Annotated in this window: 39 protein-coding genes (1 of these 39 running past the window's edge); 16 read left to right on the forward strand and 23 right to left on the reverse strand. The window is 70.6% G+C overall.

Annotation, left to right across the window (positions count from 1 at the left end; all coding sequences use genetic code 11):
- Positions 1-640 (forward strand): LysM peptidoglycan-binding domain-containing protein (locus tag ACFO6Q_RS16730; protein WP_380022257.1); only part of this gene is annotated, 640 nt, incomplete at its 5' end.
- Between the two features lie 126 nt (positions 641-766).
- Here ACFO6Q_RS16730 and ACFO6Q_RS16735 read toward each other — a convergent pair.
- Positions 767-1,156 carry a hypothetical protein gene (locus ACFO6Q_RS16735; RefSeq protein WP_380022258.1) on the reverse strand — a complete coding sequence of 130 codons (390 nt, stop codon included), beginning with the start codon at positions 1,154-1,156 and terminating at the stop codon, positions 767-769.
- Positions 1,157-1,477: 321 nt separating this feature from the next.
- Here ACFO6Q_RS16735 and ACFO6Q_RS16740 point away from each other — a divergent pair, with 321 nt between their 5' ends.
- A complete protein-coding gene (locus ACFO6Q_RS16740; protein ID WP_380022259.1) occupies positions 1,478-6,391 on the forward strand; it encodes a proprotein convertase P-domain-containing protein in 4,914 nt (1,637 codons plus the stop codon).
- 45 nt (positions 6,392-6,436) lie between these two features.
- Here the strand turns inward: ACFO6Q_RS16740 and ACFO6Q_RS16745 are convergent, their stop codons facing one another.
- On the reverse strand, positions 6,437-6,670 hold the full coding sequence (locus ACFO6Q_RS16745) for a glutaredoxin family protein (protein ID WP_380022260.1): 234 nt from the start codon (positions 6,668-6,670) through the stop codon (positions 6,437-6,439).
- 90 nt (positions 6,671-6,760) lie between these two features.
- Between ACFO6Q_RS16745 and ACFO6Q_RS16750 the strand changes: the two genes are divergently transcribed.
- The gene (locus ACFO6Q_RS16750; protein ID WP_380022261.1) at positions 6,761-8,143 is read left to right on the forward strand and encodes an L-serine ammonia-lyase; all 1,383 of its coding nucleotides are present in this window, start codon (positions 6,761-6,763) and stop codon (positions 8,141-8,143) included.
- Positions 8,144-8,238: 95 nt separating this feature from the next.
- On the opposite strand, the gene ACFO6Q_RS16755 is transcribed toward ACFO6Q_RS16750, so the two are convergent.
- From ACFO6Q_RS16755 to mrcB, 5 genes are all read right to left on the reverse strand, one after another.
- Entirely contained in the window at positions 8,239-11,040 is a 2,802-nt protein-coding gene (locus tag ACFO6Q_RS16755) for a S8 family serine peptidase (protein WP_380022262.1), read from the reverse strand.
- A gap of 294 nt (positions 11,041-11,334) precedes the next feature.
- Positions 11,335-14,340 (reverse strand): S8 family serine peptidase, encoded by a 3,006-nt coding sequence (locus ACFO6Q_RS16760; protein WP_380022263.1) that lies wholly within the window; start codon positions 14,338-14,340, stop codon positions 11,335-11,337.
- A 262-nt stretch (positions 14,341-14,602) separates the two neighbouring features.
- Positions 14,603-16,522, reverse strand: a complete 1,920-nt coding sequence (locus ACFO6Q_RS16765) for an ATP-dependent DNA helicase (protein ID WP_380022264.1) — start codon at positions 16,520-16,522, stop codon at positions 14,603-14,605.
- A gap of 121 nt (positions 16,523-16,643) precedes the next feature.
- Positions 16,644-17,168, reverse strand: a complete 525-nt coding sequence (locus tag ACFO6Q_RS16770) for a tetratricopeptide repeat protein (RefSeq protein ID WP_380022265.1) — start codon at positions 17,166-17,168, stop codon at positions 16,644-16,646.
- A 38-nt stretch (positions 17,169-17,206) separates the two neighbouring features.
- Entirely contained in the window at positions 17,207-19,462 is a 2,256-nt protein-coding gene (mrcB, locus tag ACFO6Q_RS16775) for a penicillin-binding protein 1B (protein WP_380022266.1), read from the reverse strand.
- Positions 19,463-19,672: 210 nt separating this feature from the next.
- Between mrcB and ACFO6Q_RS16780 the strand changes: the two genes are divergently transcribed.
- A complete protein-coding gene (locus ACFO6Q_RS16780; RefSeq protein ID WP_380022267.1) occupies positions 19,673-24,106 on the forward strand; it encodes a glycosyltransferase in 4,434 nt (1,477 codons plus the stop codon).
- On the opposite strand, the gene ACFO6Q_RS16785 is transcribed toward ACFO6Q_RS16780, so the two are convergent.
- From ACFO6Q_RS16785 to ACFO6Q_RS16805, 5 genes are all read right to left on the reverse strand, one after another.
- Complete coding sequence (locus tag ACFO6Q_RS16785; protein ID WP_380022268.1) at positions 24,103-25,098, reverse strand: class I SAM-dependent methyltransferase; 996 nt, start codon at positions 25,096-25,098, stop codon at positions 24,103-24,105. The two genes, ACFO6Q_RS16780 and ACFO6Q_RS16785, sit on opposite strands and share 4 nt — an antisense overlap.
- 46 nt (positions 25,099-25,144) lie before the next feature.
- Positions 25,145-25,936: an NRDE family protein gene (locus ACFO6Q_RS16790; protein WP_380022269.1), complete on the reverse strand. Its 792-nt coding sequence runs from the start codon at positions 25,934-25,936 to the stop codon at positions 25,145-25,147.
- Between the two features lie 131 nt (positions 25,937-26,067).
- Positions 26,068-28,599, reverse strand: a complete 2,532-nt coding sequence (locus ACFO6Q_RS16795) for a serine/threonine-protein kinase (RefSeq protein ID WP_380022270.1) — start codon at positions 28,597-28,599, stop codon at positions 26,068-26,070.
- Positions 28,600-28,766: 167 nt separating this feature from the next.
- Positions 28,767-30,947, reverse strand: coding sequence for a RelA/SpoT family protein (locus ACFO6Q_RS16800; protein WP_380022271.1), 2,181 nt, complete (start codon positions 30,945-30,947; stop codon positions 28,767-28,769).
- Between the two features lie 76 nt (positions 30,948-31,023).
- Positions 31,024-32,001, reverse strand: a complete 978-nt coding sequence (locus tag ACFO6Q_RS16805; protein WP_380022272.1) for a hypothetical protein — start codon at positions 31,999-32,001, stop codon at positions 31,024-31,026.
- 465 nt (positions 32,002-32,466) lie between these two features.
- Here ACFO6Q_RS16805 and ACFO6Q_RS16810 point away from each other — a divergent pair, with 465 nt between their 5' ends.
- Entirely contained in the window at positions 32,467-32,937 is a 471-nt protein-coding gene (locus tag ACFO6Q_RS16810) for a hypothetical protein (protein WP_380022273.1), read from the forward strand.
- 53 nt (positions 32,938-32,990) lie between these two features.
- On the opposite strand, the gene ACFO6Q_RS16815 is transcribed toward ACFO6Q_RS16810, so the two are convergent.
- Positions 32,991-37,160: a DUF3418 domain-containing protein gene (locus ACFO6Q_RS16815; RefSeq protein WP_380022274.1), complete on the reverse strand. Its 4,170-nt coding sequence runs from the start codon at positions 37,158-37,160 to the stop codon at positions 32,991-32,993.
- 96 nt (positions 37,161-37,256) lie between these two features.
- On the opposite strand from ACFO6Q_RS16815, the gene ACFO6Q_RS16820 reads away from it, so the two are divergent.
- Positions 37,257-37,724 (forward strand): Dps family protein, encoded by a 468-nt coding sequence (locus ACFO6Q_RS16820; RefSeq protein WP_291191182.1) that lies wholly within the window; start codon positions 37,257-37,259, stop codon positions 37,722-37,724.
- Positions 37,725-37,734: 10 nt separating this feature from the next.
- Here the strand turns inward: ACFO6Q_RS16820 and ACFO6Q_RS16825 are convergent, their stop codons facing one another.
- Positions 37,735-38,997, reverse strand: a complete 1,263-nt coding sequence (locus tag ACFO6Q_RS16825) for a threonine/serine exporter family protein (RefSeq protein ID WP_380022275.1) — start codon at positions 38,995-38,997, stop codon at positions 37,735-37,737.
- A 107-nt stretch (positions 38,998-39,104) separates the two neighbouring features.
- Between ACFO6Q_RS16825 and ACFO6Q_RS16830 the strand changes: the two genes are divergently transcribed.
- The 5 genes from ACFO6Q_RS16830 (at position 39,105) to mgtE (ending at position 44,397) form a co-directional block, all read left to right on the forward strand.
- Entirely contained in the window at positions 39,105-40,214 is a 1,110-nt protein-coding gene (locus tag ACFO6Q_RS16830; protein ID WP_380022276.1) for an ABC transporter permease, read from the forward strand.
- Between the two features lie 142 nt (positions 40,215-40,356).
- Positions 40,357-41,184, forward strand: coding sequence for an ABC transporter ATP-binding protein (locus ACFO6Q_RS16835; RefSeq protein ID WP_380022277.1), 828 nt, complete (start codon positions 40,357-40,359; stop codon positions 41,182-41,184).
- Between the two features lie 3 nt (positions 41,185-41,187).
- Entirely contained in the window at positions 41,188-42,132 is a 945-nt protein-coding gene (locus tag ACFO6Q_RS16840) for an MlaD family protein (protein WP_380022278.1), read from the forward strand.
- Positions 42,129-42,764 carry an ABC-type transport auxiliary lipoprotein family protein gene (locus ACFO6Q_RS16845; protein WP_380022279.1) on the forward strand — a complete coding sequence of 212 codons (636 nt, stop codon included), beginning with the start codon at positions 42,129-42,131 and terminating at the stop codon, positions 42,762-42,764. Before ACFO6Q_RS16840 ends, ACFO6Q_RS16845 begins: the two co-directional genes overlap by 4 nt.
- A gap of 190 nt (positions 42,765-42,954) precedes the next feature.
- The gene (mgtE, locus tag ACFO6Q_RS16850) at positions 42,955-44,397 is read left to right on the forward strand and encodes a magnesium transporter (RefSeq protein ID WP_380022280.1); all 1,443 of its coding nucleotides are present in this window, start codon (positions 42,955-42,957) and stop codon (positions 44,395-44,397) included.
- Between the two features lie 18 nt (positions 44,398-44,415).
- Here the strand turns inward: mgtE and ACFO6Q_RS16855 are convergent, their stop codons facing one another.
- The 9 genes from ACFO6Q_RS16855 to ACFO6Q_RS16895 all read right to left on the reverse strand — a co-directional run bounded on the left by ACFO6Q_RS16855 (position 44,416) and on the right by ACFO6Q_RS16895 (position 50,365).
- Positions 44,416-44,850: an NUDIX hydrolase gene (locus ACFO6Q_RS16855; RefSeq protein WP_380022281.1), complete on the reverse strand. Its 435-nt coding sequence runs from the start codon at positions 44,848-44,850 to the stop codon at positions 44,416-44,418.
- Positions 44,851-44,855: 5 nt separating this feature from the next.
- Positions 44,856-45,755, reverse strand: a complete 900-nt coding sequence (locus ACFO6Q_RS16860) for a DUF808 domain-containing protein (protein WP_380022282.1) — start codon at positions 45,753-45,755, stop codon at positions 44,856-44,858.
- A 117-nt stretch (positions 45,756-45,872) separates the two neighbouring features.
- Positions 45,873-46,535, reverse strand: a complete 663-nt coding sequence (locus tag ACFO6Q_RS16865) for a hypothetical protein (RefSeq protein WP_380022283.1) — start codon at positions 46,533-46,535, stop codon at positions 45,873-45,875.
- A gap of 108 nt (positions 46,536-46,643) precedes the next feature.
- Positions 46,644-46,964 carry a hypothetical protein gene (locus ACFO6Q_RS16870; RefSeq protein WP_380022284.1) on the reverse strand — a complete coding sequence of 107 codons (321 nt, stop codon included), beginning with the start codon at positions 46,962-46,964 and terminating at the stop codon, positions 46,644-46,646.
- Positions 46,965-47,057: 93 nt separating this feature from the next.
- Positions 47,058-47,276 carry a hypothetical protein gene (locus ACFO6Q_RS16875; RefSeq protein ID WP_380022285.1) on the reverse strand — a complete coding sequence of 73 codons (219 nt, stop codon included), beginning with the start codon at positions 47,274-47,276 and terminating at the stop codon, positions 47,058-47,060.
- Between the two features lie 99 nt (positions 47,277-47,375).
- Positions 47,376-47,819, reverse strand: a complete 444-nt coding sequence (locus ACFO6Q_RS16880; protein ID WP_380022286.1) for a GNAT family N-acetyltransferase — start codon at positions 47,817-47,819, stop codon at positions 47,376-47,378.
- Positions 47,820-47,877: 58 nt separating this feature from the next.
- A complete protein-coding gene (locus ACFO6Q_RS16885) occupies positions 47,878-48,285 on the reverse strand; it encodes a hypothetical protein (RefSeq protein ID WP_380022287.1) in 408 nt (135 codons plus the stop codon).
- Positions 48,286-48,323: 38 nt separating this feature from the next.
- Positions 48,324-48,908, reverse strand: a complete 585-nt coding sequence (locus ACFO6Q_RS16890) for an alpha-ketoglutarate-dependent dioxygenase AlkB family protein (RefSeq protein ID WP_380022288.1) — start codon at positions 48,906-48,908, stop codon at positions 48,324-48,326.
- Positions 48,909-48,952: 44 nt separating this feature from the next.
- Positions 48,953-50,365 carry an amidase gene (locus ACFO6Q_RS16895; protein ID WP_380022289.1) on the reverse strand — a complete coding sequence of 471 codons (1,413 nt, stop codon included), beginning with the start codon at positions 50,363-50,365 and terminating at the stop codon, positions 48,953-48,955.
- Positions 50,366-50,533: 168 nt separating this feature from the next.
- Here ACFO6Q_RS16895 and ACFO6Q_RS16900 point away from each other — a divergent pair, with 168 nt between their 5' ends.
- The 5 genes from ACFO6Q_RS16900 to ACFO6Q_RS16920 form a co-directional block, all read left to right on the forward strand.
- Entirely contained in the window at positions 50,534-52,180 is a 1,647-nt protein-coding gene (locus ACFO6Q_RS16900) for an electron transfer flavoprotein-ubiquinone oxidoreductase (protein ID WP_380022290.1), read from the forward strand.
- Between the two features lie 290 nt (positions 52,181-52,470).
- Complete coding sequence (locus ACFO6Q_RS16905) at positions 52,471-56,124, forward strand: response regulator (protein ID WP_380022291.1); 3,654 nt, start codon at positions 52,471-52,473, stop codon at positions 56,122-56,124.
- A 109-nt stretch (positions 56,125-56,233) separates the two neighbouring features.
- A complete protein-coding gene (locus ACFO6Q_RS16910; RefSeq protein ID WP_380022292.1) occupies positions 56,234-57,067 on the forward strand; it encodes a CheR family methyltransferase in 834 nt (277 codons plus the stop codon).
- Positions 57,064-57,633 (forward strand): chemotaxis protein CheB, encoded by a 570-nt coding sequence (locus ACFO6Q_RS16915; RefSeq protein ID WP_380022293.1) that lies wholly within the window; start codon positions 57,064-57,066, stop codon positions 57,631-57,633. The genes ACFO6Q_RS16910 and ACFO6Q_RS16915 overlap by 4 nt, the downstream gene beginning before the upstream one ends.
- On the forward strand, positions 57,630-57,671 hold the 5' portion of the coding sequence (locus tag ACFO6Q_RS16920; RefSeq protein WP_380022294.1) for a diguanylate cyclase domain-containing protein. Its footprint extends 972 nt past the window's final position; 42 of the gene's 1,014 nt are visible here — the first part of the coding sequence; it begins with the start codon at positions 57,630-57,632; its stop codon lies beyond the right edge, outside the window. Before ACFO6Q_RS16915 ends, ACFO6Q_RS16920 begins: the two co-directional genes overlap by 4 nt.

Genomic DNA, 57,671 nt, shown 5'->3' on the forward strand with positions numbered 1-57,671 from the left:
GCGCAGCGGCGACACGCTCAGCGGCATCGCCGCGCAGAACGGCGTCTCGCTGTCCTCGCTGATCGCAGCCAATCCGCAGATCAAGAACCCGAACCTGATCTACCCGGGACAGACCGTGCACATCCCGGGCGGCGGCGCTTCGCCGTCCAAGCCGCAGGGCAGCGGCGGCGTGGACGGCCCGCAGGGCACCTCCGGCGCCAGCGGCAACAAGGCCGCCGACATCGCCAAGCAGTTCCTCGGCCGCAACGCGTCCGAACTCAAGCGCAGCGGCGACCTGCCGATGAATCCGAACGTGCCCAGCAACATCTGCTGCGCGAATTTCGTCTCGGCGGTGCTGCAGAAGGCCGGCGTGCTCGACAAGCACACCGACCTGGTTTCCGGCTCGAGCAAGACCGGTCGCGGCGTCGAGGGTTCGATCGGCCAGATCCTCAAGGATCGCGGCTGGAAGGTCGTCGATGCGGCGCACGCGAAGCCGGGTGACGTCGCCATCGTCAACAACGGCGGTCACGTCGAGCTGGTCGCCAGCAACAAGAACGGCGACATCACGCTGATCGGCTCCAACAACATCAACAAGGACGGCACGCAGCAGGTCAGCTACGGCAAGCCCTACGGCGGTGCGTGGTATCTGACCCCGCCGTAAGCGGTCTTGCGTCCGCAATGCAAGAAGGGCGGCCTCTGGCCGCCCTTTTTGTTGCCGCTGCTTCTTTGTTACCGCTGCTTCGTCCGCGCCGCGCACCGGCGGCGCGCGGCGCGATGCAGGCCGGGACTACGGAACCTCGAAGATCGCCTCGGGAGCGCCGTATTGCGCCGCCCACGGCGCCCAGGCCATGTCGGTCGGTCCGACCACGCTCGTGACGAGCTTCCACTGCGTCGACTGGCCGCGCAGGAGCGCGGCGTAGACGTTCGATTTCATGCCCGCTTCCGCCGCCTCGGCGAACGGCGTGTCCGCGTATTCGATCGGCTGGCCGCCCGGCGTCTGGATCGACGCGTAGACGAACGCCCATTCGCCGGAAACGCGCAGGCTCGACACGTCGAGCTGGGCCGGCTTGCCGAGCGCGCCGACCACGTCGGCCACGGCCGGTTTCAGGATCGCCTGGCGTTCCGGCGAGTTCGTGGCCGGGGTGCGGGGAGCTTCTTGCGCGTGGGTAGCGGTCATGAGGCTGGCACTCAGGATCAGGGGAAGGATTCCGATACGCATGGCGCTCTCGCTGCGAGTCGCGATGAGGCGGAAAGAACTATGTAGCGCGCTGCGCCGCCGACTGCAAGCCGCAGCGGACGGGCCGTCCCCGCGGTGCGCGAAGGCCGGCGGCGCGAAATTTCCGCCGCGCGGAGCCGCCGCCCCGACCGGTGCGTGCGCGCAGGCGGAATTCAATAAAATGTGACATAGTGTACGAAGCGGCCGCTGGGCGGAACGGCCGCGCCGAGCACGGCGCATTCCTGTCGAATCGCCTCGCAACGGGGAACAGGGGGAAAAATCATGCGACTCGCGAACGGTATGCGCGGTGGCCTGCTGGCGGCCGCGTTCCTGACGACCCTGCTCGCCGGCGCCGCCGGCGCGGCGGCTCCCGATCCCGCGCGCTACGAAGCGGCGACGGAAGCGCGGATCGATCCGAAAGGAGCCTCGCACCTGCCCGCCAAGAGCGGCAGCGGCGCCTGGTCGTTGTCGCGCGCGGCGACGCCGCAGGCCGCGACGTCGAACCAGTATCCGCCCGAAGTGGAACCAAACGACACGCCGGCGACCGCGACGCCGCTCGGCGGCGCGTCGGCCGCGCGCGAAGGCAACATCTTCGGCGCCGGCGACGTCGACTACTGGTCGTTCACCGGCGCCGCCGGCGATCGCGTCTATGCCGCGACGATGACCAGCCTCAGCTCGAACGCGAACGTGGATTCGGTGCTCCAGCTGATCGCCTCCGACGGCACCACCGTCATCGAAACCGACGTCGACGACGGCACCTTCGGCGCGACCTCGTCGAGCATCGCCGGCGCGACCCTGCCGGCGGACGGCACCTACTACCTGCTCGTCCGGCACAACACCGCCGCCACGCAACTGCGCCCCTACCGCCTGTTCTTCCAGCTGCGCAGCGGGGCGCCCACACCGGAAGCCGAACCGAACGACACCTTCCCGGGCCAGCCGATGCCGGGCGGCAACTGGGTTTCCGGTTCGACGTCGGCGACGACCGACGCCGATTTCTACACGCTGAACCTCAACGCCGGCGACACCGTCTTCGTCAGCGTCGATCTCGATCCCGAACGCGACACCATCGAGTGGAACGCGCAGGCCGGACTCGGCACGTTCGGCACGCCGCCGCAGATACTCGTCGCCAACGATGCCGGCGCCGCGACGCCCGATTCGGAAGCGTTCTTCCTGTCGGTCAAGAACCCCGGCACCTACGGCGTGCTGGTCGGCGTGCCGGCCGGCGGCACGACGTTCGGCACCTATCACCTGAGCGTCACCGTGTTCCCGCAGGTGAACGAAGGCGTGAACTGCACGACCTACACGTCGACCAACGTACCGGTCACGATTCCGGACGGCCCGGGCATCGTCAGCTCGACGATGGTGATACCGGGCAATCCGCGCATCGAGGATCTCGACGTCGCGATCAACATGACGCACAACTTCATGGCCGACATGGACGTGCAGCTGACCTCGCCGAGCGGCAACACGGTCGGCCTGTTCAGCGACATCGGCTCGGTCACGGTCGGCGCGCAGACCACGATGGACGCGATCTTCGACGACGAAGGCGCCATCCCGAGCCTGTTCACCGTCACGCAGGGCCTGCGCCTGGCGCCGGAACTCAACTATCGCCTGTCGTGGTTCGACGGCCAGCCGGCCGGCGGCACCTGGACATTGACGCTACGCGACGACGCCGCCGGCGACGGCGGCACGCTCAACAGCTGGAGCCTGCGCGTGTGCGAACCGCCGCCGCCTCCGACCTGCGCGCCGGGCTTCCTCGAGACGACCGTCGTCTCGACCGACTTCGAGTCGGGCGCCGCGGGCTTCACGCACTCCGGCACGCAGGACGAGTGGGAACTGGGCCTGCCGACGTTTCCGCCGATCGCCGACTGCGCCAGCGGCTCGAACTGCTGGAAGACCGACCTGGACAACACCTACGAGGCGAGCGCCGACGAGGAGCTGTTGTCGCCGGGCATCGATCTCACCGGCTTTTCGCCGCCGGTCGTCGTGCGCTGGGCGCAGAAATTCCAGGTCGAGAGCGCGCAGTTCGACACCTTCTCGGTCGACCTGCGCCAGGCCGGCGCGCCGGCGAACGCCGTGCGCCTGTTCCAGCACCTCGGCGCGGACATGGTCGACAACGTCGGCAATCCCGTCACCACGATCCAGGAAGCCGCCGGCTGGGGCCAGGTCGTCGCGCGCGCCGATGCGCTGGCGGGCCAGAACGCCGAGTTCGCGGTGCGCCTGGTCACCGATACCACCGTGCAGCGCGCCGGCGTCGCGATCGACGACTTCAGCGTCACCGCCTGCCGCGCGGTCAGCGCCGACCTCTCGATCACCAAGACCGACGGCGTGACGGAAGCGACGCCCGGCGGCAGCGCCACCTACACGATCACCGCCTCGAACGCCGGCCCCGACGTCGCCAGCGGCGCGACCGTCGCCGACACGTTCCCGGCCGCCCTCACCTGCACCTGGACCTGCGTCGGCGCCGGCGGCGGCACCTGCACCGCGGCGGGTTCGGGCAACATCGCCGACGCGGTGAACCTGCCCGCCGGCGGCAGCGTCACCTACACCGCCTCGTGCGCGATCAGCGCGGCGGCGAGCGGTTCGCTGTCGAACACGGCCACGGTGACCTCGCCGGTCGTCGATCCGGTTCCGGCCAACAATTCGGCCACCGACACCGACACGCTGAACGCGCAGGCTGACCTGTCGATCACCAAGACGGACGGCGTGACCAGCGTGGTCGCCGGCTCGGCCACGACCTACACGATCACCACCTCGAACGCCGGCCCGAGCAACGCGCCCGGCGCGACGGTCGCCGACACGTTCCCGGCCGCCCTCACCTGCACCTGGACCTGCGTCGGCGCCGGCGGCGGCACCTGCACCGCAGCGGGTTCGGGCAACATCGCCGACACGGTGAACCTGCCTGCCGGCGGCAGCGTCACGCACACGGCGAGCTGCGCGGTGTCCGCCGCGGCGAGCGGCACGCTCGCCAACACCGCCACCGTCGCCGCTCCGGCCGGAGTGACCGATCCCGCGCCGGCCAACAACAGCGCCATCGACACCGACACCGTGCTGGTTCCGGCCCAGGTCGGCGGCACCAAGACCGTGGCCGGCGCGTTCACGATCGGCAGCACCGTCACCTACACGGTCACCCTCAACAACAGCGGCGGCGCGCAGGGCGACAATCCCGGCGACGAATTCACCGACGTGCTGCCGCCGCAGCTGAGCCTGGTTTCGGCGGCCGCCACCAGCGGCACCGCGAACGCGAACATCGGCGCCAACACGGTGACCTGGAACGGCACGATTCCGGCCAGCGGCAGCGTCACCCTGACCGTCACGGCGACGATCGGCGCCGGGGCGAGCGGAAACATCGCCAACCAGGGATCGATCCGCTACGACGGCGACGGCAACGGCAGCAACGAGAGCGACGCGCTGACCGACGATCCCGCCACCGGGGCGGCGAACGATCCGACCGTCTTCGCGGTGATTGCGACCGCGGACCTGTCCATCACCAACAGCGACGGCGTGGCCAGCGTGCTCGCCGGCGGCACCACCACGTACGCGATCGTGGCCTCCAACGCCGGACCGTTCGCGGTCGCCGGCGCCACCGTGACGGACGCGTTCCCGCCCGGACTGACCTGCACCTGGACCTGCGCCGGTTCCGGCGGCGGCACCTGCACGGCGTCGGGCTCGGGCAGCATCGGCGATGCGGTCGACCTGCCGGTCGGCGCCGGCGTCGCCTATGCCGCGACCTGCACGGTCGGCGCCGGTGCCATCGGCTCGATCAGCAACGTCGCGTCGATCACCGCCCCGCCCGGCACCGTCGAGACCCAGCCCGCCGACAACAGCGCTACCGACACCGACACGGTGATCGTGCCCTCGCTGGTGACCGCCACCAAGGCCGTCGGCGGCTCGTTCCTGCCGAACGGCAACGTCACCTACACGATCGTGCTGGCCAACGGCGGCGGCGCACAGGGCGACAATCCCGGCGACGAATTCACCGACGTGCTGCCGGCCTCGCTGACCCTGGTCTCGGCCACCGCGAGCAGCGGCACGGCGGTCGCGAACGTCGGCGCCAGCACGGTGACCTGGAACGGCCCGCTCGCCTCCGGCGCCAGCGTGACGATCACGATCCAGGCGACCGTCGCGGCGAGCGCGAGCGGCTCGATCGGCAACCAGGGCACGTTCGCCTACGACGCGGACGGCAACGGTACGAACGAGTCGACCGGCGTCACCGACGACCCGTCGACCGCGGCGCCCGGCGATCCGACGACGTTCACGCTCGGCGCCCTCGCCGACCTGTCGATCAGCAAGACCGACGGCGTCGCCACCGTGCAGGCCGGCACCGGTTCGACCTACACGATCGTCGTCGCCAACGCCGGCCCGAGCGCGGTCAGCGGTGCCACGGTCAGCGACGTCTTCCCGGCCGGGTGCACGGCGCCGGCCTGGACCTGCGCCGGCAGCGGCGGCGCGAGCTGCCCGGCTTCCGGCAGCGGCGACATCGCCGCGAACGTGGACCTGCCAGCCGGCGCCAGCGCCACGTTCAGCGCAACCTGCACGGTCGACGCGAGCGTCGCCGCGGGCACCGTGATCACCAACACCGCGCAGGTCGCGGTGCCGGCCGATGCCACCGATCCGAACCCGGCCGACAACAGCGCCAGCGACAGCACCACCGTCGAAGCCGCACCGGCCGGTGCCGCGGTCGGCGGCCGCAAGACCGTCGCCGGCGACTTCGTCGAAGGCGGTGCGGTGACCTACACGATCGTGCTGACCAACACGGGTGGCGCGCAGGCCGACAACGCCGGGGACGAATTCGTCGACGCGCTGCCGGTGGCGCTGTCGCTGGTCTCGGCCAGCGCCGACAGCGGCGCCGTGGTCGCGGACGCGGGCACCAATACGGTGCGCTGGAACGGCGCGATCGCCTCCGGCGGCAGCGTGACGATCACCATCCAGGCGACGATCGCCGCCGGCGCGAGCGGCCAGGTCGTCAACCAGGGCACGATCCGCTACGACGCGGACGCGGACGGCAGCAACGAAGCGACCGCCGGGACCGACGATCCGGCCACCGCGACGGCCGGCGACGCGACGGCGTTCCGCATCGAAGGCGCCGCCGCCGAACCGGCGCCGGTGCCGGGCCCGGCGGCCCCCGGTCTGCTGCTGCTCGGCCTGGGACTGGCGTTCGCCGGCCTGCGCCGCGCGGCGCAGGCGCGGCGCTGATCCTTCGCTCCGCTTTCCGCCGTGCGCGGGAAGCGGAACGGCGCTTCAGCCGGCGCGTTCGACGAACGCGCGCACGGCCGCGGCGTCGAACGGCCAGCCGAGCTCGCGCCCGTCGCCGTCGTCGCGCAGCACCGGCACGCGCGCGCCGTAGCGCGCCTCGAGCTCGGCGTCGTCGTCGATCCAGCGCGTGTCGAAGTCCGGCGCACGCGCCGCCGCGAGCACGGCCAGCGCCTGGTCGCACAAGGGACAGTCGTCGCGCTGGAAAAGAATCAGCCGCATGGCGGTCGGTCTCCGGCAAACCCTTAGAATAGCGGTCTTCCTTCCCGCGGCGGCCACGGCCGTCCGCTCCGCTATCGAGGTTTCCTGTTCATGGCCGTCAGCGTGTTCGACCTGTTCAAGATCGGCATCGGTCCTTCGTCGTCGCACACGGTCGGGCCGATGCGCGCGGCCGCGCGGTTCTGCGAACGCTGGCTGGCGCAGGACGACGCGCTCGAACGCGTCGCGCGCGTGCAGTGCGAGCTGTTCGGCTCGCTGGCGCTGACCGGGCGCGGGCACGGCACCGACAAGGCGGTGCTGTGCGGCCTGGAGGGCGCGCAGCCCGACACGATCGATCCGGACTCGATTCCCGCCACGCTCAAGCGCATCCGCGGCGAGAAACGCATCCGCCTGCTCGGCCGCCACGAGATCGCGTTCGACGAAAAGAAGGACCTGATCTTCAACAAGCGCCAGCGCCTGCCCTACCACTCCAACGGCATGCGCTTCAGCGCCTATGCCGCGGACGGCGAGCTGATCGCCACGCGCGACTACTACTCGGTCGGCGGCGGCTTCGTCGTCAACACCGACGAGGCCGCCGACGACCGCATCGTCGCCGACACCACGCCGCTGCCGCACCCGTTCCACTCCGGCGACGAGCTGCTGGCGATCTGCGAGAGCACCAGTAAGACGATCGCGCAGGTCATGCTCGCCAACGAACGGTGCTGGCGCAGCGAGGCGGACATCCGCAGCGGCCTGCTGACGATCTGGAAGGCGATGCAGAACTGTGTCGCACGCGGCATCCGCGAGACCGGCACCCTGCCCGGCGGCCTGCACGTGCAGCGCCGCGCGCCGTCGATGGCGCGCGAACTGCGCGAGATGCCGGAAGCTTCGCTGCGCGACCCGCTGACGATCCTGGACTGGGTCAACCTGTACGCGCTCGCCGTCAACGAGGAGAACGCGGCCGGCGGCCGCGTGGTGACCGCGCCGACCAACGGCGCCGCCGGCATCGTGCCGGCCGTGCTGCACTACTACGAGCGCTTCTGCCCGAAGGCCAACGAGGAAGGCGTGATCGAGTTCCTGCTCACCGCCGGCGCGATCGGCATCCTCTACAAGGAGAACGCCTCGATCTCCGGCGCCGAGGTCGGCTGCCAGGGCGAGGTCGGCGTGGCTTGCTCGATGGCCGCCGGCGGGCTCGCCGCCGCGCTCGGCGGCAGCATCTACCAGGTCGAGAACGCGGCCGAGATCGGCATGGAGCACAACCTCGGCCTGACCTGCGACCCGATCGGCGGCCTGGTGCAGATCCCGTGCATCGAGCGCAACGCGATGGGCTCGGTCAAGGCGATCAACGCGCAGCGCATGGCGATGCGCAGCGACGGCAAGCACCGCGTCTCGCTCGACAAGGTCATCAAGACGATGCGCGAGACCGGCCGCGACATGAAGGACAAGTACAAGGAAACCAGCCGCGGCGGCCTGGCGGTGAACGTCATCGAGTGCTGAGCCGCGGCGCTGCCGGCGCAGCGCCCGCCCCCTCGCGCAGGCAAAAAAAAAGAGGCGGGGTTTCCCCCGCCTCTGCAATCGCTGCCGCGATGCGGTTACGGGATCGTGATCGGATCGCCGGCCGAGTTGTACCAGTAACGCACGATCGTCGCCGGGAAGCCTTCCGGCGCGGTCGTGGTCAGGTGCGCGTAGCCGTAGCAGAACCCGCCCGGCGCGTCGCAGACGAAGCGGAAGCCCAGATACCCGTCCGCACCGGACTGCCAGTTCGAGGTATCGGCGGTGCCGCCGACGGCGATGAAGGTCGAAGACGCCCCGATCGTCGCGCCCGAGGCCAGCACGTCGTACGAATCGACGTTGCCCACGCCGCCCTCGCCGGCGGCGTTGTTCGGCCAGTAGAAGTGCAGACCGTTGGCCGGATCGTCCTCGTCGACGTCGTACAGGTTGACGTTGGGATCGGCCGAAGTGCCGGTCACCCAGTTCAGGTACAGGCCGTCGAACGTGGCCGGAATCGCCAGGTTGATCTCGCCGCTGTCGACGATGTCGCCGCCGCCCGAGCCCGAACCCTTGATCGCGACGTACATGTGCGCGGCCGGCGCCAGGCCGTTGGCCTCGGTGAACACGACCTCGGCGAACGTGACGGCGGTGAGCTCGGCGGTCGGCGTCGCGGTGATGGTGATCGCCTGCGTGTCGGTGCCCGAGCCGTCGAGGGCGAAGCTGGTCGTGTCCGCCGACAGCGTCACGCCGGGCGGGTTGTTGAACGTGACCGTCCAGCTCGACGGCTGGCTCAGCGTGCCGCGCAGCGTGCGCGTCCAGCTGCACGAATCCACGCAGCTCATGTCGCGCATGCTCGGGATGTTCAGCGTCTTCGGATCGCCCGAGGACGCCGGATCGGCGGCGAGGAAGTTGGCGTAGGTCTCGTTCATGACGAAGCCGGCCTTCGCCGCCTTGGTCAGGTCGATGCGGCCGCTGCCGACGTCGTCCGCGTCCCACGGCGTGGTCACGTCTTCCTTGAAGCCGTCGGTGACCGCGGTCAGCATCATCGCCGACTTCACTTCCGGCGGCGTCCAGCCCGGCTGCGCCGCGCGCAGCAGCGCGCCGGCACCGGCCAGGTGCGGCGACGACATCGAGGTGCCGCTGAGGAAGCCGTAGCTGCCGGACGCGTCATCGACGGCAGCGTAGATGTTCACACCGGGGCCGGTGATGTCCGGCTTGGTCACCGTCACCAGCTGGCTCGGGCCGCGCAGGCTGAAGCCGCCGAGCACGTCGCCGCGCAGCACGCCGGCGGTGAAGTCGCTGACCACCGGCTCGGGCGCGATCGCACCGTCGAAGCCGTCCTGGAAGATGCGGTCCGGATCGGAGCCGGCCGAATTCATGAAGGCGATGATCGCCTGGCCTTCGCTCTGCAGGATGCTGTAGGCGGGCAGCGTCGCCGCGCCGACGTTCATGCTGATGCCGCCGGTGGTGTTGTTGTAGACGATGGCGACTTCCGCGCCGGCGTCGTCGGCGTTCTGCACCTTCTCGGAGAAGTTGCAGCCGCCGCGCTCGATCAGCGCGATCGCGCCGTCGAAATAGTTGGCCGGGAATCCGCCGGTCGCCGTGCAGCCGGAGATGTTGTCGGCGAAGCTGCGGATCTCCAGCCCGCTGACCGAAGCGCCCGGATCCGGGCCGGAACCGGGCGTCAGCGTGATGTTCTGCAGCTGCGCCGGCGGCGTGCCGGGGCCGGTGACCGACAGCTCGCCGTCGGCGGCGACGTTGCGGTTGTGCGTCGAGGCCGCGACCGTGGTCACCCACGGGCCGAGGTGGTTGACCTGTCCGACCGGATCGGGCGTGGTCGCGCGCGTGTTGCCCGCCGAAGCGGCGACGAAGATGTCCGCCTGCAGCGCGTCGAGGAACTGGCGGTCGCTCTCGCCGGTCTCCCACGGGCTCTGGCCGCCGGAGATCGAATAGTTGATGACGTCGACGCCGTCGGCGATCGCGTTCTCGATGCCGGCGAAGATCGCGGTGTCGCCGCAGGTGTTGGTCTCGCAGACCTTGTACGTGCGCAGGCTCGCGCAGGGCGCGACGCCGGACATGAAGCTCGCGTCCGGCGGCAGCGTCGGCGGCGGCACGGCCGAGGCGGTGACCGTGTTGCCGGCCGCGGTGCTGGCGGTGTGCACGCCGTGGCCGTTGCCGTCGTTGGCTTCCGGATTGGGACCGTTGCAGGTGCCGCCGCCGTCGGTGGTCGAACAGTCCACCGCGCTGATCTGCTTGTGGTTGCTGCCGCTGAAGCCGCAGGCTGCGTCGTCGGCGAAGGACGGATGGCCGGTGTTCGCACCGGTGTCGATGACGCCGACGACGACGCCGAAACCGCGCGTGCCGGTGCCGCCGGGCACGTTGGTGCCGTCCCAGATCGTCGGCGCGCCGATGAATTCCGGCCCGCGGTAGGTGTCGAGCTGCCGGTCACGCGCGCGCACCACGCTGCGCACGCCGGGCAGGCCGGCGACCTTCGTCGCCTCCCTCGTCGTCAGCTCGAGCGCGACGGCATTCATCGTGATCGCGTAGCTGTGCGTCGGCGCCGCTGCGCGGCCCAGCGCCTGCCCGATCGACGCCAGATGCGCATCGCGACGGCCGGCCAAGTGCGCCTGGTAGGCGATCGCGGCGCTCGAGCTCACGTCGAGCTTGCGGCCGCCGTTCGCGCCCGGCGCGGTGGCTGCGAGACCGGCGACCTCTCCGCGATAGTGCAGCAGGCCGCTCTCTTCGAAGCGGACGACGTAGGCATGGCGCGCGGAAGCGTGCTCGGCGCTGGCGGCCTTTTGCGAGGAACCCGCCGCCGAGGCCGGCAGCGGCAGAACGGCGCCGGCGAGCGCGAGACCTATCGACGCGGCGAGTGTCTTGATGTGAAGCGACTTCTTCCCCATGGCGATCTCCAGAGATTTCATCGTGAACAGCGGAAAGAACGAGGCGCACGCACCCGACGTGCGCACGATCCGTTCGCGGCAAAAATGACGATGAAGCAGGACCCCGTCCGGGCGTTATAGCACCGCCCTTACATGCCTGCAAAAGCTCCCCGGGCGCCCGCCCTCCCGGCCGGACCCGAACCTGCCGCCCGGCCGGCGCGGCCTGCCGCATCGGCGCCGACGAACCGGCGCCAATAAAAAAGCCGGCGCGGGAAACCCCGCGCCGGCTCGTCGAAACAGCCTGACGATAGCGGATTACTGCAGGTTGACCGGCCGTCCGTCCGGCGTGGTGCCGTGGCCGCGGATGATCCAGTTGAAGGTGAACGTCGGGACGACGTCGGTCACCGGCGTCAGCTGCAGCGTGGCCAGGTTCGGATCACCCGCCGTGATGGCGTTGATCGCACTGATCCACGAGCGCTGCTGATCCGGACCGGCATCCGCACTGGCCGGGTAATGACCCTGGCGGCCGCGGTTGACGATCGCGATCAGCACGTCGCCCGGACCGTTCAGCGTGATGCCCGGAGCCGGCAGCGTGATCGTCTGCATGTCGTCCAGCACGGTGACCGCCACGTTCTCCGCCTTGCCCACCAGCGTCGCGCCGTTGGACGGATCGGAATCGTTGTCCTGGAACACGTAGTAGTCGAACAGCTCACCCATCACGGCGCCGTCCGAACCGCTGTCCGTCTGGCTTCCGAAGACCGTCTCCAGCGAGGTCAGCGTGAACGGATAGCTGGCGGCGGTCGGCGTGAAGCGGTTGAGCCACAGGAACTGCAGCGGCGGACTGGCATCGCCGCTGCCGAGCAGATTGAAGCTTCCACCGGTGAAGGTGTCGATCTGCAGGTCGGTACCACCGCCGGCATCCGTCGAGCCCTTGACCGCGGCCGTGATGTGCTGATCCGGCGACTGTCCGCTCGCCTCGACCAGGTTGACCTGGCCGAACGAAACCACCGGCAGGGCGCTGGTCAGGTTCGCGGTGATCGTCAGCTCCTGCGTCTGGCCCGGGGCCAGGTTGAAGGTCGCCGGAGAAACGGTCAGGCCGAAGCCGGTGCCGGTCGCGGTCGCGTTCCAGCTGCCCGCGGTGGAGAGCTGGTTCTTGACCGTGCGCGTCCAGGTGCAGCTCGTCTGGCAGTTCGCGTTGCGGACCGACGGGATGTTGAGGTCCTTCAGCGCGACGGTGCCGCCGCTCGGATTGGCGTCGACGAAGCGCTGGTAGGTCTCGTCGAGCGTCAGGCCGGCCTTGGCCGCCTTGGTCAGATCGGCGCGGCCGCTGCCGACCTGGTCGACCGTCCACGGCGTGATGCCGTCTTCCTGGAAGCCGGTCTGGAACGCCGTCGTCATCAGCGCGGACTTCACTTCCGCCACCGTCCAGTCCGGATGGATCTCGCGGATCAGCGCGGCGGCGCCGGCCACGTGCGGACTCGACATCGAGGTGCCGCCCATGAACATGTAGTTGTTGTCCTGCGGACGGCCGGCGGCGTAGATGTTGACGCCGGGGCCGGTGATGTCGGGCTTGGTCAGGTCGGCGACCGCGCCGGAGGTCGGGCCGCGGAAGCTGAAGGCGCCGAGCACGTCACCCTGCACCGTGACCAGCGAGGTGCCCTTGGTGAAGTCGGCGACCGCACCGTTCGGCACGACCGTGTCGAAGCCGTTGGCGAAGATCACGTCCGGATCCGGCTCGCTGCCGTTGTTGGCGTTGACGAAGTCGATGAGCGCGTCGGAGGTGGCCAGATCGTTGATCTTGAACGACGCCAGCGTGGCGCCAGTGGTGTCCATGCCCTGCACGTCGTTCTTGTTGTTCGCGACGACGACCATCACCGCGCCGGCGGCGGCCGCGTTGTTGATCTTCTCCGTGAACGCGCAAGCCGTCGTCGCCGGCGGCGTCGCACCGCGGCGGATCACCGCGATCGCGCCCTGGAAGTAGTTGGCCGGGAAGCCACCCGTATCGGTGCAGCCGGCGATGTTGGTCGGATAGGTGCGCAGCGGATAGCCGGTCAGGTTCTCGACCTGGTCCAGATCCGTGGTGCTGCCCATCGTGCCGCCGAAGCTCTGGATCAGCGCCGGCACCGGATCGGGGCCGGTCACCTCGAACGTGCCCTGGCCGATGGTCTGGTCCTGGGTCGAGGCGGCGACCGTGGTCATCCACGGACCGGTGTGCGAGACGCGACCGACCGGACTGGTGCAGGCCGCACGCGTGTTGCCGGCCGAGGCGGCGACGAAGATGTCGTTGTTGATCGCTTCGAGGAAGTCGCGATCGCTGTCGTTCCACGGCGAACCGCCGCCGCAGGTCGGACCGATCGAGAAGTTGGCGACGTCGACGCCGTCGGTGACGATCGCCTCGATCGCGGCGTTGATCGCGCTGTCGGGCAGACCGCCGGTCGCATTGGCGACCTTGTAGGAATAGACCGTCGCGCACGGAGCCACGCCGGACATCTTCACGCCGTCCGGCAGGTCCGGAGCGGGATTGGCGGTGTTGTCGACGAAGTTGCCGCCGGCCGTGCTGGAGGTGTGCACGCCGTGGCCGAGGACGTCGTCGGCGCCCACCGGGGCTTCCGGATTGGTGCCGGTACAGGCGCCGGCCGAACTCTGGTTGCAGTCGAATGCGTGCAGCTTCGGATTGGCCGCGCTGAAGCCGCAGGTCTCGTCATTCGCGAACGACGGATGCGTGCTGTTCGTGCCGGTGTCGATGACGCCGATCTTGACGCCAGTACCCAGCGCATTCGCGCCGCCGGGAACGTTCGTGCCGTTCCACAGCGTGTCGGCACCGATGAACTTCGGACCGCGATAGGTTTCCGGGGTGTAGACCTTGACCGCGCGCACCGAGGCCACGCCCGGGGTCGCGGCGACCTTCGCCAGCTCGCTCGGACTCAGGCTCGCCGCGATGCCGTTGCGGATCACGCCGTAACTGTGGGTGATGTCGAGCGGCCGGCCGAGGCGGCTCTCGATCTCGGTCACGTGCGCCGCACGCTGGCCGCCGAGGTAGGAAGCGTAGGCCCTGGCCGCCGGCGACTGCGCATCGAGCTTGCGCGCGCCGAGCGTCTTGGGCGCCGTCGCGCTGAGTCCCTGCACGCCGCCACCGTAGTGGAGCAGGCCGGGCTCGGCGAAGGTGATGATGTACTGGCCGATGCTGCTGACTTCGGTCGCGGTCGAAGTCGCCGCTTCGAAGCCCGGCTGCGCCGCGGACACCGCCGGGGACAGGCCGATACCCAGCAAGGCCACCCCGACGGCGGCGGCCAGCGCGTTTACGTGAACCAACTTCTTCATCTTCAAATCTCCGACGCAATCGCAAGTAAGGTCGCACTGCAGCAGCATCCATACGCCGCCGCACGGCCGTGAGTGAACCAAAGTGGGGATCCGGGAGGGGCTTTGGCGCAACCGCTTTCACACAGTCTACGAAGTCCGCCAACTATGTAAAAGTTCTCTATTCGAACAGTTCGCTACTGTAATAGTCACGCTGCTGTGCAGCGCAAAAAACCGTACCCGAGGGTACGGCCGGAGGCGTGCCGATCGGCTGCTGGAGGCGGTCTCAGCCGGCGGGCGGAGGGGCGAAGAATTCCGCCGCCTCGGCCAGCGAGCGCGTGCGCGGCAGCGGCGGCAGGCTGGCGAGGAAGATGCGGCCGTAGCCGCGCGTGGTCAGGCGCGGATCGCACAGCATCAGCACGCCGCGGTCGTGCACGTCGCGGATCAGGCGTCCGGCGCCCTGCTTCAGCGCGATCACCGCGGTCGGGATCTGCCAGTCGGCGAACGGATTGCCGCCGGCTTCGCGCAGCGCGTCGAGCCGCGCCACCAGCACCGGATCGTCCGGCGCCGCGAACGGCAGCTTGTCGATGACGACCAGGCTGAGCGCCTCGCCGGCTACGTCCACGCCTTCCCAGAAGCTGGCCGCACCGAGCAGCACGCCGTTGCCCGAGGCGCGGAACTCGGTCAGCAGGCGATGGCGCGGCGCCGTGCCCTGCACGAACAGCGGAAAGCCGACCCGCGTCGGCAGCAGCTCGGCGGCCCGGCGCAGCGCGCGGTGCGAGGTGAACAGCAGGAACGCACGCCCGCGCGAGGCCTCCAGCATCGGCACCGCGGCGTCGACGACGCAGTCGACGTAGTTGGAGGCGGCCGGATCGGGCAGGCCCTGCGGCAGATAAGCCAGCGCCTGGCGCGCGTAGTCGAACGGACTGTCCAGGTTCAGCGTGACCGGATCGTCGAGGCCGAGCTGGCGCGCGAAATGATCGAAGCGGCCGGCGACCGACAGCGTGGCCGAGGTGAAGATCCACGCCGCGCGGCTCTGCTCGCGCAGCTCGCGCAGCGGCGCGGCGAGGTCGAGCGGCGTCGCGTGGAAGGCGAAACCGTGCACCGAGAGTTCGTACCAGTGCACCGCGTCGCGCGTGCTGCCGTCGGTCAGGTGGGCGAGCTTGGCCGCGTGCTCGGCGGCACGCTCGGCGATGCTGCCCAGGCCGCGGCTGCGTTCGGCGTGCTTGCCGACGATCTCGTTGAAGTCGTCCAGCGCCACGCGCAGGGTTTCCAGTTCGCGTTCCACCTCGGCGTCGCGCTCGATCGAGACGAACGACCCTTTCGGCGGGAAGCGATCCAGCGCCAGGCGCAGGCGCTTGATCGTCGCGCCGAGCGCGTCGACCGGCGCCTGCAGCGAGGCGAACGCGCCGCTGACGTTGGCGCATTCGGCGACCGTGTCGCCGGCCAGCTCGGTCAGCTGCCGCGCCGACAGCGTGGTGGAGAAGAACTGGCCGGCCAGTTCCGGAATCTGGTGCGCCTCGTCGAGGATGAACGCGTGCGCGCCGGGCAGGATCTCGCCGAAGCCCTCCTGCTTGATCGCCAGGTCGGCGAACAGCAGGTGGTGGTTGACCACCACCAGATCGGCCTCCTGCGCCGCGCGCCGCGCCTTGACGACGAAGCATTCGCCGAACGCGGGGCAGTCGGCGCCGAGGCAGTTCTCGGTGGTCGAGGTCACGCGCGGCCACAGCGGCGAATCCTCCGGCACCTCGGCCAGTTCGGCGCGATCGCCGGACGCCGTGCGCGTCGACCAGACGTGGATCGACTGCAGCTGGGCGACCTGTTCGCGGCCGGCGAAACGCCCTTCCTGCCGCGTCTGCTCGAGCCGGTGCAGGCACAGGTAGTTCGCGCGGCCCTTCAGCAGCGCCGCGCCGACGCGCGCGCCGAGGACGCCGCGCACCTGCGGCAGGTCACGGTGGAACAGCTGGTCCTGCAGCGTCTTGGTGCCGGTCGAGACGATCACGCGCCGGCCCGACGTCAGCGCGGGCACGAGATAGGCGAAGGTCTTCCCGGTGCCGGTGCCGGCCTCGGCGACGAGCATCTGGCGGTCGGCGATCGCCTCCTCGACCGCCACCGCCATCGACTGCTGCGAGGCACGCGACGAGAAGCCGGGCACTTCCCGCGCGAACGGCCCCTCGGGGCCGAGCAGATCGGCGGCGGTGGTCATGGATTGAGGGCTGAGGATTGAGGGCTGAGGGCTGTGAGGGCCGAGGGCTGAGAGCGAGCGCCGCGCCCATGCCGCCTGCAGTCCTCGATCTCAGCCCTCACAGCCCTCAGCCCGGCCCCACTCACATGCGCAGACGCGGCGCGACGCGGCATTCCTTCAGGCGCTGCCTGGCCTGCGCCACGGTGGCGGAATCGGCCAGCGCCGTGCGGGCTTCGACCACGGTCTGCCAGTTGCGCGCGCACAGGCTGCCGACCTTGGGGCCGAGCGTGAAGCTCTTGATCGCGGTCTGCTCGGCCGGCAGCCAGTTGCCGCGCGCGATTTCCAGCTCGGCGACGTACTGCAGGATGTCCGGCGCGTCCGGCGCGAGCTTGAGCGCGGAATTGGCCGCGGCGATCGCGCCGGCGTAGTCCTTCGCCGCCTCCGCCGCATGCGCCTTGCTGAGGAAGCCGTCGATTGCCGGATCGCGCAACGGCTGCACCTGCACGGCCGAATCGAGCCCTTCGCCGGCCGCGCGGATCGCGCGCACCGCGGCGACCGGATCGACCGCCACCGCGGCCGGCTTGACCGCCGGTGCCGGCGGCGGTTGCGTACAGCCCGCCAGCGCGAGCACGGCCGAGAAACCGATGTAGCGAGCCTTCATGTTCATCCGTCGTGTCGGAACGAGCGCCGATTCTCGCATGACCGTCAGCCGCCGCCGAAGAACTGCTTGAGCTGGTCGATCGGGCAGTGCTCCTCCTCCGCCGGCGCGTAGCCGGTCGCGAACGGCAGTTCGCGCGCGCCGCTGCAGGCCGGATCCGAACGCTTGCCCTCGGTGCTGACCCACACGCGCTCCATGCCGTCCTGCGGCACGTTCAGCGGCAGCGTCGGCAGGCGCTTCATCAGCTCGATCCAGATGCGCAAGGCGCCGGTCGAGCCCATCAGCCGCGTCGGCTTGTTGTCGTCGCGGCCGACCCAAGCGACCGCCAGCGTGCTGCCGGTGAAGCCGGCGAACCAGGAATCGCGCTGCGTGTCGCTGGTGCCGGTCTTGCCGGCCGCGCGCAGGTTGCCCAGCCCCGCTTCGCCGATCGAGCGCGCGGTGCCGCTGACGGCGACCTGCTGCATCGCGTAGGTGACCAGCCGCGCCGCGGTCGTGTAGTCGCCGCCGCCGGGCTTCACCGCGTAGCGCGTCAGCGGCCGGCCCTGCGCGTCGAGCACGCCGCGCAGCGCGCGCAGCGGAATGGCGTGGCCGTCGGCGGCGAGGTACTGGTACAGCCGGGTCACGTCGAACGGGCTCAGTTCGACCGCGCCGAGCAGCAGCGAAGGATTGGGGTTGATCTCGCGGCCGAGGCCGAACGACTGCAGGAAGCCGCGCACGCGGTCGACCCCCACGCGCAGGCCCAGGTGCACCGTGGCCAGATTGAAGCTGCGCACCAGCGCGTCGATCAGCAGCACCTGGCCGTGCGTCTGGCGGTCGTCGTTCTGCGGCTGCCAGCGCGTGCCGTTCGGCTGCGCCATGTCGATCGTGCTGTCGTCGACCTGCGTCGCCAGCGAGTAGCGCTGCGGCTGCGCCAGCGCGACCAGATTCACGAACGGCTTGACCAGCGAACCGATCGGCCGCAGCGCGTCGAGCGCGCGGTTGAAGCCGGGCTCGTCGACGTCGCGGCTGCCGATCATCGCCTGCACTTCGCCGTCCTGCGCGCCGGTGACGACCACGGCGGCCTCGACCGCGTCGCCGCGCTGGCCCAGGCCGGTGAGCGCCTTGTCGATGGCGCTCTCGGCCAGCGCCTGCGCCGACGGCGCCAGCGTCGTGTGGATGGCGAGGCCGGCGCTGTTGAGTTCCGCGTCCGGATAGTCCTGCTTGAGCTGGCGCCGCACCAGGTCCAGAAACGCCGGGTAGCGGTCGCGCGGCAGGGTCGCCTTGGTCGCCGTGCCGATCGGCTGCCTGATCGCGGCGGCATGGCTGGCGTCGTCGAGCAGGCCGGTGTCGCGGAACATGCCCAGCACCAGGTTGCGCCGCGCCAGCGTGCGTTCGGGATTGCGGCGCGGATCGTACAGGCTCGGCCCCTGCACCATGCCGACCAGCAGCGCGATGTCGGCGGCGCCGAGCGTGCGCACGTCGCGGCCGAAGTAGAACTCGCTCGCCGCGGCGAAGCCGTGCACGGCCTGGCCGCCCTGCTGGCCGAGGAAGATCTCGTTGACGTAGGCCTCGAGGATGCGCCGCTTGTCGTAGCGCGCCTCGATCAGCAGCGACAGCAGCGCCTCGTTGAGCTTGCGCATCAAGGTCTGGCTGCGGTCGAGGAACAGGTTCTTGACCAGCTGCTGGGTCAGCGTCGAGCCGCCCTGGACGACGCGGCCGGCGACCAGGTTCGCCCACGCCGCGCGCGCGATGGCGCCGAGGTCGATGCCGCGATGGCTCTTGAAGTCGCGGTCCTCGACCGCCTGCAGGCCGCCGAGCAGCAGCGGCGGAATCTCGCCGAGCTGGACCACGCGGCGATCCTCCTGCTGCGTGCCGTACAGCGTGGCGATGCGCGCCGGCTCGAGCCGCGCGCCGGGCAGCGCGGCGCCGCTGTCGGCGTCGACCAGCTCGCCGACGCGGCCGCCGGCCAGGGTGAACGCGATGCGCCGCTCGCGCTCGCGCCCGTCGAGGTAGATGAAGCCGCGCCGCGAGATCGTCCAGCGCGCGCCGTCGCGGTGGAACGTCCCCGGCACACGCGCCACGGCATCGTCGACGTAGCGCGCCGCGTCCAGCTCGAGCTGCAGCGCATCGGCGCTCATCGGCAGCCCTGCGGCGAGCTGCAGCGGCCGCGCGTAGACGCGGCTGGGGTACTCCCAGGACAGGTCGTCGAAGCGGCTGCGCACCTCGCGGTCCAGATACCACGTGTACGGCACCAGGAATCCGATCGCCAGGCCCAGGCCGATCCAGAACGGAATCCGCAACACACGCCAGGCCGTGCGCAACACGTTCAGAAAACCCGCGGGGAAGAAAGACGGCTCATTCGCTGTAACGGCAGGCTAGGCGGAAGAAGCGGCTGGAAGGAGGCGATCGGCGGACCGGATCGAGGCGCGCGCAGTGTAGCCGCGCCGCATCGCAGGTGGCGAGACGGCGGTTTCGCGCCGGAGCGGCCAGATCGGCGATAATCCTCGGGCTAGCGCCTTTGGTACGGAGTCTGGATGCACGTCACCCCGATCGCCGCGAAGCCTTCCGCCGGCGACGGGATGGCTGAACGGCCCAGTCGCCCATCCGCCGCGATCCCGCTGCGCGTGTGCGTGTACGCGGCGCAGACGCCGAGCGCGGAACGGCTGCAGGCCCTGCGCGAGCGGCTGCCGCGTTCCGCCGCGTTCACGGTACTGGGCGCCAGCGACGCCTGGCGCGAAGCGGCCAATCGCCTGTCCGGCGACGCCGCCGCGGCCGATCCGCTCGACCTGCTGCGCGCCGCGGCGAGCGCCTTTCCGGGCGAAAATCTGATCCTGCTGCGCGCCGACCTGGACCTGCCCGAGTTCGCCGTCGAACGGCTGCTGCGCGCGCTCGAGCGTCCCGACGTGCTCGGCGCCCTGCCGCTGGACGAACGGCACCTCGACCCCGGCCGCAGCGGCGTGCTGCGGCTGGCCGGCGTGCACGGCGCGGATGCGCAGCGCCTGGACGCGCTCTGCTACGTCTGCTCCGACCGCCGCCTCGACGACGACGCCGGTTTCCCGCCCACCCTGCCGGCGCTGTCGGCCTGGCACGGCGAGCGCCTGGCCCAGCTCGGCGCCGAACGGCTGCGCGAGCGCGACGCGCTCGACGCGAGCGGCCTGCGCGTGGTGCGGCTCGATCACCTGTACGTCGAAACCGGCGCCGACGCGGAGCCGGCGGCGCGTGACGCGGCCATGCCGTCCGCGCTCGATCCGCTGCGCGAGCGCCTGGCCGCCGCGCTCGAGGCGGGCGTGACACCGGCACGGCCGGGACTCGACGCCAGGCCAGTGCTGCTGCACGTCCTGCACGGCTGGGGCGGCGGCGCCGAACGCTGGGTGCGCGACTTCGCCGCGGCCGATACGGCGGCGCATCACCTGGTGCTGATCGCGCGCGGCCGCTTCGCCAGCTGCCGCCACGGCGAATGGCTGGAACTGCGCGCCGGCTCGCCGGACGGTCCGCCGCTGCGGCGCTGGCCGCTGCCGCGGCCGATCGCCGACACCGCGCTCGGCGACGACGCATATCGCCGCGTGCTGGCGGACGTGCTGCGCGACTACTGCGTCGACGCGGTGGTGGTGTCCTCGCTGATCGGCCACAGCCTCGACGCGCTGCGTACGCCGCTGCCGCTGTACTGCGTCGTGCACGACCACTATCCGCTGTGGCCGGTGCTGCATCGCGACTTCGGCGACGCCGCGCTCGCCTTCGACGAGACGCAGCGCGCCGCCGACCTGCTCGCCGCCGGCGCCGGCGGCGAATTCGCTGACCGCGACCCGCAGCACTGGCGGCGGCTGCGCGACGCCACCGTCGCGGCGCTGCGCGATGCCTCGGCGACGCTGATCGCGCCGAGCCGTTCGGCGCTCGCCAACCACCTGCGCCTGGCTCCCGAGCTGCGCGCGCTGCCGGCGCAGGTGATCGCGCACGGCCTGGCGCCGTGGCCTGCCGATGCGCCCAGGCCCGCGGCGCCGCCGCCACGCGAACGGCTGCGCCTGCTGGTGCCCGGACGCATCCGCCACGGCAAGGGCGCCGCGCTGCTGCGCGCGGCGCTGCCGCGGCTGCGCGAGCGCGCCGACCTGTTCCTGCTCGGTGCCGGCGCCGACGCGCACGTGCTGTTCGGCGAAAGCGGCCTGCACGTCGTGCTCGACTACCGGCGCGACGAGCTGCCGCGCCTGCTCGCCGAAATCCGTCCCGACGCCGCGCTGCTGCTGCCGACCGTCGCGGAAACCTTCAGCTACATCCTGTCGGAGCTGCGCAGCCTCGGCCTGCCGGTGATCGCCACGCGCATCGGCGCCCTGGCCGAACGCATCGAGGACGGCAGCGACGGCTTCCTCGTCGACACCGACGTCGAGGCGATCGTCGCGCGCGTCGACGCGCTGACGCAGCGGCGCGAGGCGCTCGACGCGGTGCGCGCCAGGCTCGCCGGCGAACGCCAGCCGACGCCGGCGGAAACCGCGCAGGCCTACGCCAGACTGTTCGACCTGCCGCCGCGCGCCGTCGCGCGCTACCCGCTGGTCTCGACCGGCGCGCAAGCGCTGCACGAGGCCGCGCTCGAACACGCCTTCGTGCAGACGCGCGAGCGCGAACGCACCGTACGCGCCGACCTGGCCGCCACCGAGCGCGAAAGCCGGCGGCGCGGCGAATGGGGGCACGGGCTCGACCGCGAGCTGGTCGAGGCGCGCACGCAGCTGCGCACGCTGTACGAAAATCAGGAACGGCTGCTGCAGGAGACCGACCGGCAGCGCAAGACCATCGCCGACCTGGAACTGCTGGCGCGCGATCGCGAGGCGCTCCTGGCCAGCCGTTCCTGGCAGGTGACCCGGCCGCTGCGCGCGACCACCACCCGCCTGCGCGCGCTGCGCGCCGGCCTGGCCTATCGCGCCCTGCACCTGCGCAGCCTCGCCTCGCGCGTGCGCGGCAGCCTCGCCCAGCGCGGCCTGGCCGGCACCGTGCGCCGCGTCGCGCAGGAGCTGCGCCGCGGCGGCGGCCCGGCGCAGGCGCGCATCGCCTATCCGGAGCCCGGCGACGACTTCGCTCCGTTCGCGGTGCCGACCAGCGACCGCCCGTGCGTGTCGATCGTGATTCCGGTCTACAACAAGATCGCCTACACCAGCGCCTGCCTGCGCTCGATCGCCGAGCACGCTGGCGCGATCCCGTTCGAGGTCGTCGTCGTCGACGACGGCTCCAGTGACGAGACCCCGCGGCGCCTGGCCGACGTCGCCGGCATCCGCGTGCTGCGCAACGCGCAGAACCTCGGCTTCATCGGCTCGTGCAACGCAGGCGCCGCGGCCTCCGCCGGCGACCACCTGCTGTTCCTCAACAACGACACGGTGGTCACCGCGGGCTGGCTCGAAGCGCTGGTGCGCTGTCTGGAGGAGGCACCGCAGGCCGGCCTGGTCGGGGCCAAGCTGGTCTATCCCGACGGCCGCCTGCAGGAGGCCGGCGGCATCGTCTTCGACGACGGCTCGGGCTGGAACTACGGCCGCTTCGAGGACCCGGCCGACGCGCGCTTCGGCTTCCGCCGCGAAGCGGACTACTGCTCGGGCGCCGCGATCGCGATCCGGCGCGAGCTGTTCGAACGGCTCGGCGCATTCGACCGCCGCTACGCGCCGGCCTACTACGAGGACACCGACCTCGCCTTCGCCGTGCGCGCGGCCGGCCTCAAGGTCTACTACGAGCCGGCGGCGACCGTGGTGCATTTCGAGGGCGTCACCTCGGGTACCGACGTCGCCAGCGGCACCAAGCGCTACCAGGTGATCAACCGCGAGAAGTTCCTCGACAAGTGGAAGGACGCGCTGGCACGCCAGCCCGCGCCCGGCACGCCGATCGCGCGCGCGGCGACCCATCGCGCGACCAAGCGGGTACTGATCGTCGACGCGACCACGCCGACGCCGGACCAGGATTCCGGCTCGCTGCGCATGGTCAACCTGATGCGCGTGCTGGCCGACCTCGGCTGCCAGACCAGCTTCCTGCCCGACAACCGCGCCTGGATCGAACGCTACACCGCCGACCTGCAGGAACTGGGCGTCGAGGCGCTGTACAGCCCCTACGCGGCCGATCCGATCGCGCTGCTGCGCGAGCGCGGGCGCGAATTCGACCTGATCGTGCTGTCGCGCCACTACGTCGCGGCGAGCTACGTCGGCCTGGTGCGCCTGTACGCGCCGCAGGCCACGCTCGCGTTCGACACCGTCGACCTGCACTACCTGCGCGAGCAGCGCGCGGCCGAACTGTCCGGCAAGCCGGAACTCGCGCGCCACGCCGCGGCGACGCGCGCGCAGGAGCTGAAGCTGATCCGCGAATGCGACGTGACCTTCGTCGTCAGCCCGGTCGAGCAGGAACTGCTCGCGCGCGAAGCGCCCGGCGCGCGCGTCGAGGTGCTGTCGAACGTGCATGAGATCTACGGCTGCCGCCAGCCGTACGGGCAGCGCCGCGATCTGGTCTTCGTCGGCGGCTTCCAGCATCCGCCCAACACCGACGCGGTGGAGTGGTTCGTGCACGAGGTCTTCCCGCGCGTGCGCGCCGAGCTGCCGGACGTGACCTTCCACGTGATCGGCAGCAAGGTGCCGGACGCGATCCGCGCGCTCGCCGACGAGCACGTGCTGGTGCATGGCTACATCCAGGACATCGCGCCGTACATGGACGGCTGCCGCCTCTCGGTCGCGCCGCTGCGCTACGGCGCCGGCGTCAAGGGCAAGGTCAACATGGCGATGAGCTACGGCCTGCCGGTGGTGGCGACGTCGGCGGCGGTCGAGGGCATGCACGTGCGCGACGGCGAGGACGTGCTGGTCGCCGACGACGCGGCCGCGTTCGCCGCGCACGTGGTGCGGCTGTACCGCGACGAGGCGCTGTGGAACCGCCTGTCGACGAACGGCCTGGACAACGTCGAACGGCACTTCTCGTTCGCCGCCGCGCGCGAGGCACTGCGGCAGGTGCTGCGCTAGGCCGCGCCGGCGCGGTCCTGCTGAACGCGGATCCACAGGCTGCCGCCGCCGAAGCCGCGGCCGCCGAGCGCTTCGCGCACCAGGTCGGGGAAGCGATGGAAGGCGTAGTTGCAGCCGAACTCCACGGCGTAGCGCCGCGAGTCCATCAGCAGCGCGCGCACCAGGTACTGCTCGTTCCAGCTGCGGTTCTCGGCGATCACCCAGTCGCGCGGGTACTCGTGCGGCAGATGGATGTCGTGGATGTGCACGTGCACGCCGTCGGCCAGCCGCGGCAGGATCTCGAAATAGATGAAATTGACGTCGCTGCCGGTCTTGGCGACGTGCGAGGAGTCGACGAACAGCACGTCGCCCGACTCCAGCCTGTCGAATTCGGCGAGGTCGACGTCCTGCACCTTGGCCTGCAGCAGCCGCGACACGCCGGGTACGCCGGCGAGCAGGAACTCGCGCGGGTACGGCTCGATGCAGGTGAGGTCGAGCCGTTCATCCAGGAAACGGCGATTCACGTCGGCGGCCAGCAGCGTGGAGAATCCCGAGCCGATCTCGACCACGCGCCGCGGCCGCCAGTGCCGCAGCAGCACGAAGTACGCGCGCGCGTCGAGCCAGCTGAACTGCGAATTGCGGGTGAAGAAGCCGGTGAGCTGCGACGACTCCTCCAGCACCTCGGGATAGTCGTAGCCGGGCATGAAGCGCGGGAACGCGCAGCGCAGGATCTGCGCATGCGAAGCGTCGTTGAAGTCGATGCCGGCGACCTGCGGCGAGCGCGGCCAGAGCCGGTGTTCGAGGCCGGCAAGCTCGGCCGTGTCGACGACCGGCGAATAGAAATGCCCGTTCGGGTGGGAGGTGGTCGTCGTCGACGGGAGCGGCGGCTCCGCGGCGGCCGGTTCGGGCTCGCCCGGAACGGAAGACGGCGCTTCGTTCGCCACCGGCTCCACCGCCGGCAACGCCGGCCCGGCCCCCGCCAGCAGATTCCGCAACCGACCGCGCAGGGTCATGCTGCCCGCCTTGCACACCCGCGCCCCCGCGCGTCGGATTTCGATACTACAGCGGTCCGCCGGTGAAGCCGTGCGGCGCCTGGCCGTGCCAGCGGACTTCGCCTTCGGCGGCGCCGGCCGGGCCGAAGCGCCGTTCGTGCAGCACACAGGCGCCTTCGGCGGACCGCACGACGAGCGTGCCGGCGCGCGTGCCGTAGCTCTCGCCGCGGATGAAGATCGGCGCCAGCACGCGTTCCAGCGCCGCGCCGACGCCGGTATCGGGCAGCGCCGCGTCGGGCGGCTGGGTCTCGTCGCGCAGCAGGTCGAGCAGGGGCGCGTCGCCGACGGCTCCGCCGTGTTCGGCGACGAGACGCTCGAAGCGGCGCTGCAGACGCTCGGTCTTCGGCCAGTGCACGCCGATCGGACCGTTGCTGATCACGTGCACGCCGGCCGCCAGCGCACGCACGCGACGGTCGCTGCTGCCGAGCGCGAACACGCCGTCGGCGTCGCCGACGACGAGGTTGAACGGTCCGAAGTCGCCGGCGTTCGCGCGCAGGGCGTCGAGATAGCGGGCCGGCGTCTCGTCGCCGAGCACGAAGTCGCGCACGAGATCACCGCGCGAACGCGGCGCCGTCGCCGGAACGCCGGTGCGCAGGTTGGTGACCGCCGCGAAGCGTCCGTCGTCGCGCACAGCCAGCCAGCTGCCGCCGGCGACCAGATCGCGGCCGCCGGCCACGCGGACGTCCTCCTGCCACGGCTGCGCCGGCGCGCTGGCGCGCGCATGGAATTCGTCGCGGTTGCCGAGCAAGAGCAGCGGCTTGCGCGCAACGGCATCGACGGCGATCAGCAGCAGGCACATGGAGAGGCCGGGATTGGAGATTCGGGATTGGGGATGGGAAGAAGACGGTTGCGAGACGGCGGCATTCTGCAGCGACGGGGCTTTGAAAACGCCGCCCGATCACCAGTCCGCGATCCCCGATCCCCGCTTCATCACGGCTTGGCCGCCAGCGCCTGCGCGCGCGCTTCCAGCGGAGCCAGACGCGGATTGCCCGGCGCGAGTCCGCGAGCGGTGCTCAGCGCACGCACGGCGTCTTCGCGACGGCCTTCGCCGATGCGCGCATCGGCCTGGTCGAGGAAGGCGTTGACGAGCTTTTCGGTCATCGAAGGAACGGCGGCGTCGTCCGGCGCGATCTGGCGCACCGAGTCGAGCAGCGCATGGGCGCGCTGCGGCGCGCCGTCGGTCAGCGCCTGCGCGAACAGCTCCTTGGCGCGCGCCGGCAGGCGCGCGATGCCGGCCAGCGCCTCGCGGTCGTTGCCGTCGATCGCCAGCGCGGCGCGGTACTTGTCGTACGCGCTGTCGCCGGGCGGAACGATCAGATTCCCGGCCGCGGCCGCGGTGCCCGCCTCGGCGACCAGGCGGCGCACCTGCTCGATCTGTGCCGGCGTCGGCGCGCTGCGTTCGGCGCCGATGGCCAGGCGTTCGCGCAGCTCGCGCAGGTTGGCGCGGGAAGCGCGCAGGTCCGGCAGGTCCGGCGCGAGTTCGGATGCCTGCGTCAGCCACTTGTCGGCCACGCCGGCGTTGCTGTCGTCGATCGCCGCGTTGGCCTGCACGACGAACGCCTGCGCGACCTTGCGCAGGCCGGCTTTCGCGCGCGCGTTGGCCGGATCAAGCTTCTGCACCGCGCGGAACAGTTCGAGCGCCGCGTCCTCGCTGCCGCTGACGCGCCCGGCGCGCAGCTGCGCCTCCGCGCGCGTCACGGTTTCCTCGAGGGCGACGCGTTCGGCCTCGCGCGCCTGCGCGATCTGGCCGAGCAGGTCGGGCAGTCCCGCGTACGCGGGCAGGATGCGCGCGATATCGTCGCTGCGTGCGGCCGCGGTCGTCACGTCCTTGGCCGCCAGCGCGCTGCGCGCTTGCGCCGCCAGCGCATCGGCGACCTTCTGCAGCCCGGCCAGGGCGAGCGCATTGTCCTTGTCGCCGGCGAGCACGCGCTGGTACAGCTCGGCCGCGCCGCCGCTGCCGGTGATGCGTCCGGCATCGAGCGCGCTGCGCGCCGACGCCAGCCATTCGCCGACCTCGTCGCCGCGCGATTCGCCCTGCTTGAGCGACGCGTCGAGCCGTTCCACCTCGGCGCCGCCGCCGAGCAGTTCGCGCGCATCGTTGAGGGCTTCGCGCGCGCCGACGAGATCGCCGGCCTTCAGCGCCGCTTCCGCGCGGCCGAGCAGCTGGCGGCCGACCGCGTCGAGGCCGCGGCGTGCGACGTCGTTGTCCGGATCCTGCGCGCGCGCGGCGAGGAACAGCTCGCGCGCGCTTTCGCCCTGCTTGCCGGTCAGATTGCCGGCTTCGAGCGCGCGCTGCGCGCGCGACAGCGTGTCGTTGAATTCGGTGCGCGGCAGCAGCGCGCGCAGGCGGTCCTGGTTGCTCCAGGCGAACACCGCGCCGATCGCCAGCACGGCGATCGCGCCGATCGCCAGCAGGCCGCCGCGCGGCGTGCCGGGGCGCGGCGTGCGGCCGCTCGGCGCGGGGCTGCGCTCGGCGCGGATGGCGTCGCCGTCGAGCGCGGCGACGATCTGGTCGATGCGGCCGAGGCTGGGTTCCGCCCGTTCCGCGGCGCCGCTCGCGGCGGCGGGAGCCGGCTCGGCCGCGCCGAAGCTTTCCGGCAACGGCGTCTGGTGCCGGCTGGCGGTCATCGGCTGCAGGGCGTGCAGTTCGGGCAGGCCGCCGCTCTCCAAGCGGCGCTCGATCTCGACGATCGCCGCGGCCACTTCCTGGCCGGTCTGGAAGCGGTCTTCCGGCTGCTTGGCGAGCAGCCGGCCGATCAGCGGCTGCAGCGCGCCGATGCCATCGGGCAGCACCGGCACCGGCTGGGTGATGTGCATGATGCCGATGGCGAGGGAGTCGTCGGCCTGGTACGGCACGCGCCCGACCAGCATCTCGTACAGCACGACGCCGAGCGCGTACAGGTCGGAGCGGCCGTCGACCGGCTTTCCGCGCGCCTGCTCCGGGCTCATGTAGTGCGGCGTGCCGACGACGGCGCCGGTCTTGGTCATGCGCAGGGTGGAGTCGAGCGCGCGCGCGATGCCGAAGTCGGTCAGCGCGGCGGAGCCGTCGTCGCGCAGCAGGATGTTGTCCGGCTTGACGTCGCGGTGGACGAAACCCTTTTCCTGCGCGTAGCCCAGGGCACCGGCGATCTCGCGGATCACGCGCAGCGCGAACGCCGGCTCGCGCGTGCTGCCGTCCTTTGCCAGCACCGGCCCGCCGCCGAGGTACTCCATCGCGATGTAGTGGTAGTCGCCGGCGCGGCCGACGTCGTGGATGCCGACGACGTGACGGTGGTGCAGGCGTGCGGCGATCTTCGCCTCGCGCAGGAAGCGCTCGCCGAAATTCGGGTCGGCGAGCAGAGCCGGCGACATGATCTTGAGCGCGACTTCGCGATCGACCGATTCCTGCACGGCCAGGTACACCGTAGCCATGCCGCCGCGACCGAGCTGGCGCAACAAGCGGTAACCGGGAATCTCGATCACGTTGGCGTCATGTCCGCTTGGGGCCGCCGGAAAGCCGTGTTCCGGAATGGTTTTCGAGGATAGCACGCACTTTGCGTGCCACGGACGCCGGTACCGTCCGGTGATGTCAACGCAAGATGAAGAATCGTCGCAAGAGGCGCGCAGGCGCCCCGCCGGCAGGCCCGGCCCTAGCCGACGCGACGCGCCTCGATCACGTTCGGCACCGCCAGCAGCTGGTTCAGCAGGCTGCTGAGCTGGCCGAAGTCGGACACGCGCAGCGCGTAGTCCATGATCGCCACGCCATTGCGGGCGTCGACCCGCGCGTTGACCGCGATCACGTGCGCGTTGGCCGCGGCGATCGCGTTGCTGACGTCCTTGTGCAGCCATTTGCGATCGTAGCCGCGCACCACGATGTCGACGTCGTAGGCGGCCTGATTGCGCGTGCCCCACTCGACCGCGACCACGCGGCTGGCGTCGCGCTCGCGCAGGCTGGCCAGCTGGGCGCAGTCGGCCCGGTGCACCGAGACGCCGCGGCCGCGCGTGATGAAGCCGGCGATCGCGTCGCCGGGCAGCGGATGGCAGCAGCGCGCGAGCTGGGTCAGCAGGTTGCCGACACCGTCGATGACGATGGCGCCCTGCTCCGCGCTCGGCACGCGGGTCGGCGGCGGCGGCGGCACGGCGCCGGGATCGGGCGCCGGCGCGCTCAGCTCGTGCAGCGCGCGGGCGATCTGGCCGGTGCTGACGTCGCCGAGCGCGAGCGCCTCGAGCAGGTCGTCGAGGCTCTTCAGCTGGAAACGTTCGGGCAGGCCGTCGAGGTCGGCGTGGTGCAGGGCGAGGCGCTTCAGCTCACGCTCGAGCAGGGCGCGGCCGGCGACCAGGTTCTGCGCCAGGTCGATGCGCTTGAACCAGGTACGCACCTTCTCGCGCGCGCGGTGCGTGGTCAGGAAACCGTGGTGCGGCGACAGCCAGTCGCGCCGCGGCTCGGACACCTTGCCGGTCAGCACCTCGATGCGATCACCGCTGGCCGGCTGGAACGTCAGCGGCACGATGCGCTCGTTGACCTTGGCGCCGCGGCAGCGATGGCCGACGTCGGTGTGGATCGCGTAGGCGAAGTCGAGCACGGTCGCGCCGCGCGGCAGGTCGATCACCTGCCCCTTCGGCGTCAGCAGGTAGACGCGGTCCTCCACCACCTCGGTGCGGAAGCCGGCCAGCAGGGCCTCGTCGTCGTCGCGCCCGTCCCTGTTCTCCAGCAGCTGGCGCATCCAGGCGATCTTGCGCTCGAAGCTCGCGTCGCCGCCGCCGCCCTCCTTGTAGCGCCAGTGCGCGGCCACGCCGAGCTCGGCGTGGCGGTGCATCTCGTGCGTGCGGATCTGCACTTCCAGCGTCTTGCCTTCCGGCCCGATGACGGCGGTGTGCAGCGACTGGTAGTGGTTGCCCTTGGGCCGCGCGATGTAGTCGTCGAACTCGCTCGGGATCGGCGGCCACAACGTGTGCACGATGCCGAGCGCGGCGTAGCAGGTGGCGACGTCGTCGACCAGCACGCGCAGCGCGCGCACGTCGTAGAGCTCGGAGAACTCCAACCCCTTGCGCTGCATCTTGCGCCAGATCGAATAGATGTGTTTCGGCCGCCCGGCGATGTCGCCGTGCAGGCCGGCCTTCGCCAGCGCCTGCGTGAGCTGGGCCTTGGCCTTGGCGATCCACGCCTCGCGCCCGCCGCGGCGCTCGTCGAGCAGGGTCGCGATGCGGCGGTAGACGTCCGGCTGCAGATAGCGGAAGGCGAGGTCCTCCAGCTCCCACTTGACCTGCCAGATGCCGAGCCGGTTCGCCAGCGGCGCGTGGATGTCGGCACTGAGCTGGGCCAGCGCGCGCCGCTCCGCCTCCGGCGCGCGCTCGGCCGCGCGCATGCGCACCAGCTGGCGCGCGAGCAGGATGAAGACCACGCGCAGGTCGCGGATGATCGCCAGCAGCAGGCGGCGCAGACCCTCGTTGCCGCTGGACGCGCCGCGGTTGGCGTGCAGCGTCCAGACCTTTTCCGCCGCCTGCTGGCCTTCGACCAGGGCGCGCACGTCGGCCGGGAACGCGGCGAAGTCGGCATCGCTCAGGACGAGACCGTTCGCGGCGAATTCGTGCAGCACGCAGGCGGCCTGCGCTTCCTCGTCGACGCCCAGTTCGGCGAGCAGGTCCAGCGTCGCGACGAGAGCATTCTGCGCGGCGGGCGGAACCGCGCCGGCCGCCGCGCGATCGAGCACCAGACGGCAGGCTCGCGACGCCGGCCCGGCGCCCGCCTGCTCGCGCTTGGCCGCCCAGGCGGCGAGCGCGGAGGCGGCGTCGCCACGCGGATTCACGGACTGGACGGAGGGATCGGCCATGAAAGTGCTGCTGTCGAAAATGCGATCGGCGCCCGCAGGCGCCGATCGGGAACGCAGTTGCGGGACTTGCGCGTTCTTACTGCCCGCTCATCCACGGGAACCCGTTGGAGGTCGGCATGAATCCGAACACCACGTCGTCTCCGCTGAATTTGTCGGCGCCTTCCGGCGTGACCGCTGGATCGACGAAGATCGTCGCTGCCACGGTAGGCGTGACGACATTGGCGTGCGCTCCGACGACGTGACGGTTCACAGCCACGTAGAACGACTGAGCTATCTGATCCGGAAGTTGCTGTCCCACGGCGAAGCTCACGTCCAGAAAACCGTTGGGCAGAGGAGCCGCTGAAACGCCTGCCGTCGAGCAGACATTGCTGTCCAGCGTCGCAGGAAGTTCAGTGAAACTGCAGTATGTGCCGCCCGCATCGGAAAGGAAGGTACTGTCGTAGGCGTCTCTTACGCGGACCTGCATTCTCGCGGCCGAACCTTCGAGTTCGTCCACCGAACTCAAGGAAGGCAGTTCGAGCACGGCTTCGTCGCCGGCAAGCGGCGCGCCGAAGCGCGTATCGACCCGGAACACGTAGGTGAACGTGATGCCGTTCGTCGCGGTCCACATCGTCGGCGCGCGCTTGGGGCCGGGACGCACACCGAGCAACGCGGCGCAGCCAACGTCTTCCGGGGCCTTGGCCTGCTCGTAAGCCGTCCAGCTGCACGCGTCGACCGGAACCTCGGTCCAATCCGGGGCATTCCAGTCGAAGCCGTTCGTCGGGATCCAGTTGACGAGATGGTTGTAGTTCGTTTCCGTCTTCGAATCGTATCCGTAGTCGAAAATGCCGTCCGTGAGTCCCGCCGAGACTTCACCATCCTTGCTCAAGCTGTGACAGACCAGCGTCGATGCCTGAAGGGTCGGATTGATGACGAAATTTCCGCCGCTGTAGACGAAATTCAAAGCCAATGCGCTCGGCTGCGCCCACGGATGCGAGGGATTGAACGACTGGTCTTCGTGCCCCAAAGCCAGTTTCACCGCACTCTGCTCGGTGCCGATGTTGTCGCAGAACATGAAGCCTTCCGTATAGGCCGACAGCGTACTGGTCTGCGTGCCAGTAGCCTGGTAGACCAGACCGGATGGGACCGACGTGGTCGTTTGAATAGGCTGGGATTGCCGACCAATGACGAGAGTCGGAACATCTTGCGCTAGCGCACCAGCTGAACCACACGCCGCGACACCGGCGGTAAGACATGCAACCCAATTCTTGACTGACGACATTCGGAAGTTCTCTATCCTGCTACAACTTTTCGTGGCTCCCGCACGCTTCAGATCCGAAGTCGCCGGGGGACAAAGCCTGCCTCAGGAACAGGCCATCGCTCGCTGAAGCACGCCGTCGAACCTCTGCACGACGGCCGTGCTACACTCAAATTCGCGCCATCGTACCGGTTTCCGCGCTCGAGCGCATCTGTTAACTTCGCGTAAGAACAAGGATTTTTGCGGCAGCGGTCACGGACCGTCCCCGCAGCACACAAGCCTATGCGCCCCATTTCGAGCCTCGCCCTGATCCTCCTGGCCGCCGCAGGCGCGGTCGCCGCCCAGACCCAGTCGCCCACGCTCGAGGAACGCATGTCGCAAGCGGAATTCCGCGCGGCCGGCCTCGACAAGCTGTCGCCGGAGGAGCTGCAGCGACTCAACGCCTGGCTGCAGTCGCACGGCGGCGCCGGGCAGACCAAGTACGTGACCGCCAGCGGCGCGCCGGTGTTCTACCCGGATACGGCCGATCGCAACGTGATCGAGACGCGCATCAGCGGCCTGTTCACCGGCTGGCGCGGCAAGACCGTGTTCAAGCTCGACAACGGCCAGGAATGGCAGCAGTCCGAATCGGGCCAGCTCTTCGCGGGCGAATTCACCAATCCGGCCGTGAAGGTCAAGCCGATGATGCTCGGCAGCTGGCTGATGGTCGTCGACGGCTGCGGCTGCAGCGTGCGCGTGCAGCGCATCAAGTAGGACGCGACGCGCGCCCGCTTCCGCGGGCGCGACATCCCGCCGCAGCAGGCCGCTCAGCTGCGCCTGGGCGCGCGCAATCCCTCGATCAGCTTGGCGACCCGTTTGGGCGAGACCGGCTCGGCCGTGCGCAGTTCCTGCGCGAAGGTCGACACGCGCAGTTCCTCGATGGCCCAGCGCAGTTCGCCCAGGCCCGCGTCGCCGCCGCGCTCGGCGCGCAGTTTCAGATAGTCGCGCCAGTAGCCCTGCAGGGCGAGCATGCGCGACTGGTCGCGCGCCGGATCCTGGCGCAGGCGTTCGGCGCGCAGGCGCATCGCCTTCAGGTAGCGCGGGAACTGCGCCAGGCGCGGCTTCTCCACCTCGCGCAGGAAACCCGGGAACAGCAGCTCGCCGAGCTGTTCGCGCAGGTCGTCGTAGTTCGCCTTGGCAAAGCCCATCAGCGGCGGCTGCAGCAGCGGCTGCAGTTCGGCATAGGCCGCGATGATCGCTTCGGCCTGCGTCAGCCGCTCCACCGCGGCGGGGAACAGGCCGCGCGCGATCGTCTCCCTGGCGCGCTCGAACGCCGCGCGCGTGCGGATGTCGGGGTCCTGCGCCGCGAGCAGCTCGAGCAGCGCCGCCTCGACCAGATCGGTGCGCAGCGCCTCGGCGGTGCCGATCGCCGCCCACTTCAGCATCAGCGCGTTGTTCAGCGGCAACTGCCGGCGCGCCTGCTTGATGCGGTCCGCGAGCGCGTTGCGCAGCAGACGCTCGACGCCGCGGCGGTGCTCGGACTGCGCCTCGTCGTGGCGCTCGAACACGCGCAGCGCGACGCTTTCGCCGAGGTCGACCAAAGCCGGAAACGCGGTCAGACCGCCGCTGGACACAATGCTGCCCGGAATGTCCTCGAAGTCGAACGCTTCGACGTCCTCGCGCGTCAGCTCCACGTCGGCGCGCTGCGAGAACGCGACGCGTGCGGCGCCGGTCCACTGCGCCTGGATCGCGGCGAGATCGCGGCTCTCGACCAAGGTCGCGCCCTTCTCGTCGTAGATGCGGAAGTTCATCGACAGGTGCGGCGGCAACGCCGCCTCGGCGAAGTCCGCGGCCGTCACCACCACGCCGGTCACGCGCCGCAGGTAACCCGCGAGCGCCGCGAACAGCGCTTCGTCGCGCGGCGCCTCGGCTTCGGCGAAGGCGCGCGCGAAATCCGGCGCCGGCACGAAATTGCGGCGCAGCGCCTTCGGCAGGCCGCGGATCGCCTCGGCGACCTTCTCCGCCAGCAGTCCCGGCACCAGCCATTCGCAGCGCGCGGCCGGCACCGCGTTCACCAGCGCGAGCGGCACCTGCATCGTCACGCCGTCGGCCGCGTCGCCCGGCACGAAGCGGTACGACAGCCGCAGCCGGTGGCCGGCGAGCTCGATCTGCGCCGGGAAATCCCGCGCGCCGACGCCCGGCGATTCGCCCATCACGTCGGCCAGCGACCAGTGCAGGGCGGCCTGTTCGGACGGCGAGGCCTTGCGGTACCAGGCGTCGAGCGCGACGGCGGTGTGGATGTCCGCCGGCAGCTTGCCGGCGAAGAAGGCCGCCAGTTCGTCCTCGCCGCGCAGCAGGCCGCTGCGCCGCCGCTTCGCCTCGATCTCGCCCGCCTCGGCCATCACGCGCGCATTGGCGCGCACGAAGTCGGCGCGCGCCTCGAGATCGCCGCGCGCGAGCGCCTCGCGCACGAAGATCTCGTGCGCGCGCTGCGGATCCTGCGCGCCGAACTGCACCGGACGCTTCTCGACCAGGGTCAGCCCGAACAGCGTGACCTGCTCGAACGCGACCACCGCGCCGCGCTTGCGCGACCAGTGCGCGTCGCGCCAGTTCTTCCTCACCAGGTGCGCGGCCTGCTGCTCGATCCAGGCCGGCTCGACGCGCGCGCACAGCATCGCGTAGACCTTGGCGAGGTCGAGGATCTGCCCGGCCAGCAGCCATTGCGGCGGTGACTTGGCCAGCGCCGAGCCGGGAAAGATCGAGAAGCGGCGCTCGCGCGTGCCGCGGTACTGGTTGCGTTCGTCCTTCAGCCCGACCTGGGTCGGCCAGCCCGCGAGCAGGCAACGGTGGACGGCTTCGTAGGCCGGCGCGTCGAGACCGCCGTCCGCGGGAGCCGCACCCGACGGGGAGTCGGGCTGCTGGCGCAGTGCGCCGCGACCGGCATGGCGCGCCGCCTTCCCGGCCGCAGGCGCGGGCCCGAAACGGTCCGGCGCGTCGTCGAGCGACCAGCCCAGCTCATCCGTCGCCAGCACCAGCAGCTGCCGGTGCAGCTCGCGCCATTCGCGCATGCGCAGGAACGACAGGAAACGCGCCTGGCACCAGTCGCGCAGCTTCGATTGCGTCAGCTCCTGGTGTGCGGCGGCGTACGCGCTCCACAGCTTCAGCACGGACACGAAATCCGATCGCGGATCGACGAACTCGGCGTGCGCCGCGTCGGCATGCTGGCGCGCGTCGGCCGGGCGCTCGCGCGGGTCCTGGATGCCGAGGAAGGCGGCCAGCACGAGCAGCTCGCGCAGCGCGCCGCGCCGCTCGGCCTCCACCAGCATGCGCCCGAGCGCGACGTCGATCGGCAGCCGCGCCATCACGCGGCCGATGTCGGTCAGCCTGAATTGAGGAGTGCGGCCATCGGTGGTCGCTTTCTGATTTTCCGCGATCCCGGACGATCGCAAGGATTCGCCGGGCGTGCGGCCATGGACGGCCGCTTTTTGATCGTCCGCGCCCGCCCGCGGGGATTCCAGCGCGCCCAGTTCCGCCAGGCGCCGGTAGCCGTCGCCCATGGCGCGTTCGTCGGGCGCCTCGACGAACGGAAAATCGGCCGGATCGCCGAGCTTGAGCGCGAGCATGCGCAAGATCACGCCCGCCAGCGACGAACGCAGGATTTCCGGATCGGTGTAGCGCGGCCGCTGCGCGTAGTCGTCCTCCGCGTACAGGCGATAGCAGATGCCGGGGCCGACGCGGCCGCAGCGGCCCTTGCGCTGGTCGGCGGCGGCCTGCGAGATCGGTTCGATGTGCAGGCGCTCGAGCTGGTTGCGCGGGCTGTAGCGCTTGACGCGCGCGGTGCCGGGGTCGATCACGTAGCGGATGCGCGGCACCGTCAGCGAGGTCTCGGCGACGTTCGTCGCCAGCACGATGCGCCGCTGCGGCCCCGGCCAGAACACGCGGTCCTGCTCGGCCGCCGACAGCCGCGCGTACAGCGCGAGCACTTCGGTCTCGCGGTACTTGCGCCGCGACAGGGCCAGGTGCGCGTCGCGGATCTCGCGCTCGCCCGGCAGGAACACCAGCACGTCGCCGCGCGGGTCCTCGTGGGTGATCTCGTCGGTGACGGCGAGGATCTGTTCGGAAAGCGACAGGTCGCCGCGGCTTGCCCTCGCCCCGCCTTCGGCGTCCGCCGCCGGGCCGCGACGCCCCGCGGCCGCGAGTTCCTCCGCGGGCCGCCAGCGCACCTCGACCGGGTAGGTGCGGCCCTCCACTTCCACCACCGGCGCGCCGCCGAAGTGCTCGGCGAAGCGCGCGGTGTCGATGGTGGCCGAGGTCACGATCAGCTTGAGATCGCGGCGCCTGGCCAGCAGGCGCTTGAGGTAGCCGAGCAGGAAGTCGATGTTGAGGCTGCGCTCGTGCGCCTCGTCGAGGATGATCGTGTCGTAGGCGTTGAGCCAGGGGTCGCCCTGCGACTCGGCGAGCAGGATGCCGTCGGTCATGAACTTGACCAGCGCGTTGTCGCCGACCTGCTCGGCGAAGCGCACCTGGAAGCCGACCAGGTCGCCGACCTGTCCGCCCAGCTCGCCGGCCACGCGCCGCGCGACCGTGCGCGCGGCGATGCGGCGCGGCTGCGTGCAGCCGATCAGGCCGGCCGCGCCGCGCCCGGCGGCGAGGCAGAGCTTGGGCAGCTGCGTGGTCTTGCCCGAACCGGTTTCGCCGGCGAGCACGACCACTTGATGCTTGCGGATCAGCTCGACGATCTCGTCGGCGCGCGCGGCGATCGGCAGCGATTCGTCGATGCGGATCGCCGGCACGCGCGCCACGCGCGCGTCGCGGCGCGCCTTCGACGCGGCGACGTCGGCGCGCAGCGCCTCGAGCGCGGCGCCGGCCGGCTGCTCGCGCAGCCGGCGCCAGCGCGACAGCAGGCGGCCGAAGTCGCGCGCCATGACGTGATCCAGCTCGGCGCGCAGCAGGGAAAGTTCGGACATGGAAGGAATGGCGGAATGCAAGCCGTCCATGATAGCGGCGACCGATCGCGCCGATGCACGGTTTCGATTTCACTCCGACCGGTGCGCGCGCTAGGCTTGCGCTCCCGCCCCGAGGAGTACGCGTCCATGGCCATCGACATCGGCATCGCCAAGAAGGACCGCGAGAGCATCGCCAAGAACCTGTCCAAGCTGCTCGCCGACACCTATTCGCTGTACCTGAAGACGCACAGCTTCCACTGGAACGTCACCGGCACGATGTTCAACACGCTGCACCTGATGTTCGAGACCCAGTACAACGAGCTGTGGACGGCGGCCGACGTGATCGCCGAGCGCATCCGCGCGCTGGACGTCTACGCGCCCGGTTCGTACACGCAGTTCGGCAAGCTGACCGCGATCGGCGAGGAAACCGGCGTGCCGGACTGGAAGGGCATGGTGCAGCAGCTTGTCGACGGCCACGAGACGGTCGCGCGCACCGCGCGCGACGTGTTCAAGGCCGCCGACAAGGCCGACGACCAGCCGACCGCCGATCTCGCCACCCAGCGCATGCAGGAGCACGAGAAGACCGCCTGGATGCTGCGCTCGCTGCTGAAGTGAGGCGCGCGGCCTAGAGCTTGCGCCGCGGCGGCACCAGCAGGTCGCCGAACAGCAGCCCGGCCACGATCGCGATCAGCAGCGTGACCAGGGTGATCGCGGTGTGCAGGCCGAGCTGCACGTCGCGCTCGAACACGAAGCTCAGCGTGCGGAAGCCGACGCTGCCGGGCACCAGCAGGATGATGCCCGGCTCGCGGATCAGCGCGCCGGGGCGGTCGGTCAGGCGCGCGAACAGGTTGCTCGCCGCGCCGACCGCGACGCTGCCGAGGAAAGTACCGAACGCCGGCGACAGCCCGCCGGCGAGCTGCGTGCAGGCGTAGCCGAGCAGCACCGCCGCGACCACCACCGGCACGTGGCGCAGCGGGCTCTTGAACAGCACCGCGAACGACAGCGCGGCGGCGACCACGGCGGCCCATTCCAGCGGCGGCGCCAGCGGTACGCCCTCGAACTGGCGCGGCTGGATGTCCAGCAGCACGCAGGCCTGCACCGCCACGACCGTGCCGAAGGTCAGCTTCAGCAGCGTGGCGACCGCGCCCATCATGCGCGCCGTGCCCGAAATCAGATGCTGGGTCGACAGCTCGCGCACGGCGGTGGTCAGGGTCATGCCCGGCATCAGCACGATCAGGCTCGCGATCACCACCGAGCGCACCGCCAGCGGTTCGATCCAGGCCGCGATCGCGGTCGCGATCATCGTCGCGAGGAAGGCCGAAACCGCCTCGGCGGCCGGATTGAACGAGGCCCAGCGCTGCGCGGCCAGGGCGATCAGGCCGATGAACAGGCCGATCAGCGCCGCCGCCGCGGCCTCGACCCAGCCCGAGTGCAGGATGATCGCGATTGCCGCCGCGGCGATGCCGTAGCTGAAGACGGTCGCCACGTTCGCGCGCAGGCGCGGCCGGCTCGCGCCGACTTCGCGCAGCAGGCGGCGTCCCTCCGCCAGACCGATCTCGCCGGCGATCACGCCGTTGGCGATCGCGTCGGTGCGGCACAGCGCCTTCAGGTTCACCTCGCCCGGCGGCAGGCGCACGACCTGGGTGACCTCGGCGAGGTCGTCCTCGCTGCTGGCCAGGTCGGCGAACGACATCACGATCGAGGTCGGCGTCGACAGCACGTTGCAGACCAGGCCGAGCCGCGCGCTGACCAGGTTGACGACCTCCTCCAGCCGCGGCGCCGCCGTGCCGTACTCGTGCAGGCGCCGCGCCAGCTCGACCACGAAGCCGATGCGTGTCTTCAGCGGAACCTCGCCGCCGATCGGTTTGCCGGTATCGCGTCTGCCCATCCGCGCAATGATGCCGCGAATCCGTTCATGCGCACCATGAATGTCGCGCAACCGGATTTCACGAATCGACCTTTCCGGCCCGCGCCGCGCCCTGCTAGCCTTGCCCGATGACGACGACCGGCACGGCCACGCTCCAGCGCAACGCGGACGGCGAGTTCATCGCCGCGGCCGGCGACTGGACCCTGGCCGGCGCGGCGGCGCTGGGCCAGATCGTCGCGCGCCTGCGCAAGTCCGGACCGGGCGGCGTGCGCATCGACGCCAGCGGCATCGGCCGCCTGGACACCGCCGGCGCGGAGCTGCTGCTCGACCTCGCCGGCGGCGGCGAGGTGCGCGGCCTGGACGACAAGCGGCGCGCCCTGCTCGAGGCGGTGGCGAAGGTCGCCGCGCCGCCGGCCGGGCCGCCGAAGGGCGACGGCGGCATCGTCGCGCTGTTCGCGCGCACGGGCGCTGCGGCCGAGCAGGTCGCGCGCGACGCCTACCAGCTGGTCGGCTTCATCGGCCTGACCCTGGTCACCCTGCTGCGTTGCGTGGTCGATCCGCGCCGCTGGCGCCCGACCTCGCTGGCGTTCCACCTCGAACAGACCGGCCTGGACGCGGTGCCGATCGTGGTGCTGCTCAATTTCCTGGTCGGCGCGGTGGTCGCCTTCCTCGGCGCCACCGTGCTGAAGGATTTCGGCGCGACGATCTACACCGTCGAGCTGATCGGCTATTCGTTCCTGCGCGAGTTCGGCGTGCTGCTGACCGCGATCCTGATCGCCGGCCGCTCCGGCAGCGCGTTCACCGCGCAGATCGGCTCGATGAAGTCGCGCGAGGAAGTCGACGCGATCCGCACGCTCGGCCTCGATCCGGTCGAGGTGCTGGTGCTGCCGCGCCTGCTGGCGTTGCTGATCGCGATGCCGCTGCTGACCGTGCTGGCGATGCTGGCCGGCATCGTCGGCGGCGGCATGGTCGCCACCTTCAGCATGGACATCTCGCCGACCCTGTTCGTCTCCCGGCTGCAGGAACTGGGCGCGACCAAGCACTTCTGGGTCGGCATGAGCAAGGCGCCGGTATTCGCCTTCCTGATCGCAGCGATCGGCTGCCTGGAAGGCTTCAAGGTGTCCGGCAGCGCCGAATCGGTCGGCACGCACACGACCTCGAGCGTGGTGCAGGCGATCTTCGTGGCGATCCTGGTCGACGCGCTGGCGGCGATCTTCTTCATGGAGATCGGCATATGAGGCGGCGGCCCGCGAAGGCGACGCTGCGGCAGGACGCGTCCGTGCCGCGGACGCAGGCCGTTCCTGCCATGGATTGCCGCGTGCGCGGGAATGACGACGCACGGGGCGGGCGAACGCGTCCGTCCCGGCGGGGAACCTCGCCGTGACCGCCGCGGAAACCGTCATCGAAGTCCGCGGCCTGCGCAACCAGTTCGGCGCGCAGGTCGTGCACGACGACCTCGACCTCGACATCCGCCGCGGCGAAATCGTCGGCGTGGTCGGCGGCTCGGGCAGCGGCAAGTCGGTGCTGCTGCGCTCGATCATCGGCCTGAACCGCCCGGCCGCCGGCAGCGTGAAGCTGCTCGGCACCGAGATGACCAGCGCCAGCGAGGCGAGGCGCAACGAGGTCGAGCGCCGCTGCGGCGTGCTGTTCCAGAACGGCGCGCTGTTCTCGTCGCTGACCGTGGCCGAGAACACGATGGTGCCGATGCGCGAGCACTACCGCCTGCCGCAGGCGATGATGGAGCGCTTCGCCGCGCTGAAGATCGCCCTCGCCGGCCTGCCGGAGAACGCCGGCGCGAAATATCCGTCCGAGCTGTCCGGCGGCATGGTCAAGCGCGCCGCGCTGGCGCGCTCGATCGCGCTGGACCCGGACATCCTGTTCCTGGACGAGCCGACCGCCGGCCTCGATCCGATCGGCGCGGCGGCGTTCGACCAGCTGATCCTGACCCTGCGCGAGAGCCTGGGCCTGACCGTGTTCCTGATCACGCACGATCTCGATACGCTGTACACGATCTGCGACCGCGTCGCCGTGCTGTCGCAGAAACGCGTGCTGGTCGCCGATACGCTGGACAAGGTCGAGCGCTACGACGATCCGTGGGTACAGGACTACTTCCAGGGACCGCGCGGACGTTCGGCGGAACTGGCGGCACACAAGGCGCAGGCCGGACGATCCTCGGCCGCTTCCGCCCCCAATACGGGAACTCGCTAGGCCATGGAAACCCGCGCTCACCACGTGCTCATCGGCGCCTTCACGATCGGCGTGTTCCTGCTCGCGCTCGGCTTCGTGCTGTGGATGTCCAAGTCCAGCGTCGACCAGCGCTTCAACGACTACGAGATCGTCTTCACCGAGGCCGTCACCGGCCTGTCGGTCGGCGGCCTGGTGCAGTACAACGGAATCAAGGTCGGCGAGGTGTCCGCGCTGAAGCTGGCGCCGGACGATCCGCGCAAGGTGATCGCCCGCGTGCGCCTGGACGCCGCCGCGCCGGTGCGCCAGGACACGCGCGCCAAGCTCGGCCTGCAGGGCGTGACCGGACTGGCCTTCATCCAGCTGTCCGGCGGCGCGCCGGAAAGTCCGCCCCTGCTGCCCACGCCCGAGCACCCGGTGCCGCTCATTCCGTCCGACGAATCGGCGCTGTCCAAGCTGCTGGCTTCGGGCACCGACGTCGTCACCAGCATCAACGACGTGCTGCTGCGCGTGAACCAGGTGCTGTCGGACGAGAACATCCGCCGCGTCGGCGCGACGCTGCAGCACGTCGACGAGCTCAGCGGCGCGCTGGCCGGGCAGCGCCAGGACGTGGCCACCACGCTGAACCAGCTCGCCGCGGCGACCGGCGAGCTCAAGCACACGCTGAACACGCTCGGCTCGATCGCCAATTCCGCCGACACCCTGCTGCGCGAGGACGCGCGCACCATGCTGCAGACAATGCAGAAAACCCTCGCCTCGGTCGACAAGCTGGCCGCCTCGACCGGCGCGCTGGTCGACAGCAACCGCGGCGCGATCAACCAGTTCGCCAGCCAGGACCTGCGCCAGGTCGGCCCGGCGATCATCGAATTGCGCGAGACGCTGCGTTCGCTGCGACAGGTCAGCGACAAGTTCGGCGCCTCCGACAGCCTGCTGCTCGGGCGCGACCAGCCGAAGGAGTTCCAGCCCAAATGAGTACGCGCTTGCGCCTCTCCCTGCTGCCGCTGGCGTTCGTGCTGGCGTCCTGTTCTTCCCTGCTGAACGTGCAGCGCACGCCGTTCACGACCTATTCCCCGCGCTACCTCGCGGCGGCGGCGACCCAGGGCGGCCCGCGCGTGGACTGGCAGCTGGTGGTCGACACGCCCAGTTCGAGCGGCATGCTCGACAGCGTGCGCATGCTCGCCTCGCCGGTTGCGGGCGAGCTGGAGGTGTTCCCGAAGGCGCGCTGGCGCGATCCCGCCCCGACCCTGCTGCGCAGCCTGATCATCGAAGGCTTCGAAAGCTCCGGCCGCATCGTCGGCGTCGGCAGCGCGACCTCCGGACTCGGCGCCGACTACGCGCTGGCGATCGAGCTGCGCGACTTCCAGCTGGAGATCCGCGACGGCGCGCCGCGCGCGGCGGTGCGCTTCCAGGCGCGGCTGTTCGACTACGTCAGCAACCGCGTGGTGGCGACGCAGGCGTTCGCGCAGGAAACTCCCGCCGCCGGCAGCGACGCGGCCAGCGCGTTCGCCGCATTCGAGAGCGGCCTGAACGCGGTGATCCCGCAGCTGGTGGACTGGACCCTGCGCGAAGGCGGCGCCGCCCGCGCGAAAACCGCGGGCAAGTAGTTCCGCGGCGGACGGATCGCGGCGACAATACGCGCGCCGCCCCGCCTTCGCCTGCCCGCGCCGCACGCAGGCGGGAGCGGTCCGACCCCATCCACCGAGTGAAGCCGATCCCTCCGCACGACGCCGCCAGGCGTCACGGAACGGACCGGTGCGGCACCCGGCCAGCATCGCGCGAGTCTCCCGGCAGCCCATGAGCGAAGCAGAAGTCAGCACGCCGCACAGCCTCCTGCAGGCGCAGCTCGCGCGCGTGCACGAGCTGCTGCGTCGCCAGCGGCTGGTCGAGAGCCTGGCGCACCGCGAGCACGGCGACCATCGCGACCTGGTCGAGAACCTGGTGCACCGGCAGCACGTGGCCGAGCTGCAGCGCGAGATCGACGGCCTGCACCCGGCCGACATCGCCTACATCCTCGAGGCGCTGCCGCCGGAAGACCGCCTCGAGGTCTGGAACCTGGTCAAGGCCGACCGCGACGGCGAGATCCTGCTCGAGGTGTCCGACGCGGTGCGCGAGTCGCTGCTCGCGGACATGGACAAGCCCGAGCTGCTGGCCGCCGCGGAGCAGCTCGACGCGGAGGAGATCGCCGACCTCGCCGAGGACCTGCCCGAGGACGTGCTCGCCGAGCTGATGCACCGCCTCAACGCCGGGCAGCGCGAGCGCGTGCAGGCGGCGATGTCGTGGGAGGAGGACCAGGTCGGCGCGATCATGGACTTCGACATGGTGACGATCCGCGAGGACGTCAGCCTGGAGACCGTGCTGCGCTACCTGCGCCGGCTTAAGGAACTGCCCGAACACACCGACAAGCTGTTCGTCGTCAACGGCGACAGCGTGCTGACCGGCGTGCTGCCGATCCGCTGGCTGCTGGTCAACGACCCGGCCAAGCGCGTCAGCGCCGTGATGGCCAAGGACGCCAACACCTTCCATCCCGAGGACGACGTCACCGAGACCGCGCAGGCGTTCGAGCGCTACGACCTGGTCACCGCGCCGGTGGTCGACGCCAACGGCAAGCTGATCGGGCGCCTGACCATCGACGCGATGGTCGACGTCATCCGCGAGGAAAGCGACGCCGAGGTGCGCGAGCGCTTCGGCCTGCGCGAGGACGAGGACATCTTCGCCTCGGTGTGGAAGTCGCTGCGCAACCGCTGGGCGTGGCTGGCGATCAACCTCGTCACCGCCTTCATCGCCTCGCGCGTCATCGGCGTTTTCGAAGGCTCGATCCAGAAGCTGGTGGCGCTGGCGGCGCTGATGCCGATCGTCGCCGGCATCGGCGGCAACTCCGGCAACCAGACCATCACGATGATCGTGCGCGCGCTCGCGCTCGACCAGATCCACCCCGACAGCGCCAAACGCCTGCTGCGCAAGGAACTGGGCGTGGCGCTCGCCAACGGCCTGATCTGGGGCGGCGTGATCGGCTTCGTCGCCTGGCTGCTCTACAAGAACGCCGCGCTCGGCTTCGTCATGACCGCGGCGATGACCTTGAACCTGCTGCTCGCCGCGCTGATGGGCGTGCTGATCCCGATGACCCTGCTGCGCTTCGGCCGCGACCCGGCGATGGGCTCGAGCGTGATGATCACCGCGCTGACCGACAGCGGCGGGTTCTTCATCTTCCTCGGACTGGCGACGCTGTTCCTGATCTGAGCGCCGCGGCCGCCGCCCTCAGGCCGGCGCCTTGGCCCGGCCGGCGAAGGCGAGAAAGGCCGGCAGGATGTGCGCCGCGCTCAGCGGCGCGACGCGCACGCCGAACGGCCCGGCCGGATCAATCCAGGCCAGCTCCTCGATCTCCGCGCGCGCGGCCGGCGCGCCGTGAACCGCGCAGGCATACGCCTGCGCGCGCACCTTCCGTCCCGGCTCGTTGACCGCGTCGGCTTCGAACTCGCCGAGCCGGACCGCGCTGGAAACGTCGAGGCGCACGCCCAGTTCCTCGTCGAGTTCGCGCGCCAGGGCCGGCAAGGGCGCCTCGCCCGGCTCGGTCTTGCCGCCGGGCTGGATGAAGACCGCCGAGCCGCGCTTGCGCACCAGCAGCACCCGGCCGTCGGCGTCGGCGATGACCGCGGCGACGATGCAGATCGGCCGGGCATGCTGCGCTTCCATCCGCGTCAGCCGCGCCGCAGCCGCTGGAATCCCTCGATCACCGCCAGCACCAGCGCGCCGAGCAGGATGCCGACGACCGCGTTGGCCAGCTGCAGGCCGAGCACGCCGAGCCAGCCGCCGCCGGCGGTCCAGCCCTCCAGCGCATGTGCCAGCGCCGGCACGCCGTGCACGAGGATGCCGCCGCCGACCAGGAACATCGCCGCGGTGCCGGCGACCGACAGCGCCTTCATCAGCCACGGCGCCGCGGCGAGGATCGCGTTGCCGAGTGAGCGCGCCGCCGGCGACTGGCGGCGGCTCAGATGCAGGCCGGCGTCGTCGAGCTTGACGATGCCGGCGACCAGGCCGTAGACGCCGACCGTCATGATCAGCGCGATGCCGGTCAGCACCGCCAGCTTGGTCCCGAACGGCTGCGCCGCCACGGTGCCCAGCGTGATCACGATGATCTCGGCCGAGAGGATGAAATCGGTGCGGATCGCGCCCTTGATCTTGTCGCGCTCGGCGGCCACCGCGTCGACGCCGGCGTCGGACATCGCCTGTTCGTGCCGCGCCGTTTCGGCGGCGCTCTCTTTCTTGTGCAGGAACCGGTGCGCGAGCTTCTCCACGCCTTCAAAGCAGAGGAAGGCGCCGCCGAGCATCAGCAGCGGCGTCACCGCCCAGGGCAGGAAGGTGCCGACCAGCAGCGCCGCCGGCACCAGGATCGCCTTGTTCAGCAGCGAGCCCCTGGCCACCGCCCACACCACCGGCAGCTCGCGCTCGGCGCGCACGCCGGCGACCTGCTGCGCGTTCAGCGCGAGGTCGTCGCCGAGCACGCCCGCCGTCTTCTTCGCTGCCAGCTTGGTGAGGACGGCGACGTCGTCGAGCACGGTGGCGATGTCGTCGAGGAGCAGCAGCAGACTGGCGGCCATGGAGCGGAAAGGATTGGGGAGGGAAGCGACACGCTAGCATCCTTCGGCGAGCTTTCGTACGGCGTCGCCGTGCGCAACGACGACGCAGCGAGCTCGTACCGCAGTGAAGAATGGCGGCTAGGGCCGGCGCCGGTAGACGTTGTCGAAGCGCACGTTCACGCCGCCGCACAGCGCGTTGTCGCTGACGACGAGGCTGTGCCAGACGAGCTGCATCCGCACCACGCAGCCGGACTTGCCGTCGTCGGCATCGAGCGTCAGCCGGTCTCCCGCCGGCGCGGCGCTGCCGCGGAACGACCCGGCGTGCACGACTGGCTCGCCGGCCTCGTCCCTGCCGCCGCGCCACTGCGCCTCGCCGCTCAGTTCCAGGGCCGTCCCGCGGCCGGCAGCGATACGGATGCTCTGGCCTCCGGCGATCGGCACCCAGGTTCCGATCCAGTCGGACGGCGAAGGCATGGCCGCCGGAAGCGCCGCCAGCGCGTCGCTCGGCAGCCAGCCGACGAACTCGCGGGCGCGGCCGAAGTACCAGGCGCAGCTCCAGCCGGATTCCGAGGACGAGACCAGCACCGCATCGCCCTTCACCAGATAGGCCTTGCGCACGCACGACGCGGCCTGCGGACAGCCTTCGGCGTCGTCGCGGAACGGCACCTTGTCCGTGGCGGAGACGACCGCCGCGGAGACCGTTCCGGCCGCCCGCGGAAACAGGCCGTTGCGGCAGGAATACGGCTCGATCGCGTGCGCGGCGGAAACGCAGAACAGAAGAATCCAGGGATGGATGCGCATGCGTGGCGTCTCTCGACTGGATCGGATCGGGCCGAATCAGAGCGGGCCGGATCGGAGCAGGTGGATACAGGATCGCGGAACGGCGCGGGAAGATCGACAGCGGTACGGCTACGGCTCGGGCTCCGCGAGCGCCTGCTGGATGCGCTCGTCGCCGGCATATCGGCGCCGCAGCTCGGCCGCCTCGCGCTCGACCGTATCGCAGCGCAGCTCGGTCAGGGTGCGGTTGATCTGCGCGTCGCGCTCCGAACGGTCTCCGCTGAATTCGCCGGCGAAGTGCGCACAGGAGGCCAGGCGATCGGCGACGCGCGACACCGGCGCCGGCAGACCCGTGCCGTCGTCCCGCGGCATGGCCGCCGTGTCCTGAGCGCCTGCCAGCACCGCGGCAACTGCCATCGCAAAGATCCCGCTCATGTCCGCTTCCCGTCCCATCGCCCGCTTCGGGACCCGTCATTGGGAATACGGCGAACGGAAGTCGCCCGGATCACTCCGCCGAAGATCGGCGGCCAGCGCGATGGCGCCGGCCTAGTCGCCGCCCCCGCCACCACCGTCGCAGCCGCCGCCGTCGGAGGCGGAATCACTGCAATCGGAGTCCTGCGAATCGGCGAACCAGGGGCTGTCGGGCGCGTGCACGAAGCCCGAATCCGAGGCTCCGCCTTGGCGTGCGCGTGAGGAACGGAACGCGAAGACCAGCAACGCCAGCACGCCGACACCGACCAGAATCGCGACGACGAAAGACGACATGGACATCTCCCTTCGCATCGGGCAACCCGATGCGACGATGCTAGCGCGCCGGCCGGACCGGAGTGTTGCAGCCGCGTTAGGCGGTGGATCGACGGCGTGCTAGCCCAGGTCCTTGGAGAAAAGCACCTGCATGCGGCCCGACTTGTGACGCAGCCCGCAGACCATGAAGCCGTGCTCCAGGTTGGCGCGGATCATCGGCAGGTTGCCCTGGTTCGTCGCGGTCTCCACCGTCTCGAAGCCGCGCTCGCGCAGCCACGCGTGCTGCCGCCGCATCAGTTCGGCGGCGATGCCGCGGCGGCGGAAGTGCGGATGCACGCCGCCGAGCCAGCTGTAGTAGCGACTCCGGCCGACGGCGTAGCCCGCCTTGAAGGCGACCAGCCGCCCCGCCTCGCTCGCGCAGACGACGCTGGCCGACGGCATGTGGCCGAGCCGCCAGCCCAGGTCGGCCTTCGGCGCACCGAACACCGCCTCGCCCAGCTGCGCGAGCGCGGCGACGAAGCGTTCGTCGAACGAGTCGACCGTCAGGGAGTAGTCCACAGTCATGGCGCGTGTTGCCCGCAGTTTCCGTTGCGGCGCAGCCTAGCAAGCCGCTGCGGCGGATTCAGAAGAACGTGTCGAGGAACGCCGCCGCGCGCGCCGACAGGCCGACGAGCTTGTCGGTCGCCTGCCGGTAGAACTTGAAGTTCAGTTCGGTCTGCGGCCGGCCGTCGTCCCAGTCGGCAAAGCGCTTCAGTTCATCGCGGCCGAGGCGGCGCCTGGCCGGCACGGCGCCTTCGATCACCAGGCTGACGCGCGGCGTCTGCCGCGCGATCCCCGGCGTCCTCGCCACCGGCGCGACCGAGGCGACCACGCCGCGCGCCACCAGGCCCTGCCCGCCCTCGTTCTCGCTGGCGAAGACGAAGATCGTGTCGCCGGCGGCGACGCGCTTGCCGGCGTACATCGTCTTCTGCGCGACGAACGCGAAGGTTCGCGCACGCGGATCGCGCACCTCCGCCTTGATCGCGTACATGCCGCCCGCCTCCGCACGCCGGTGCCGGCGCGAGCCTCTCACACCGAGGCGATGCGCCGGAACGTCAGGTTGATGCGCGGCGCGGCGACGCGCGCGCGCCTGGGCAGGGCGTGCTGGTAGTGCCGCTGCGTGCCTGCCGCCATCACCAGCGCGCTGCCGTGCTCCAGCTCGATCGACAGCGCCGCCTCGCGCGTCGCACGCGAGCGCAGGCGGAACGTGCGCACCGCGCCGAAGCTGAGCGAGGCGATCAGCGGCTCGCGGCCCAGCTCGGACTCGTCGTCGCTGTGCCAGCCCATCGAGTCGCGGCCGTCGCGGTAGAGATTGGCCAGCACGCTGTTGAAGTGCGCACCCAGGCGCCGCCGCAGGTCGTCGCGCAGCGCGGCCACCGTCGGCGTCCACGGCCGCGGCTCGAAGCGCGTGCCGGAATAGGTGTAGACCGCCTGCGCATCGCCGATCCAGCACGACAGCCGCGGCGCATCGACGTCGCGGCCGAAGAGACGCAGTCGATGCGGCTGCCAGGGGATTTCCGCGAGCAGGGCCGCGAACAGCGCGTCGGCCTGCGCCGGCGGGTAGGCCTGCGCGTCGTAGCGCAGGTCGGCGCCGGGCAGGTCGAGGCGATCCATGCGAGCGTGGTCCGCCCGGTACGACGATCCGGCGCGACGCGCGGCTACGCGGACGCCGCCACCGGATAGGCCGGCGCCGCGTCCAGCCGCGCCGCGCAGACCTCGGCGAGTTCGAGCAGGCGCAGGTCCGAACCCGGCGCGCCGACCAGTTGCAGGCCGACCGGAAAGCCGTCCGGCAGCGTGCCCATCGGCAGGCTCACCGCCGGGCAGCCGGCGAGGCTGGCGAAGCTGGTCAGGTCGGCGTCGTTGGCACGCTCGCCCTCGGCGATCGGATACGGCCCGTGCGGCACGGTCGGCAGCACCAGCACGTCGACCTCGGCGAAGACGCGGCGCGCCTTTAGCACGGCCTCGTCGAGCACGCGATCGGCGGCGGCGTAGTCGACCGCCGACTTGCCGCGCGCGTAGTCGAGCATGCCGCGCAGGCGCGGCGACAGCGGCGCGCCCGTGTCGGCGAGGTCGCCGATCAATTCGACGCCCAGTTCCGCCTCCATCACCAGCAGCGCGGAACGGCGCATGCGCGCGAAATCGTAGTCGGAGAAGTCGACGCGGCTGGTTTCGCCCAGGCAGCCGTCGAGCGTCGCCACCGCCTGCCGGAACACCGCCTCGACGCCGGCGTCGACGCCGAGCGCGGAGAGATCGTCGAGGATGCCGCTGCGCAGGCGCTCGGGTTCCCAGTCCGGCGTCGCCAGCGGCACGCGTCGCTTGCGCGAACGCGGGTCGGCCGGATCGAACGCATCCAGCACCTGCAGCACGACGGCCAGGTCCGGCACCGAGCGGGCGAGGATGCCGACGCAGTCGAGCCGGCGCGCGGCGCGCACGAGTCCGCAGGTGGAGATCTCGCCGAAGGTCGGCTTGAGGCCGTACAGGCCGCAGTGGCTGGCCGGAATGCGCACCGAGCCGAGCGTGTCGCTGCCCAGCGCGAACGCGGCCAGGCCGGCGGCGACCGCGACCGCCGAACCGCCCGAGGATCCGCCGGCGACGTGGTCCTCGCGCCACGGGTTGCGCGCGGCGCCGAAGTGCGGGTTGATGGTGGCGGTGCCGAGGGCGCCTTCATCGAGCAGGGTCTTGCCGAGAATCACCGCGCCGGCGGCGCGCAGGCGCGCGACCGCCGCGGCGTCGCGCGATGCCACGAAGGCACGCCGCCCCGGCAGGCCGGCGGTGGTCGGCAGGCCGGCGACGTCGAGGTTGTCCTTGATCGCGACCGGCAGCCCGTCGAGGCGGCCGATCGTGCGCCCCTCGCGCCGCCGCGCGTCGCTGGCGGCGGCTTCGGCCGGCGCCGTTTCGGCCAGCGCGAGATAGGCGTTCAGGCGCGGATTGTCCCGCTCGATCGCGGCGCGGTACGTCGCCGTCAGGCCCGCGCTGTCGATGCGCCCGGCGGCAAGCCAGTGCAGCAGCTGGAACGCGGTCGCGCCGCGCAGGTCGTGATCGGAGAGGGCTCGGTCGGAAGCGTGCGTCATGCTGGCTCGTGGTCGTGGGTCCAGCCCGATTATGCCTGCGCGCGGTGAAGCCACCGTGTCCCCGGGCGCCCACCGGCCAGAAAAGCCGCCGCCGACGGCCGACGGGTTTGCCGCCCCGTCGGCGAACCCGGACAATCGCCCTCTTCCCTCAGCCAACCGGAGCCAGCGATGAGCGAGCGCGACATCATGGAGTACGACGTCGTCACCGTCGGTGCCGGACCGGCCGGGCTCGCCTTCGCGATCCGCCTCAAGCAGCTCAAGCCCGACATCCGCGTCTGCGTGATCGAAAAGGCCTCGACGGTGGGTGCACAGATCCTCTCCGGCGCGGTGATCGAGCCGCAGCCGCTGAACGAACTGCTGCCCGAATGGGGCAGGAATCCGCCGCCGATCTGCGTGCCGGTGAACAAGGACGAGTTCTGGTACCTGCGCGATCCGCAGTCCGGCATCAAGTCGCCGGTGGTGCCGCCGCAGATGCACAACCACGGCAATTTCATCGTCTCGCTCGGCGCGCTGTGCGCCTGGCTGGCGCCGCAGGCGGAGGCGCTCGGGGTCGAGATCTACCCCGGCTTCGCCGCCAGCGAACCGCTGTTCGACGAATCGGGCGCGGTCTGCGGCGTGCGCATCGGCGACATGGGCGTGGCGAAGGACGGCTCGCACAAGCCCAGCTACACGCAGGGCATCGACATCAAGGCGCCGCTGACCGTGCTCGCCGAAGGCTGCCGCGGCCACCTGTCCAAGCAGCTGATCGCGAAATACCGGCTCGATGCCGACTGCGACCCGCAGACCTACGGCATCGGCATCAAGGAGCTGTGGTCGGTGCCGGAAGGCCGCAGCGAACCGGGCAAGGTGGTGCACACGCTCGGCTGGCCGCTGGATCCGTCGATCTACGGCGGCAGCTTCCTCTACCACCTCGACCAGAACCGCATCGCGATCGGCTTCGTCGCCGGACTCGACTACAAGGACCCGCTGTTCTCGCCGTTCGAGGCGTTCCAGCAGCTGAAGAACCACGCCACGATCAAGCCGCTGTTCGAGGGCGGCTCGATCGTCTCGGCCGGCGCGCGCGCACTGATCGAGGGCGGCTGGCAGTCGCTGCCCAGGCTCGAGATGCCCGGCGCGATCCTGATCGGCGACGCCGCCGGCCTGATGAACGTGCCGAAGATCAAGGGCACGCACCAGGCGATCCGCTCCGGCATGCTGGCCGCCTCGCACGTCGCCGAGCACGGCGCGGCAGCCGGCTGGGACGCCGCGCTGCGCGCCTCGCCGGTGGCGACGGAACTGAAGAAGGTGCGCAACATCCGCCCCGGCTTCAACAAGGGGCTGTGGCTGGGCCTGGCCAACGCCGGCTGGGAAACCGTGACCGGCGGCCTGTCGCCGTGGACGCTGAAGAACCACGCGGACTGGTCTTCGCTGGAGAAGATCAGCGCGTACGAGGCGCCGAAGAGGGACGGCGCCACCGATGACCAGTTCCGCAAGCGAAACTGGGTCGAGCGGACGCTGCCGCCGCGCGACCGCCTGGCCGAGGTCTACTTCGCCGCGACCGAGCACGACGAGGACCAGCCGGTGCACCTGAAGGTGGCCGACACCAACGTCTGCGTCACGCGCTGCGCCGCCGAATACCAGAACCCGTGCACGCGCTTCTGCCCGGCCGGGGTCTACGAGATCGTCGAGGACGCCGCCGCGGCCACCGGCAAGCGCCTGCAGATCAACGCCGCCAACTGCGTGCACTGCAAGACCTGCGACATCAAGGACCCGTACGAGATCATCACCTGGGTCACGCCGGAAGGCGGCAGCGGGCCGAATTATCAGAATCTGTAGTTCTAGGATTCTGTAAATCTGTAATTTCTCGTGCCGCGGGCGTTTCCGCCTTCGCCGGACCGTTCCGCCCGTGTAATCTGGCGCCGTCCGCGAAAAGGGGTGCGGCGACCGCGTCCGGACCGGGTATCCGGCGCGATCCTCGTCGCGCATGGCCGCCGCGGCCGATCACGGGGGAGCCGGCCGGTGCCCGCGTGCCGCGATCCGCGACAGGGACGACGACCGCACGACATCGATCCAGGCCACGGCTCGCGGGAACGGGCCGCGATCCGCGCCATCCAGAAGAGAAGTTCATGACCGAACAGCGCACGAGTGGCTGGCTCAGCAACCGGCCGATCCAGACCAAGATGCTGCTCGCGTTCGGCGCGATCCTGCTGACCTTCCTGGTCGCGGTCGCGGCGATCCTGGTCGCGCTCTCCATCCAGACCGAAGCGCGGCAGTGGACCCAGCACACGCGCGACGTCATCGAGGAGATGACCGGGATCGTGCGCTCGCTGCACGAGGCCGACCTGGATGTTCGCGACATCAACATGTCGGGCGGCTCCAGCCGCGGCGACGACTATCGCCGGGACGTCGCCAATGCGCGTGCGCATCTCGACAAGGCGCTGGCGCTGACCGACGACAACGCCTCGCAGCAGGCCCGCCTGCGCAATCTCGGCGCCCTGGTCGACCAGTGGGTCCGGGAGTCCGCCGACCCGGCCGTGGCCGCCAGCACGCAGGCCTTCGGCAGCGCCGACTACGCGCAGCGCTCCTACGAGATCGGCGTGCACTATCTCGCCGACTCCAATACCCGCATCGGCACCATCCTGCGCTCCCTGGACGAGGCAATCGGCGAGGAACGCGGCCTGCTCGAGGCGCGCAACCGTTCGCTGGAGAACACCGTCGCCCTGGTGCGCTGGCTGGTGCTGGGCATGTTCCTGCTGGCGCTGCTGGTCGGCATCGCCGCGCTGATGCTGTCCTCGCGCCTGATCACCCAGCCGATCCGCCACCTGACCGGACTGATGACGCGCCTGGCCGACAAGGACCACGGCATCGAGGTGAGCGGCCAGCAGCGCGCCGACGAGATCGGCGCGATCGCGCGCTCGCTGGACGTGTTCAAGCGCACGGCGATCGCCACCAGCGACCAGAACTGGGTCAAGTCGCACGTCGCCGAAATCGCCGGCGTGCTGCAGTCGGCGCCCAACCGGGACGAATTCGCGCGCGCGCTGACCGCCGAGGTCGCGCCGCGCATCAAGGCCGGCGTGGCGGTGTTCTTCGACTACGACCCGGAAGCCCGGCAGCTCGACCTGCGCGGCAGCTACGGCTTCAAGCAGCGCAAGCACCTGGGCACGCGCTATGGCCTGGGCGAAGGACTGGTCGGCCAGGTCGCGCTGGAACGCAAGCCGATCGTGCTGGAGCAGGTGCCCGACGACTACGTGCGCATCCATTCCGGCCTGGGCGAGGCGCCGCCGCGCAACGTGATCGCGCTGCCGCTGCTGCTGCAGGAGCACCTGCTCGGCGTGCTCGAGTTCGGCAGCTTCGCGCCGTTCGGCAAGGCCGAGCAGGGCCTGCTCGACGAGCTGATGCCGTTCGCCGCGCTGTCGCTGGAGAACCTCAACCGCGCGCTGCGCACGCAGGAACTGCTGGTGCGCACGCAGCGCCAGGCGCAGGAGCTGCAGACCTCCGAGGAAGAGCTGCGCGTACAGCAGGAAGAGCTGGCGGCGACCAACGAAGAACTGCAGGCCAAGACCGTCGAGCTCGAGGAGCAGCAGCAGCGCCTGCGCACCTCGGAAGAGGAACTGCGCGTGCAGGCCGAGGAACTGCAGGCCTCCAACGAGGAACTGCGGCAGAAGAGCGACACGCTCAACGAGCAGAAGCAGGTGCTGGAAGGCCTGCAGCAGGAAACCGAGAACAAGGCGCAGGAGCTGGCGCGCGCGAGCCAGTACAAGTCCGACTTCCTCGCCAACATGTCGCACGAGCTGCGCACGCCGCTGAACAGCCTGCTGATCCTGTCGCGCAACCTCGCCGACAACGACGGCGGCAATCTCGACAACGAGCAGGTCGAGTCGGCGCGCGTGATCCACGAGTCCGGCTCGAACCTGCTGCGCCTGATCAACGACATCCTCGACCTGTCCAAGATCGAGGCCGGCAAGATGCACGCGGTCGCCGAGGACTTCCCGCTGCCGCACTTCGTGCAGGCGCTGCTGCGCCGCTTCAAGCACGTCGCCGGCGAGAAGGGGCTCGACTTCGACGTCAACCTCGCCGACGGCCTGCCGGCGTCGATGCACACCGACGGCCCGCGCCTGGAGCAGATCGCCAACAACCTGGTCGGCAACGCGTTCAAGTTCACGCGCCAGGGCTCGGTACGCGTGGACATCGCGCGGCCGAAGACCGAACTGGCGCGCCGCTTCGGCCTGGCGCCCGACGGCTCGATTGCGATCACCGTCAGCGACACCGGCATCGGCATCCCGGCCGACAAGCTCGACCACATCTTCGGCACGTTCGAGCAGATGGACGCCAGCACCAGCCGCAAGTACGGCGGCAGCGGCCTGGGCCTGGCCATCGCGCGCCGCCTGAGCGAGCTGCTCGGCGGCGGCATCGCCGTGGAGAGCGTGCTCAACGAGGGCAGCCGCTTCACCGTCGTGCTGCCCGAACAGCTCGTCACGTCGGCGGGCGTGGTGCACGTGCCGGCGGATTTCACCGAACCGCCGGCCGTCGATGCGGTGTCCGCCGGCGCCGCGCCGCCGCTGCCGCCTTCGCTCGGCTCGATGCCCAAGCCGTGGGTGCCGGACGACCGCGACGCCCTGCGCGCCGGCGACACGGTGATTCTCGCCGTCGAGGACGATCCGGTGTTCGCGCGCACCCTGGTCGACATGATCCGGCGCAAGGGCTATCGTGCTCTGGCGGCCGGCGACGGCGAGTCCGGCCTCTATCTCGCGCGCCAGTATCGTCCGACCGGCATCCTGCTCGACGTGATGCTGCCCGGAATCGACGGTTGGGACGTGCTCACGCGCCTGAAACAGGAGCCGGCCACGCGGCGCATCCCGGTGCACTTCATCTCCGCCACCGACGACACCGCACGCGCGCAGCAGCTCGGCGCGGTCGGCTTCCTGACCAAGCCGGCCGAGCGCGACGCGCTGCTCGGCGCGTTCGAGCGCCTGCTGCAGTCCTCGCCCGGCCCGACGCGCAAGGTGCTGCTGATCGACGACGATCCGGACTCGCGCGTCGCGGTCGCCAGCCTGATCAAGTCCGACACGGTCGAGATCGTCGAGGTCGGCTCGGCCGAGGAGGCGCTGCCGCAGATCGAATCGAGCGCGTTCGACGTCGTCGTGCTCGATCTCGGCCTGCCCGGCATGAGCGGCTTCGACTTCCTCGACCTGCTGCACGCGCGCCGCGCCGAACTGCCGCCGATCGTGATCCACTCCGGCCGCGAACTCAGCCGCGAGGAGAGCGCGCGGCTGCGCCAGTACACCGACAGCATCGTGATCAAGGGCACGCGCTCGCTCGAGCGCCTGCTCGACGAAGTCAGCCTGTTCCTGCACAGCGTGCGCAAGGACTCCGGGCCGCGCGTGGTGCGCGACATCGACAGCGGCCTCGCCGGCCGCACCGTGCTGGTGGTCGACGACGACATGCGCAACATCTTCGCGCTGTCGAAGATCCTGCGCGAGAAGGGCCTGAGCGTGGTGATGGCGCAGGACGGCCACAAGGCGCTGCGCCAGCTCGAGGAGAACAAGTCGATCGAGATCGTGCTGATGGACATCATGATGCCCGGCATGGACGGCTACGAGACGATGCGCGAGATCCGCAGGCAGCCTGCGCAGGCCAAGCTGCCGATCATCGCGGTCACCGCGAAGGCGATGGCCGGCGATCGCGACAAGTGTCTGGAGGCGGGCGCCAACGACTATCTGGCCAAGCCGATCGACATCGACAAGCTGCTGTCGATGATGCGGGTCTGGCTGCACGCCTGACCTGCTCGAAAATGTAAAGATGCATTACGATATTTTTCGGCTACGGCGCGGTGGAAAGGCCCGGAGCGGCGGGCGACCACGCATGATGCGCTGAGAGGACGGTGGGGGCATGGCGCGAGCGGAGATCGAGGACGTCGAAGTCGAGCTTTTCATGCGCGCGCTGCAGCTGCGCCACGGCTACGATTTCAGCCACTACGCACCGGCCTCGTTCAAGCGCCGCGTGCTGAACCTCGCCGCCAACGCCGGCTGCCGCACGATCATCGAGCTGGTCGACCGCCTGCTGCGCGAGGACGAGCTGGTGCCGCAGGTGATCGCAGGGCTGTCGGTGCCGGTGTCGGAGATGTTCCGCAATCCCAGCGTGTTCCGCGTGCTGCGCGAGGAGGTGCTGCCGGTGCTGGCCTCCTACCCGGTCATCAACATCTGGCAGGCGGGCTGCGCGTTCGGACAGGAGGTCTATTCGCTGGCGATCCTGCTCGAGGAGGCCGGGCTGTACGACCGCAGCCAGATCTTCGCCACCGACTTCAGCGACGCCGCGCTGGTGCGTGCGCAGGAAGGCATCTTTCCCGCACGCGAGGCGCGCAGCTACTCGGAGAACTATCTCGCCGCCGGCGGCCGGCGCTCGCTGGCCGACTACTACCACGCACGCTACGAATTCATGAAGTTCGACGAGCGCCTCAAGCGCAACGTCACCTTCGCCAACCACAACCTCGTCTGCGACGGGGTGTTCTGCGAGGCGCATCTGATCCTGTGTCGCAACGTATTGATCTACTTCACCAACACGCTGCAGGACCATGTCCTCTCGCTGTTCCGCGACAGCCTCGTGCGCAACGGTTTCCTGTGCCTGGGCAATCGCGAGAACATCGACTTCGCCTCGGCCGCGCGCGACTTCACCGCGGTCAACGCGCGCGAACGCGTGTACCGGAAGAACGCCGACGCGCCATGAGCTCCGCGCCGCCGGCCGTGGTCATGGGATGTTCGGCGGGCGGAATGGGCGCGCTGCGCACGGTGCTCGGCGGCCTCAGCAGCAATTTCCCGCGCGCCGTGGTGGTGGTCTGCCACACCGGCTCGGAGGACGTCACCACGTTCTGCGAGCTGCTCGAACTGGCCAGCGCGCTGCCGGTGCGCGAGGCGCGCGAGCGCCAGTCGATGGCGCCCGGCGTCGTCCACATGGCGCCGAGCGGTTATCATCTGCTCCTGGAGCGAGGCGGACGGTTTTCGCTGTCCGTCGACGAACGGGTGTCGTTCGCGCGACCGGCGATCGACGTCCTGTTCGAGACCGCGGCCTCGGCCTGCGGCAAGGACCTGATCGGAGTCGTCATGACGGGGGCGAACAACGACGGTGCGGCGGGACTGCGGGCGATCCGCCGGCGCGGCGGCGTCGCCATCGTGCAGGATCCTCTCGACGCGCAGGCGTCGGCGATGCCGCAGGCCGCGATCGAAACCGCCGGCGCCGACCACGTCGTCCCGCTCGAGGGCATCGCCCCCCTGCTCAACCGGCTTTGCCCATGAATAGAATCGCCACCCTGCAGCCGAAAATCTTGATCGCG

The organism is Dokdonella ginsengisoli (genome assembly GCF_042652785.1).
Classification (GTDB): domain Bacteria; phylum Pseudomonadota; class Gammaproteobacteria; order Xanthomonadales; family Rhodanobacteraceae; genus Dokdonella_A; species Dokdonella_A ginsengisoli.

What these genes read in the sequence shown, in the direction of transcription:
- ACFO6Q_RS16820 (WP_291191182.1), top strand. Translation starts at nt 37,257, where the DNA reads ATGGCCATCGACATCGGCATCGCCAAGAAGGACCGCGAGAGCATCGCC.
- ACFO6Q_RS16865 (WP_380022283.1), bottom strand. Translation starts at nt 46,535, where the DNA reads ATGCGCATCCATCCCTGGATTCTTCTGTTCTGCGTTTCCGCCGCGCAC.
- ACFO6Q_RS16830 (WP_380022276.1), top strand. Translation starts at nt 39,105, where the DNA reads ATGACGACGACCGGCACGGCCACGCTCCAGCGCAACGCGGACGGCGAG.
- ACFO6Q_RS16880 (WP_380022286.1), bottom strand. Translation starts at nt 47,819, where the DNA reads ATGACTGTGGACTACTCCCTGACGGTCGACTCGTTCGACGAACGCTTC.
- ACFO6Q_RS16875 (WP_380022285.1), bottom strand. Translation starts at nt 47,276, where the DNA reads ATGTCGTCTTTCGTCGTCGCGATTCTGGTCGGTGTCGGCGTGCTGGCG.
- ACFO6Q_RS16855 (WP_380022281.1), bottom strand. Translation starts at nt 44,850, where the DNA reads ATGGAAGCGCAGCATGCCCGGCCGATCTGCATCGTCGCCGCGGTCATC.
- ACFO6Q_RS16905 (WP_380022291.1), top strand. Translation starts at nt 52,471, where the DNA reads ATGACCGAACAGCGCACGAGTGGCTGGCTCAGCAACCGGCCGATCCAG.
- ACFO6Q_RS16900 (WP_380022290.1), top strand. Translation starts at nt 50,534, where the DNA reads ATGAGCGAGCGCGACATCATGGAGTACGACGTCGTCACCGTCGGTGCC.
- ACFO6Q_RS16735 (WP_380022258.1), bottom strand. Translation starts at nt 1,156, where the DNA reads ATGACCGCTACCCACGCGCAAGAAGCTCCCCGCACCCCGGCCACGAAC.
- ACFO6Q_RS16840 (WP_380022278.1), top strand. Translation starts at nt 41,188, where the DNA reads ATGGAAACCCGCGCTCACCACGTGCTCATCGGCGCCTTCACGATCGGC.
- ACFO6Q_RS16845 (WP_380022279.1), top strand. Translation starts at nt 42,129, where the DNA reads ATGAGTACGCGCTTGCGCCTCTCCCTGCTGCCGCTGGCGTTCGTGCTG.
- ACFO6Q_RS16815 (WP_380022274.1), bottom strand. Translation starts at nt 37,160, where the DNA reads ATGGACGGCTTGCATTCCGCCATTCCTTCCATGTCCGAACTTTCCCTG.
- ACFO6Q_RS16895 (WP_380022289.1), bottom strand. Translation starts at nt 50,365, where the DNA reads ATGACGCACGCTTCCGACCGAGCCCTCTCCGATCACGACCTGCGCGGC.
- ACFO6Q_RS16890 (WP_380022288.1), bottom strand. Translation starts at nt 48,908, where the DNA reads ATGGATCGCCTCGACCTGCCCGGCGCCGACCTGCGCTACGACGCGCAG.
- ACFO6Q_RS16780 (WP_380022267.1), top strand. Translation starts at nt 19,673, where the DNA reads ATGCACGTCACCCCGATCGCCGCGAAGCCTTCCGCCGGCGACGGGATG.
- mgtE (WP_380022280.1), top strand. Translation starts at nt 42,955, where the DNA reads ATGAGCGAAGCAGAAGTCAGCACGCCGCACAGCCTCCTGCAGGCGCAG.
- ACFO6Q_RS16800 (WP_380022271.1), bottom strand. Translation starts at nt 30,947, where the DNA reads ATGGCCGATCCCTCCGTCCAGTCCGTGAATCCGCGTGGCGACGCCGCC.
- ACFO6Q_RS16825 (WP_380022275.1), bottom strand. Translation starts at nt 38,997, where the DNA reads ATGGGCAGACGCGATACCGGCAAACCGATCGGCGGCGAGGTTCCGCTG.
- ACFO6Q_RS16740 (WP_380022259.1), top strand. Translation starts at nt 1,478, where the DNA reads ATGCGACTCGCGAACGGTATGCGCGGTGGCCTGCTGGCGGCCGCGTTC.
- ACFO6Q_RS16885 (WP_380022287.1), bottom strand. Translation starts at nt 48,285, where the DNA reads ATGTACGCGATCAAGGCGGAGGTGCGCGATCCGCGTGCGCGAACCTTC.
- ACFO6Q_RS16810 (WP_380022273.1), top strand. Translation starts at nt 32,467, where the DNA reads ATGCGCCCCATTTCGAGCCTCGCCCTGATCCTCCTGGCCGCCGCAGGC.
- ACFO6Q_RS16790 (WP_380022269.1), bottom strand. Translation starts at nt 25,936, where the DNA reads ATGTGCCTGCTGCTGATCGCCGTCGATGCCGTTGCGCGCAAGCCGCTG.
- ACFO6Q_RS16785 (WP_380022268.1), bottom strand. Translation starts at nt 25,098, where the DNA reads ATGACCCTGCGCGGTCGGTTGCGGAATCTGCTGGCGGGGGCCGGGCCG.
- ACFO6Q_RS16760 (WP_380022263.1), bottom strand. Translation starts at nt 14,340, where the DNA reads ATGAAGAAGTTGGTTCACGTAAACGCGCTGGCCGCCGCCGTCGGGGTG.
- ACFO6Q_RS16910 (WP_380022292.1), top strand. Translation starts at nt 56,234, where the DNA reads ATGGCGCGAGCGGAGATCGAGGACGTCGAAGTCGAGCTTTTCATGCGC.
- ACFO6Q_RS16765 (WP_380022264.1), bottom strand. Translation starts at nt 16,522, where the DNA reads ATGACCACCGCCGCCGATCTGCTCGGCCCCGAGGGGCCGTTCGCGCGG.
- ACFO6Q_RS16770 (WP_380022265.1), bottom strand. Translation starts at nt 17,168, where the DNA reads ATGAACATGAAGGCTCGCTACATCGGTTTCTCGGCCGTGCTCGCGCTG.
- ACFO6Q_RS16755 (WP_380022262.1), bottom strand. Translation starts at nt 11,040, where the DNA reads ATGGGGAAGAAGTCGCTTCACATCAAGACACTCGCCGCGTCGATAGGT.
- ACFO6Q_RS16915 (WP_380022293.1), top strand. Translation starts at nt 57,064, where the DNA reads ATGAGCTCCGCGCCGCCGGCCGTGGTCATGGGATGTTCGGCGGGCGGA.
- ACFO6Q_RS16805 (WP_380022272.1), bottom strand. Translation starts at nt 32,001, where the DNA reads ATGTTCTGCGACAACATCGGCACCGAGCAGAGTGCGGTGAAACTGGCT.
- ACFO6Q_RS16860 (WP_380022282.1), bottom strand. Translation starts at nt 45,755, where the DNA reads ATGGCCGCCAGTCTGCTGCTGCTCCTCGACGACATCGCCACCGTGCTC.
- ACFO6Q_RS16745 (WP_380022260.1), bottom strand. Translation starts at nt 6,670, where the DNA reads ATGCGGCTGATTCTTTTCCAGCGCGACGACTGTCCCTTGTGCGACCAG.
- ACFO6Q_RS16750 (WP_380022261.1), top strand. Translation starts at nt 6,761, where the DNA reads ATGGCCGTCAGCGTGTTCGACCTGTTCAAGATCGGCATCGGTCCTTCG.
- ACFO6Q_RS16870 (WP_380022284.1), bottom strand. Translation starts at nt 46,964, where the DNA reads ATGGGACGGGAAGCGGACATGAGCGGGATCTTTGCGATGGCAGTTGCC.